Raw genomic sequence first — 57,671 nt, forward strand, 5'->3', positions numbered from 1 at the left:
CTCACCGGGCCCGGCGACACCCGGTACCTGCTGCTGCGCGGCGTCAAGTACCCCGTTCCCGGCGACTCGACGCTGATCGCCCTCGGCCTGGACGACCAGACGGCCCTCCCCGCCACCGCCGACTGGCTGGCCGCCGTGCCCACGGGCGCCGCGCTCGCCGCGCCCGTACCGGCCGACGCCGGGAAGGCGGCCGGGCAGGTCGCCGGGCAGACCGCGAAGGTCGGCCAGGTCTTCCGCACCGGCACCGACGGCACCGGTAGCAATGACAGCACCGGCAACACCGGCAACACCGGCAGCGCGGTGCACTACTACGTGATGCGCTCCGACGGAGTCGCCCGCGTCAACGCCACCGAGTACGCCCTGCTCGCCGCCCGCCCCGGCGCGCCGGCACCGCGCCAGGTCGGACCGTCGGACATCGCGGTCGCGCCGCTCTCGGCGGACGACGCCACGACCGGCCGGATACCGGACCTGACCGGTGTCCGTGCTCTGACCGGCGGCACCGTCTGCCTGACGGAGGCGGCGGACGGCCGGGCCCGGATCACCGTGGGCGCCCCCGGCGCCGGCGGGGTCGTCCTGCCCGCCGGCGGCGGTGTGCTGGCCGTCCCGGCGGGCTCCTCGGCAGGCTCCTCGGCCAGCTCCTCGGCCAGCTCCTCGGCGGGCTCCTCGGCGGGCGGCGACCGCGCCGAGTACCTGATCACCGAGCAGGGCCTGAAGTACCGGATCGCGGACACCGACGCCGAGAAGGCCCTCGGGTTCGGCGACGGCAAGCGCCGGCTCGCGCTGCCCGCGGGCGTCCTCGCCCTCGTCCCCGACGGTCCGGCGCTCAGCCGTGCCGCCGCGGCGAAGGGCTGAGCCCGGTGGCCCGGCTCCGCCTTCGCTCGACCCTGGTGGGCGACGCCCTGCTGATCCATCCCAAGGGCAGGTTCGACGACCGGGCGGCCGCGTTCGCCGGGGGGATCGCCGAGGACCCGCTGCACACCCTCGCCGTGGTGGACCTGCCCGGCGGTTCCCTCGCCACCGAGTGGGAGGCGGTGGCCCGGCTGCTGTCGGCCGCCCGGTACGGCAGCCCGCGGCTGGTCTTCGGCCGGGGCACGCCGGACGACATCCGAACGGCGTGCCGTCGTATCGCCGACCGGCTCGAACGCGAGGTGCTGGCCGCCGACGGCGACCTCGTGCCGACCGTCGGCGGCGGCCTGTTCGTGCCGGGCGACGACGGCGCCGCCTGGCTGCGGTTCCGGCCGGGCCACGACCCCGAGCCGGTGGCGCAGCGCTTCCCCAAGCCGCACTGGGAGTTCTCCGCGCCGATCCGCACCACCGGGCAGGCCGGCACCAGCGTCGTCGCCCAACCGCTGCCCGCCGGCGTGTGGTTGCGCCACGCCGAGCACGACCCCCTGGCCGCGCACCACCGGCGGACGGTCGAGGCCGTGCCCACCGACCCGCATCTCTACCTGGTCGTCCTCGGCAGCCCCGGCACCCGCCCGCTCTCCCCCGACCACGTTGCCCGCTTCTGGGACACCGTGCTCCCCGGCGCCCGCTCCGCGGTGCGCTTCGTCCTCTACGGCGCCCTCGACGTCCCCGGCGACCCCGCCGCCCCCGGGCAGGCACTGGCCGACACCCTGGGTCACCCGGCCGTGCTGTACGACGGCCTGCCCTGCGCCGAGACCGGCGAACGGACCCTCCCGACCGAGACGACGTACTTCCCCGCCGGTTCCGTGCCACCGGCCCCGGCACCTGCCCCCGGCGACACCGCCGTACCCCTCTCACCCCTCCCACCGCCCCCGCCGGCCGCGCCGCCCATCCGCACGGAGTCCGGCGCCGACGCATCGGTGGTGCCACCGGACGCCGCGTCACCCGTGGTGCCCGGCTCCGCCCCATGGCAGGAGGAGGCCGACGCGGCGGACCCTGCGGAGCCGCCCGCCGAGCACGACACCGAGGGGGCGACGGACCTCTCGGAGGCACCGACCGTACGCAACGCGACCAGCGCCGACACCGGCAGCGACAGCGACAGCGGCACCGGCACCGGCACCGGTGATCCGGAAACGGAAGCCGGGCACGGCAGCGGCGCGGCAGACCTCGGCGACGCGCCCACCGTGCTCGGCAGACGCCGTGCGCCGCGGAGCGGTATCCAGGCCGGCACACCGGTAGCCGAAGCGGACGCGGACGCGAAGTCGGCGTCGTCGGCGACCCCTCAGCCCGAACCCGTGCCCCCTGCCGAACCCACGGCCTCCGCGCAGCCGCCCGTGCCGCCCGCCGCGCCACCACGCTTCCGGTTGGAGTCCGCCGCGCCCGAGCCGGAGATCGGCGACATCGATGACATCGGTGGCGTTGGTGGCGTTGGGGGCGTCGATGGCATGGGTGACATCGGCGTTGCCCCGCCGACGGCGGCACCGGCCCCCGGGACCGGTCCCGCCCCGGGCCACGCGAACGGCAGCGCCGTGCCGTCGGCGTCCACGCGAACGGGTGCCGTGCGGGTGCAGCCCGTGCCGCGGGCCGCGGCCGGCGCGTTGCCTCCGGAGCGGGGCGTCGCGCAGGAGCGGGACTGGATGCGCCGGACCTTCAGCGAGCAGTACAACGCCCTCGCCGGCTCCGTCTCACGCGTGATGTCGGAGTCGCCCGGACTGCGCGGCCGGTCCAGGACGGAGGCGGCGGACGCGCTGACCGACCTGGTCGCCGTACGCCTGTACCTGTCCGGCGATCCCCGGCAGGCCGACGCCGCGGTGCGCGAGGCCGTACCCGGACCGCACGTGCCGCTGGCGCGCTGTGTGACGGCGGGGCTGCGGCGGCTGCCCTCCTACCGTGGCCCGACCCTGCTGCGCACCCGGCTCGGTGAGGCGGAGCGCGCCTGGTACCGCGAGGGCGGGCTGGTCACCGAGTGGGCGTTCTGTCACGCCCGTACGTCGCTGCACCCAGGCCCGCGCGGCAGCGGCGCCACCGACGTCCTGATCTGGTCGATGACCGCGCGGCGGACCAGTTCGCTGGACCCGGCCGTCCCCGACCGGGTGGTGTTCCTGCCGGGCACCGTCTTCAAGGTGCTGCGTGCCGAGGGTCCCGCCGTGCTGATGCGGGAACTGTCGCCGTCGGAAGCCGCCGAGGCCGCCGAGGCCGCCAAAGCCGCCGGGAACACCGTGGGCGGTGGCGGCGGTGGGCGGGACGTCGCGGCGAAGCTCGACGAGATCGCCGTCAAGGGCCTGGAGAAGATTCTGGACGCGCTGGAGCGGACCGGCACCGACGCCGGGGCCGAGAGCGCCGATCCGCCCGGACTGATCGTCACCCGTCGTACGGTCCGTGCAGAAGGAGCCGAGCAGTGAGCAGGCAGGTATTGCTGGTCTCCCCGGAGCGCCCGGGCGCCCACCGTACGATCGCCGGGGCGCTGGCCGAGGCCGCGGAGGGGGCGCTGATCACGGTCGCCCCCGGCCGGTACGAGGAGGCGCTGGACATTGTCCGGCCCGTGACGCTGGCCGCGGAGGGCGGTGCCGGGACCGTGCGGGTGCACGCGCCCGCCGGGAGCACGGTCGTGGTGCGGGCCGAGGCGGTGCAGCTGTCCGGGCTCGTCCTGTCGGGCGCCGACCGGGAGGCCCCGGTCCTCGACCTGCGGCGCGGGCAGTCGGCGCTGGACGGCTGCCGGATCGAGGGCGCGGCGTGGACGGCCGTACTCGCCTGGGACGAGGGCACGCTGGCCGCCCGCGGCTGCCGGGTGACCAACCCGAACGGCGCGGGCGTGGTGGTCACCTCGCCCGGCGGCAACGTGCTGGCCGACACCGAGATCACCGAGGCGGGTTCCTCGGCGGTGGTGGTCGCCGAGCACGGCCGCCTCGACATACGGGACTGCCGGCTCGACCGCCCCCGGGGCAACGGCGTCTGCGTCAACGGCAGCGCCGCCGCGACCGTCGAGGCCACCCTGATCACCGGCAGCGGCAAGCCCGCCGTCGCCGTCGAGCAGGAGGCGCGCGCCGCCCTGGTCCGGGTCACCGTGACCGGCAGTACCGCGCTGGACGCGTACCTGACCGGCCGGGGCGAGACGACGCTCACCGACTGCGCGTTCTCCGGTTCGGGCGGGCAGTCCGTGCACGTCGCCGACGGCGCCGCGCCGCACCTGCGCGGCTGCACGGTCACCGGCGCGGCCCGCAGCGGCGTCCAGGTCACCGGGGGCGCCCGGCCCCGCCTGGAGGACTGCGAGATCACCGGCACCCCGGTCGGGCTCCACGTCACCGGCGCGGCCACCGCCGTCCGGGCGACGGGGCTCGTCGTCCGGGACGCCACGACCGCCGCCGTGCAGGCCGCCGACTCCGGTACGGCCGAGCTGGAGCGGCTCACCGTCACCGGCGGCGCGGGTGCTGGGGTCCGGGCGCAGGGCGGTGCCCGGCTGACCCTGCGGGACGCCGACATCGCGATGGACGGCGACGGCCAGGCGACGACGGCACACGGACCGGGGCCGGGACCGGGGCTGGGGCTGGGGCTGACCGGATCGGCGAGCGCGTTCATGGCCGGCTCCGTCCTGCGCGGGTGCGGTGCGGTCGTCGGCGAGGACGCGGAACTCACCGCGCACGACTCGGAGTTCACCGGCTCGCCGGGCGACGCGGTGCGGGTCCTGGCAGGCGGCTCGTTCACCGCCGTCGGCTGCCGGATGACCGGCGCGCGCGGCCAAGGCGTCAACGCCCACGCCGACGCCCGTACCGACCTCAACAACTGCGCGGTCCAGGACAACGCGGGCGACAGACCCGCCGACGGCCCGGCCGACCCGCACAGCCCACACGGCCCAAACGGCCCCCACAGCCCCCACAGCCCCCACAGCCCCCACGACCCGCACAGTCCACACGGCCCGGACGGTTCCGGGACCCCCGGCCCACCCGCCGACCCGGGCGGCTCCCGCTCCGCCACCGGACCACTCGCCGAACTCGACGCGCTGGTCGGCCTGGAGAGCGTCAAGCTGGAGGTCACCGGGCTGATCAACCTCAACAAGATGACCAAGCGGCGCACCGAGATGGGCCTGCCCATGCCGCCGATGAGCCGCCACCTCGTCTTCGCGGGGCCGCCCGGCACCGGCAAGACCACCGTGGCCCGCCTCTACGGCGCGGTCCTCGCCGAACTCGGCATCCTCGGCCAGGGGCACATCGTCGAGGTGGCCCGCGCCGACCTGGTCGCCCAGATCATCGGCGGGACCGCCATCAAGACCACGGAGGTCTTCAACCGGGCGCTGGGCGGGGTGCTCTTCATCGACGAGGCGTACACCCTGACCAACCAGTCGCGGGGCACCGGACCGGACTTCGGCCAGGAGGCCGTCGAGACGCTGATGAAGCTGATGGAGGACCACCGCGACGAGATCGTCGTCATCGCGGCCGGCTACTCGGAGCACATGGACCGGTTCCTCGCCTCCAACCCCGGCATGGCCTCCCGGTTCGCCCGGACGATCGAGTTCCCCAACTACTCGCCGGAGGAACTGGTCACGATCGTCCGCGGCCTGTGCGCCAAGCACTACTACGAGCTCTCCGACGACGCCCTGGAGGCGCTGTCCCGCTATTTCGAGGATGTGCCCAAGGGCCCGACCTTCGGCAACGGCCGGGTCGCCCGCCAGGTCTTCGAGTCGATGATCGGCTCCCAGGCATCCCGGCTGGCCACGCACCCCCCGGGCCACGACAGCGAACTGAGCCTCCTGACCGCAGCGGACGTCACCCCGGCCCCCCGCCCACCGTCTCCCCGCCCCACAACCCCCACACCCACACCCGCACCCGCACCCGCACCCGCACCGCCGACGCCTCCGGCGCCCGCACCGACGCCACCTCCGCCTCCGCCTCCACTTCCAGCATCCGCACCGACCCCATCCTCGCCCTCGCCCTCGCCCCTGCCCCCGCTCTCGCCCGCGGCATCCGTACCGACTCCGCCCTCTCCTCCGTCCCTTGCGCCCGCGGCCGCCGACGGCGAATCGGCCCCACAGGGGCCACCCGCACCCGACGACGAAACTGTCACGGGTGGTGCGGGTGGGAACACGACGGCCGAAGGCGAAGCCGAGGCCGCGGCCCCCACCGACACCGCGGCCGCCGACGGCGAATCCGCCCCACAGGGGCCACCCGCACCCGACCACGAAACCGTCACGGGTGGTGCGGGCGGGAACACAAGGGCCGATGGCGAAGCCACCCCCACCCCCACCCCCACCCGCCACCTCACCACCCTCACCACCCTCACCCCCGTCACCGACGCCCTCACCGCCCGCCTGGACACCCTCGTCAGCCTCGGGCAGGGCACCGCAGGTCTGGCCGACGTCGTCCTGGAGGGCGCCCCCGGCAGCGGCCGCCGGGCCGTGGCCGCCGCCTACGGCAGGGCGCTCGGCGAGCTCGGCATCCTCGCCTCCGGCGCGCTCACGCACGTACCGCTGTCGGCGGTCCCGGCCCGCTGGGCCCCGCAGCCGCGGGCGTTCCTCGCCGACGCGTTCCGGCGCGCGGCCGGCGGCCTGCTGACCGTGACGGCGGACCCCGCCTTCGAGGCCCGCCCGGAGCCCGAACGGCACGCGGTCGTGGACGCGTTGGCCGCGGAGGCGGCGGCCCGCGACCCCCACGGCGCGGTGCTCGTGCTCTGCGGCGCCGCCCCGCGCCTGATGGAGCTGCTGCGTACCCGTACCGACCTGGCCGGGGCGTTCGCCGAGTACCTGCGGCTGCCCGCCTGGACCGGCGCGGGGCTCGCGGAACTGACCCGGCGGCGGCTCACGGTCCTCGGCTTCGAGGTACCCGACGACGTCCTCGCGGCACTCGCCGCGCAGGACCCGGCGCACGGCGCGTACGGCGCGCACCGGCTGGCCGACCGGATCGCCGACCGCGCGGGCGCCCCCACACTCGTCCTCGCCGACCTGGCGGGCGAACTCCCGCTGGAGGACGCGCTGGTGGCCGGCTGACGGGCCGCAGGGACAGAAAATCACGGCCGGTGGGGCAGGGAGTCCGGCTTACGGCCCCTGCCGGGCGCCGCCCCGGACCACCATCACGAACGACGACCCCCAACGTCCCCGGGTCCCCGGGTCCCCGGGTCCCCGGCACGAGAGGAACGGCCATGGCCGCCAACACGAACACATCGGTCGACACTTCGGGCATGCGGACCGCCCAGGGCAGCTTCCAGACCGCCCTGGACGAGGTCAACAGCACGTACACCCAGATGCAGAGCCAGATCGAGGCGCTGCGCTCCAGCTGGACCGGTGACGCCTCCACCACCTTCCAGAGCGCCATGGACACCTGGCTCACCGACTTCGGCACGGTGAAGCAGCAGTTGGAGCTGATGCTGCAGAAGCTCCAGGCGAACACCGGGAGTTACGACACCACGCACCAGCACACCTCGGACGCGGCCACCCAGCTGCACAAGAGCATGTCCACCCCGCTGCCCGGCTTCTGATCCCCGATCCCCACCACCACCCCCACACACGAGGAGCGACCATGCCTACGTACACCGTCAACATGAACCAGGTCGAGTACGTGGTCGGCGAGATGACCGCGATCAGCGGGAAGATCCAGGCGGCGCTGAGCGAGCTGGACGACAGCGCCAAGGTGCACCTGAGCGAGTGGACCAGCGACGCCCGCGCCACCTACGACGTCGCCAAGGCCAAGTGGGACGCCGCCGCCGCCGACATGGTGACCCAGGCCCAGAACGCCACCAACGCCCTCGGCCAGATCAACGAGTCCTACTACGCGGGTGAGCGGCACGGCGTGAGTCTCTGGGAGCAGTGAGATGTCGAACGAGACTGCCGACAGCGACCACGGCAGCAACGACCCGAACATCAACAACAACGACTACGGCGGGGGCGACAGCAACACCGGGAGCGGCGACTCCGGCGACCACCATTACCACGGCAGCACGGACGTTCTGCACGTCCCGGGGATCCTCACCGATCTGCACCCCTTCGTGCCGCCGCCGGTACCCGGCGGCGACGGGCACAACGGGACCTCGGTCAGCACGCCGTCGCTGGACCTGTTCGTCTCCAACATCGACCTGCTGATCCAGCCGGTGCGCGACGTCGCCACCGGTCTGGGCGATGTCGCGATCGCGCCGGGCGCCTTCTACCACGCCAACAAGATGCGGGCGACCGTGAACGGTCCGAACGCCGACGAGGGACTCAAGAAGAGCTACGGCGCCGCCCTGTCGGCCCTGGTCCGGGGCCTGACGGACCTGCGGGACGGCGTACGGGGGCTGAGCCACAAGTACGCCACGACCGAGGACGCCAACAACATGACGGCCCAGGACCTCGCGGACGCCTTCACGACGACCACCGCCGACTTCAACACGATGATGACGTCCAACGGCGGCAGCGGCATGACCGGCAACACCGGTACCGGCAACCCGAACAGCAGCACCGGCAACGGCGACACCGGTTCCGGTAACTCCAACACCACCACCTAGGCGGGTTCCGCGGGAGGGCGAAAGTGCCGGACTACAACAGCGACGGCTTCCACCAGGGCGATGACGGGGCGATCTTCGGGAATCCCGACGGCTCGGACAACGGAAGCGTCACGGACTACGACAACTGGGACTGGAAGCAGATCAAGGCCGCCGTCTACGGCATGTCGTCCGGAGTCTCCACCGACGCCAACCTGGCGCACGCCCGCTCCATCGCGAACCCGCAGTCGCTGCTCGACGCGGCCAACGCCTTCTACCACGTCCAGCGGACCCTGGAGGGCGTCACCCGGAGCCTGGTCGACCAGGCCAAGGCGCTCGCCGGCGACAACGGGCCGTGGGGCGGCACCGCCGCCGACTCGTTCCTCGACATGATGACCAACTTCTCCCGGCAGGTGAAGGCCAACGCCGAAGTCCTGTCCGGGGGTTCGACCGGCGACCACTCCGTCCCGCACCAGCTCGCCAACAACGCGATCTCCTTCCAGAGCGCGCAGAACCTGCTGGCGGAGATCGACACGTTCTACGCCAACGAGGCCCAGCGGATGGGCGTCACGCCGATGGCCGACGGGCTGATCCCGATCAGCCAGAAGCCCGAACTCGTCGCGATGATGACCGACGACATGCGCGCCGTCCTCAAGAGCCTGGCGCACTCCTACCAGGTCACCACCGACGCCATCGTGAACCCGACCCCGGTGACCTCGCCGACCGACAACCCGAACGACTCCGGCAACGACGACGGCCTCCCGGATCCGAACGACGGGCTGAACACCGACCCCGACCTGGGCGGCGGGTCCGACAGCGGCATCGGCGACCTCGGCGACACCGGAAACCTGTCGGCCCTCTCCGGCTATCCCGACACCGGCCTGGACAGCGGCCTCGGCACCGGCGACGGCATCGGAGACCTCGCCGGTCTGGACGGCTCCGGCGACCCCACCTCCTACCCCGGCGACCTCGGCCTGGACGGCGGTACGGACAGCGGGCTCGGCAGCGGCGACGGCATCGGAGACCTCGGTGACCTGGGCGATCTCGGCAGCCTCGACCCGTCGGCCCTCGACAGCGCGCTCAACCCGCTCTCGTTCCCCGGCCTGGGCAGCCTGTCCGGGCTGGGCAACAGCGGCCTCGGGGCGGACGGGGAGAGCGCGCTGGGCGGTCTGTCCACCGCCGACCCGGCCGCCTTCGGCGACACCGGCCTGGACGACGGACTGAGCGACGGACTGGGCAACGGCCTCACCGACGGTCTCACCGACGGCCTGGCCTCCGACGCCCTCTCCCCGTCCCAGCTGGCGACGTCCTCCGGGATGCCGTACATGCCGGGGATGGGCGGTACCGGGGCGAACGGCGCCGGTCTCACCTCCGAGCCCACGGACGCCTCGGGGCTGCTCGACTCCAGTGCGGACCCCTGGGAGGGCGAGGAGGCCCCCGGCGACGAGGTCGGTTCCGAGCTGGGCACGGCGGCCGGCGGCGAGGGCCTCGGCACGGCCGGGATGCCGTACCTGCCGGCCATGGGCGGCATGGGCGGCGCCTCCGGCGCGGGCCGGGACGGAGCCGGCGAACGCACCGACGCCTCCGGGCTGCTCGACGGCAGCACCGAGCCCTGGGAGGGCGCGGAGGAGGAGTCCGGCGACGACGAGGCCGGCTCCCTCACCGGAGCCCTGCCCGGAGTGCCGTACCTGCCCGGATTCGACACCACCACGGGCGCCGCGACCCGCACCACCACGGGCCCCGCGACCCGCGCCACCACGGGCCGCACGGACGGACGGGCCGAAGAGGGCACCCGGGAAAGCACCGGGGAAGGCACCAGGGAAGGCACCGGGGAACCGGCGGCGGCCGAACCGGGTACGACGGCGGAGGGCACCGCTCCGGAGACCGCGACCGCCCCGCGCACGGCACCGGTCGCCGTCGGATCCGACGGCCTCCCGCTGACCGCGGACCACCACGGCGACGGCCCCGGCGACGCCGACGACGGCGAGGAGGACTTCTCCGCGTGGGAGGCCGGGACCGGCGCCGCCGGGTTCGTCCCCCTGCTGTGGGCGCTGCGCGGTGACCGCGAGCGGGAGGCGGACCCCGAGGAGGCCGAGTCCGCCGAGCCGCGCACCACCTGGCAGCCGGACCGCACCGCCGCCGGGTCACCGGCCGGCACCGGCAGCGCCGCCCCCGGCGAGGCGATGTGCGGCGACGGCGGCCCCGCGCCGGAGGAACCCGAGGAGCCCGGGGAGTCGGCGGCGGCCGGGGAGGAGCCGGAGGAGGAACCGGCCGCCCGCGGCATCGCGGACCTGCTGGTCCAGCACCAGAGCACCTGGGGCACCGTCCCCGGCGACTCCACCGCCACCCTCTGACCCCCTCTGCCCCTATCTGAAGCCCTCTGACCCGGCCGACAGGAGACGAGTTCCCGTGCCCAGCCCGTACGACCAGCAGATCGAGGACCTGCTGGACCAGTACCGCCGCCAGCGCGACGAGGCCGCCGAGACCCGGCGCCGGATCAACGAGGCGACGGCGACCGCGACCGCCCCGCGGCAGACGGTGAAGATCACCGTCGGCGCCCAGGGTGACGTCATCGCCATCGAGTTCCCCACCGGCGCCTACCGCCGGATGGCCCCCAAGGAGCTGGCGGACGTACTGCTCACCACCCTGCGGCAGGCCAGGGCGGAGGCGCTGGAGGGCGTCGCGGGCGTGCTCGCCGAGCAGCTGCCGCCCGGGGTGACCGTGCCTGATCTGCTCCAGGGCCGGGTCGACCCGGCCGCCGTCCTGCCCGAGGACCCGGCGATGCCGGACTCCGTACGCGACTACGTCGACCACGGCTTCCAGGGAGAGACCCATGAGTGACGGCAGCACCTTCTCCGTCGACACCGCCCAGCTCGACCAGGCAGCCCCGCAGATGCAGGAGCTGGCCGGGCGGATCCGGTCCATCGCCACCAAGCTGGACGGCCGACTGGAGGCGCTCGGCGCGTGCTGGGGCGACGACGAGAGCGGACGGCAGTTCCTGGAGCAGTACGCGGAGCCCAGACGGCAGCTCGGCGAGGGCATCAGGGGCGTCGGCAACGTACTGGACAGCACGGTCGACGGCATCCGCACCATGGCCAAGGGCTTCGCCCGGACCGAGGAGGGGAACGTGGAGGCGCTGCGCGCCATCACGCCGTCGACGGACTCCGTGACGACGGGCGGCCACGACTCCTCGCCGCACCGCACCCGGCGGTGAACTCCCCCGTATGAGCGTCGAGATGCCCCCCGAGCTGGCCTGGGTCGCCCGGCTCGCGGTCGGTCAGGCCTGGCCCAAGGGCGACGAGGACAACCTGCACGCCCTCGGCCAGGCGTGGAACGACGCCGCTCAGGAACTCAAGGGCATCAGCGGGCAGATCGGCTCCTCCGGCAACGGGGTCCTGGAGAGCGTGGGCGGGCAGATCGCCGACGAGTTCCGGGCGTTCGTGACCCAACTGGAGTCCAGCCTCCCGGAGATGGCCGAGTCCGCGAACCAGCTGGGCAAGCTCGGCAAGCACACCGCCGTCCAGGTCGAGTACTCCAAGTACATGATCCTCGGCCAGCTCATCCTGCTGGCCGCGCAGATCGCCGAGTGGATCTTCTTCGCGCCCGAGGTCATCCCGGTGGCCATCACGGCGGCCCGGGTGGCGGTGAAGATGATCCTGCGCCGGCTGCTCATCTCGGTCGCGACCGGTGTCGCCCTGAACGTCGGCCTCGACGTCGCCGTCCAGACCATCCAGTTCCTCAAGGGCGACCGCACCGAGTGGTCCACCGACAACACGGTCTCCGCCGTGGTGTCGGGCGCCATCGGCGGGGCCGTGGGCGGCCTCTTCTTCGGCGTCGGCAGCGTCCTCGCGCCGAAGTTCGCGCACTCGCTGCTCGGCAAGGGCATCCTCGGCGCGGCCACCGGCATCGGCACGTCCGGGATCATGTACGGCATCTACCACAGCGGGCAGGACGAGTTCGGCACGTCCATCACCGCGGGTGCCCTGGGCGCGCTGGGCGGTGGCGGCAAGCGGCGGTTCGGCGGCAAGGACGAGACGGTCAAGGTGGACCCCGTCCACGTGAACGTGCCGAACGCGCTCAAGCTCAGCCTCTCCGGCCTGTCCGACCTGCCCGGCCTGGTCTCGGCCGAGAAGACGGAAAACCTGTCCGGCACGGGGACCTTCAAGGACTCGACACCGAACACGTCCACCGCCGAGAAGAACGGGACCGCCACGGCGACAGCCACCGGGCGGAACTCCAGCACCCACCACACCGTCGAGACGGCCCACGGCACGACCACGACCACGTCCGCATCGACCACGACCGCCACGTCATCGTCCGCATCCGCATCCGCATCCGGCGCCCAGCACGAACACCAACACGAGCAGGGGCTACCGGGGTTCACGACCACCGTCACGTCCACATCGAGCACGGCCACATCTCACGCCGACGGCGGGACAGCCGCCCGTACCGGTACGGCGGCGACCTCGCAGACCCGCGTGACGACAGGCGGCGCCGGAACCGCCCGCCCGTCGACGACGGGTACGGGTACGGGTACGACCGGGTCGACGCCGTCCGTCCGTACGGAGACCGGCGTGTCCACCCGTAACGAGCCGAGCGCATCCGTACGCACGCAGACAGAGACGAACACCCCGCCGTCCGCCGCCACCCGTACCGCGACCGGCCCGGAATCCGCCAGGACCACGCAGACCACCGGCACCGCGGACACGCCCCGGCCCACGCAGTCCACCACCGCCACCACGTCTTCGTCGGCCACCTCGTCGGCCACCGCATCCGCCACCACAGACGTCACCGCAGACGCCACCGCAGACGCCACCGCAGACGTCACCGAGACCTCGAACGCCACCTCCGCCGCCACACCCGGCGAGCACGGCACCTCCGTACCCCACCGCCAGGCCGCCGCCCACGCCTCCACCCCCGACCCCGTCCCCGTCCCCGTCCCCGACCGCACCCCGGACCCCACCCCGCCCCCCGGCGGCCACCAGGCCGGACGGGATCCGGCGCCCCGGATGACGCTCGACCGCACGCCCCGCTTCGTCGTCCGGTCCGGCTACGAGGCCCGGCGGTTGATGTACCGGAACGAGCGGTTCACCGATCTGACGATCAGGGTGGCGTTCCGCGAGGGCGGCCGGGGGCACGACACCGACGCCGTGTGGAACCGGATGTCCGACGGTGTCGAGCAGTTCCTCAACGCGCCCTCGTACCGCCTCCCCAACGGCGACCGGCTGCACGTCACCGTCGTGCGCGCCCGCCCCGGCGAGGAGCCGCACCTGACGGTCGACCTGGTGGGCCGGGAGCGGGCCATGGACCAGCGGTCGTGGTGGCCGGACGCGGAGCCCGTCGACTTCGCGCACGAGATCGCCCACCAGATCGGCCTGCGCGACGAGTACCGCGACCGGGACACCCCGCACCGCCCCGCGGTCGAGGGCAGCCTCCAGGGCGACTACCGCGCTCCCGCGCCCGAGGGCCTGCGCCAGGCGGGGCTGCGCGACCGCCATCTGCAGCTGATCGGCGCCGGGATCGGCGACCTGGGCGAACCGGCCGTGGCCGGACACCCCCTCGACGCGGCCCCGGGGTCGAGGACGGAGACGGAGACGGAGACCGTCACCCGCACGGGCGAGGGCGCACCGCCGCACGACGAGGAGTGGACGCGGGCCCGGCAGTCCGCGCAGGGCCACGAGCGCAGCCATGCCTGGGTGGACCCGGTCTCCGACCCCCTCGGCGCCGGACGCGGCCGCCTCCGGCCCGTGACCGGTGGCGGGACCGCGCCCGCGGTGGCCCCACGGATGCACCAGTCCCTGCGACCGTCGGTGTACTCACCCGAGAAGTCGCTGATCATGCAGCCCGGTTACGCCTCCGGCGACCAGTTCGGCATCCTCGCGATGCTGCTCGCCGAGCCGGACATGCACGTCCTGATCGCGCGCGGCCCCGGGCCCGGCCTGCCCGGACACGACCCGGTACTGGACAAGTCGCGGGCCATCGAGGCGTTCTATCGCGAGAGCGGGATCCACGAGGACCGCATCTGGACGCTGGACCTCCCCAGGCTGGAGCAGGGCAACGTCTGGCACCAGCTGAACGACGAGGCCGCCGGGATCGCCCAGGACAAGTGGGGGATCAACAAGTACTTCGAGGAGATGTACGAGCAGAAGGAGCTGTGGGGGGTCACCAGCGGCACCGACTACGTCGCCGGGAACTTCTCGGAGCCGATGCGCACCGCCATCCGCAACGCGTGGCATCTGGAGGACCACCGCGACGCGGAGGTCACCGACTGGCTGGCCGAGCGGGGGGTGCGCATCCCGGAGGGCGAGAAGGACGTCCTCGTGCTGTGGTCCCGGTTCACCGGCAAGGGAGCGCAGTGGTCCGACCTGCGCAGCCGGATGGAGCACGACACCAGCTTCGAGGGGATGCGCCAGCTCGTCCGGAACCTGGCGGGCGACTACAAGGCGGTGATCATCACCGGTGACCCCCACCCCGACCCGGCCAAGGCCGGCAAGTGGGCCGAGCTGGTCCGGGAGATGCGCACCGAGCTCGGCACCGAGCACATCCACAACCTCACCGGCTTCTGGCGGACCCCGACCGAGGAACTGCACGCCTGGGGCGGCGACACCCGCACCGGCCAGTTCCGGCTCTACGACCACCTCGCCCGGCAGCACGGCGTCCAGCACCTCGGCTTCCGTTCCGGAAACCTGGAGGCCGTGGCGCTGATCGGTCACCCGGTCCGCTATCTGGAGGAGGGCGACTCGACCGGCTCCCGGCGCATGGAGGCCTGGCACGCGGAGTCCCACGGGCAGACCCGCAAGGGCGGTCTGGCCCCCGGGTACGAGCGGACCGTCGTCATCGATCCCCCCACCGCGTCCGGCAGGTACTCCAAGGACTTCGAGCTGAAGCCGGAGTTGTGGGGCAGGTACCAGCCGCCGGACCCGAACTCCTGGTACCGCAAACCGATCGAGGTGTACGGCAAGGAGCACGGCTTCGCCCATACGGACGTGGAGCGGATCCGCGAGGACCTGGGGCTCACCGAGCACCACCAGGGGCAGGAGGCGTTCGACGCACACCGGTTGCGCGACGCCACCCGCCGGTATCTGAAGGTGACGGCGGAGATCAAGCAGTACCCGGAGTACAGCCGCCTCGCCGGGTACGACGTCGACGGGCACCTGGCGTACTTCGACGGCTTCCTGGCCCAGGACCCGGCGGTCTACCAGGGCGGAGCCAAACAGATGTACACCGACTTCGTCGACCGGTATCTGCCGCACCTGCCGGGCGTCTGGAACACCCGCCGTACCGTCCACTACAACGCCTGGGTCGAGCACGCCCAGCGGCAGGCCGCGGAGCAGGGCTCGTACCAGACCGGCGCCGCGCACGGCGGCGACGAGGTCATGCCGCGCGCCCCGCAGTCGGACGGCGACGGCCGGCAGTCCGACGGCACCGCGATGATGACCCGCCCCGCTCGCCCGTACCGGACGGCGGACGACTTCCCGTCGGGCGCGGTGGCGGAGTCCTCCGCCCAGGCGGCGGCCCGCGCGCAACGGTCCCCGGACCACCCGGCGCTCTCGGCGATCCCCACCACCGACGGCTTCGCCGAACTGCGCCACCTCTCCGACACCGCCGCCGACGCCACCGCTTCGAACACCACCGCCTCGAACACCACCGCCTCGAACACCACCGCCTCCGACGGGACCGTGACGGAGACCGACGCGCGGTCCCAGTACGGCATGCCCGCCGCCAACTTCCGCAAGTTCCAGGACATCGCGACCGGGCGCAACCTCCGGATCGACGTCCGCCCGACCAACCCGACGGCCGCCGACTGGCTCGAAGGGGGGAAGCTGCCCAAGCCCAAGGACATCAAGGCGAAGTCCGTCAACGACCTGGACGTCAGGCTGGGGGCCAAGGAGGAACACCGCGGTCTGATCGGCTACTTCAAGCCCGTGCTGCCCGAGCGCGGCAGCCTGGACGACGCGACCTGGACCACGCTCCAGGCACGGCACGCCCAGCGCGAGGAGGAGTTCAGAACGCTGGCGCCGGTCATGGAGCAACTCCGCGCCGAGGGCCGGTTCAAGGTCGAGGACGGCCTGGTGTTCGGCCGGGACCCCGAGGGGGAGTGGCGGGAGATCACCGGCGACCACGACGTGTTCGATATCAGCACGCCCGACGGTACCCGGCTCAAGGGCGAGCGGTACGACCAGGTCGTCGACGCCATGATGAAGAACGACATGGCCGTCATGCACGGCGCGCACATGGACTGGGAGCCGACCACACCCTTCGGCAAGGGCATCTTCAGCAAGATCGTGGACTCCCACCAGAAGGGCGGCGAGCCCCTCCTCCGCTTCCGCCCCGGCGTCAACAACGCGGAACTCGTGCACGCCCCGGCCGAGTTCCGCTTCCGGGGCCCGGCCCCGGAGCCACGGCCTGGCCCGGCGGAACCACCGACCGACCGCCCCGAACCACCGCTCCCGCAGACGGAGACCGTCACCGTCCCCCGGGCCGACGCACCGATCCGGCAGGCCGAACCCCCGTCACCGCTCGCGCACGCCGAGTCCACCACCCCCGCGCCGGAGCCGCCGGCCCTCGTCCGCGCCGACTCGCCCCTCGGGCACGCCTCCCCACTCCCCCGTATCGAGTACCCCACCCTCCCCTCCACGGAGCCGGAGACCGCGGTCGGCGTCCGGCACGGTGAGCCCGAGGCGCTGCCCGTCGTCAAGCCGGTGGTCGACCCCGTCGTGAAGCCCGTCGTCGAACCCGTCGTCAAGCCCGTAGTCGAACCCGTAGTTGAACCCGTAGTCGAACCCGTCGTGGACCCCGAGACGGCCACCGGGACGATCACCGGGGACGCCGTCAAGGCCGCCGAACCCGAGCCCGAGCCCGAGCCCGAACCCGAACCCGAACCCATGGTCGTGGAGCCGGAGGGCGACCCCGCGATCCCGCCCCGGCCGGACGACGACCCGCACCGGGCCGGTGACCCCGAGACCGTCGACCACCCCGCACCGCCGCCCGAGCCGCCCGGCCCGCCCGCCCGGCTCGGCGACCGGTACCAGCAGTCGCTGACCGGCATCCGGATCACCCACGCCCCCGGCCCGGAGGACCTGCGCGCCGAGGTCCTGGCGACCCTGCCCGAGGCGCACCGCACCGACCGCCAGGTCGTCCAGAAGCTCGACGCGGAGTTCGACCCGGCCAACTTCAGGACCCGGTACGAGCAGATGGTCAACGGCGGCTGGCGCTTCCAGATCCGGGTGGCCGGCGCCCTGCACGACGTGGCGCTCACGGCCGACCCCGGCCACTGGGACCTGCGCCCGGACCAGGCGACGGCCGAGGAGCGGAACGGCAAGAGCTTCGACCGGTCCGCCGAGGCCAAGCGCGCGGCCGAGCCGAAGAAGACGTCGCTCACCGCCTCGGAGGCGGGCCTGGACCTGGCCCCGACCGTGATCCGCCCGGACGGTTCGCAGGGCGACCGGCTCGCTCTGATCACCCCCTCCGTCAAGGCGGGCGGGGCCACGCACGCGACCGACACCTCGGTGAAGACGGGCGCCGAGACGGGCACGAAGACCTCGCTCACCGGCCCCACCGACACCTACGTCTCCCGGTTCCGCTACGAGGCGACCGTCACCGGCCCCGACGGCCACCCGCTCGCCCGGCCCGCCGGTGAACCCGTCACCGGCGACGTGACCGCGGAGATCACCCGCCCGGTCCCGGCCCCGGCGGACGGCCGCGCCGCCGACTGGAACGGCTGGGACAGCGACCGCCCCGACCGCGCGGAGGGCCGTCCGCTCGACGTCACCGGCCTGGGCGCGCTGCACGAGGACGTCTTCCGGCGTCTCCCGGACGAGGCCCGTCCCGACGGCACCGCGCACAACGACATCCTGGAGTTCCTGTCCCCGAAGAACGTCGTGGACGGCTTCGAGCACGCGGCCGGCTGGGGCCTGACCTCCAAACGGCTCGACCTCACCGGCGGCGGCCACGCCTGGCTCCGGCTCACCCTGGAGCCCAGGACGTCGGTGCGCGAGGGTACGGTCGCCGACAAGGACACCGTCACCGGCAAGGAGACCGGCGAGCACGCCACGGGCCGTACCGACACCTCCGGCTGGGGCCTCGGCCTGAACGGCGGCGGCGCGCGGCGGCTGTGGCAGAGCGGTACGACGAAGGAGTCGACCTGGCTGACGGTCACCGGCGGCTACTCCTACGCGTACAGCCAGGCCCACCAGGAGAAGGGCAAGCAGACCTTCTCGCTGGAGCGGAGCCTGGAGCACAAGGGCACCGGCGACCTGGTCAGGACGGGCGTACGGTTCCGGCTGGAGGTGCTGCGCGAGCGGCTGGCCCCGGGCACGGACAGCCTGCACGCGGTCCGCACGGAACCCGGCCCCGCGCCCGCGCGCGGCGAGGCCCCGCGCGACGAGGAGAACCCGCCCGCCGTACGCACCGGCGACGTCATCCGCGTCCGCCACCAGCCGGCCACACCCCCCACCGACGCCCACGCCCACGCCCCCGCCGACACCCACGCCCTCGCTCCCGCCCCGGCCCCGGCCCCGGCCCCCGTCAGCCTGCATGAGCCCCTGACCGCCCAGCGCACCGGCTTCGTGGACGTGCCCGGCTCCCGGGAGCTGGAGCGGCACATCACCGAGCGGCTGCACGAGCTGGCCCCCGGCGTCCTGCCGCCGCCCGACGGCGGGGCGGGCCGGGTCACCCCGCAGGCCATGGAGAACCAGCGGCTGCTGCGCGAACGCGTCTCCCGGTCCGGGCTGCGCGCCGACGGCGGACGGCTCCTCGACGGCACCTTCCGGATCACCCTGGACGCCTCCCATTTTCCGGGACTGTCGGGTCGTACGTACGAGGTGGTGGTCCGCGCCGACACCGGGGCGGGCCGGCACGACGGGGCGGCGACGGGAACCGCGAAGGACACGGTGGCCCGGGGCCATGCCGCCGACAAGGGGCTGACGAGGGGCAGCAAGCACACCCTCGGCGTCAGCGGCAACGTGCGCACGGCGCTGAACCCGCCGGACACCGTACGGACGTTCGGGAACGCCGGTGTCGACGGCTCGTACGGCCCGTCCCGGCAGACCGTGGCGTCCAGTGAGACGCAGGCCAAGCGGACGTTCCAGCACAAGGGGCCTGCGGACGCGTTCAGTTACCCGGTGACGTACCGGGTGCTGGTCGCCCCGCACCGGGAGGGCGACCCGCCGAGCACCCTGCCCGCCGAGCGCCCCGCCGACGGCCGGGGCCCGGCCACGGTGCGCGAGGTGGCCACCGCGGCCGACGACCGGCTGCGGGTCGAGGTCCGCCGCCCGGAGCTGTCCGCCACCGCGCCCCGGTACCTGCGGCCGGCCCGGCTGCCCCAGCTGCACACCGTCACGCGGGTCGCCGACGAGGCCGGGCTGCAGCGCCAGGCGCGGACCGCGCTGGAGCAGGCGTACCGGACCCGTGAGCCGGCCGACGCCGAACCGTCCGTCCCCCGGCTGGAGGAGGCCGTGGAGGCGCTCACCGGCCACGCCCAGCTGCCCGGTCTGGTCTCCGCCTCGCACTCCGGCTGGGCCAACACGCTCGACCGGCACGTCGGCGACGGCCGGGCCCCCGACACCGTGGGCCTGTCGGTGCGCACCCGGCTGATCGACCTGACCTACCAGGAGACGCTGTCCGGGGACAGCACCCTCGACCTGGAGCTGAAGGCGAGCGGGGCCACCGCCCTCGCCGACCAGACGTCGTGGTCCGTCAAGGGCAACATCGGCCCGGACTTCGGTCTGTTCCCGGAGACCGCGACCGGCGCGCTGACCACCACGTTCCAGGTGCGCGGCGGCGGCAAGCTCAAGGCCGGCGGCCAGTGGGACGACGTCGACACCTTCAAGCAGCAGACCAGCACCAGCCGCAAGGTCAGCCACACCGGCACCTGGCACGTCTACCGGGCGACGGCCGAGGTGAGCGTCGCCGGCCGCCTCACCGGGGCGTCCGGCGCCGCGCACGTGGGCGGCCCGGTCCGCCGCGACCACCAGCTCTACGTCCTGCTCTCCGACGAGGACGTGACCCGCCTGCACACCGCCCCCGCCGACCCGGCCCCCGCCGCCCAGGAACGCCGCGCCACCCTTCTCGACCAGGGCGTCTCGGGCGGTGCCCTGGTGGAACTCCCCGACACCGACGCCGTCCTGCGCGAGATCGACCAGCAGGTGCGCGGTCCGGGCGAGGAGGGCGTCCCGGTGGCCGCCCTCCCCTTCGCCGACACCTACTCGGCGGACGCCCTCGCCGCCCGCTACGACGAACTCGTCGGCCCCGGCGTCCTGGACCGGCACGTCGAGGTGACGCGCGCCGGACACGTCGTCACCGAGGTGCTGGTACGCGGTGTCCCCGACGGCTGGCGCGACGACGGCTCCCGTTCCGACCGCCCCCTCACCCGTGACGTCACCGCCGCCCACACGGTCAAGGGCAAGGCCGGCGCCAAGGGCACCCTCGGCGTCGACGTCAACCTGCGGGCCGCCGTGCGCCCCCCGGTGCCGCACTTCAACTCGGCCTCCGCCACCCCCGCCGGCGCGCTCGAAGGCGGCCGGGGCAGCAGCGCCGAGTCCGGCGTGACCACCACCGTCGGCCACAAGACGTCCGGATACGGCGACACGAACGCCCGGTTCACCACGGACCTGCGGTACGAGGTGACGGTCACCCGGCGCACCGAGACCGGCCGCTTCGTGCACCTGCCGAAGGAGCCGGCCGAGGTGGGCCCGCACCGGGCCACGGCGTGGGTGCCGGAGTCCCTCACCGAGGAGGCGACCGCCGCCCCCCACCCCGACGCCCCGCACGCCCCCGAGGACCCGGCCACCGCCCGCCCCTCGGACGTCGAACTCGACCGCCTCCACGACCCCGCCCAGTACACGGCCTGGCAGGACGCCCTGCGCGGGGCGCACGACCTGGTCGGCTTCGACAACACCAAGGCCCTGCACGACACCGCCGTCCAGGTCCAGGCGACCCCGCGCCCCTGGGGCGACGGGGTGCTGGGCCAGGCCGGCGCCTACTCCTCCCGGGCCCTCGCCCGGAGCGCCGGCGCGGCCCACTGGGCGGCCCACACCGTGCTGCCCCAGCACCTGACCGCCACGGTCTCCCGTTTCCTGGCCACCTTCACCGCCGACCCGCGGCTCGGCCCCGGCCACGACCTGAGCCAGGAACAGCGCCTCACGCTGGAGGAGCAGTTCGCGATCCGCCAGATGTTCTCCGGCCAGTCGCTCCCGGCCCTCTTCCACGAACTGGGCACCTCGGACCGCCCCTACCGGGTGCCGGGCACCTCACTCGCCGTCTCCATGGAGGCCATCGGCCCCGCGGAGGAACTGACCCGCCGCGAGGCGGCCGACGACGAACTCTCGGTAGCCGTCAAGGACGAGTCCGCCACCGCCGCGACCAACTCCTACAACTGGAGCGTCTCCCCCCTGGACCTCGCGGTCCTCACCGAGAACCCGGTCCTCACCCTCCCCGTCCCCACCACCCGCCTCACCCGCGACCAGACCTACGACTCCGCCCGCCCCGTCACCCGAGCCCCCGGCACCCCGAGCCGCCCCACCCCCGCCCCCGCCCTTCCGCACACCAGGAACCCCACCGAACCCGGCAAGGCCAAACTCACCGGCCCCACGTCCCTGATGCGCCAGCCGGTCCGCATCACCCTCCACCCCCACGACGACACCGGCCCCTACGCCACCCCCCGCACCCTGACCGGCCACGTCTTCCACTGGACCACGTCCCCCGAGCCCACCGCCACGGCCACCCCCACGTCCCCGCACCCCTCCCTCACCCACGACATCGCCTTCGCCACCGAGGACACCACCACCCTCACCCCCACCCAGAACACCCACCTCGACACCCTGGCCGCCGATGTCGCCCGAAGCTCCGTAGAACGCGCCGGGACCGGACACGGACTGCCCACCGTCCAGATCACCGGCCGCGCCACCGTGTCCGTCTCCGGCCAGCCCCACTTCGGCCGCTCGATCCAGCGCGGCGCCGAACACGCCGAACGCGTCAGCGAGTTCTTCACCCGCCTCCTGGACGCCCATCTGCACGCCCTCGGCTCCCCCCTCACCTCGGACGCCTTCACGATCACCACGGAGTCCCACGTCCCGACCCCCACCACCGACACCCCGGATTCCCCCCACCACGCAACCATCACCATCACCCACCCCCCGACCACCCCCCACGAACCACCAGCCCCGATCCCCGCCCAGTAGCCCCCCGGCGCCCCCACCAGCCACCCCGAAAACCCAGAAAACCCCGGACCAGAAAAAATTCTGATCCGGGGTTTCCGATGGAGCCGCTTTCGGGATTCGAACCCGAGACCTACGCATTACGAGGGCCTGAAAGATCATGACGGGTGATGGTTCATGATCACGCCCGGTCCAGTTCTTCCTCGTCAGAGCCCTGTCGACCTCGACGACGTGGCACTGAATCCAAAGGGTGCCAGCGTGTCCGCTCACGCAGCGCTCACGCGGTTGACGACCGTGTACCCGCTGGGATCGTCAACCTAGGCCGGGGCTGGTGTGCGCCACTGATCCAGAACCCGACCCTTGCATGGCGAAGGGAGGACGTCTCCAGCGTCAAGGGCAGCCTCCCGCAACTGCTCATACATCTTTTGCACGTCTCTCAGCTCAAGGTGTCCGTCTTGGTAAGACGCGACCAAGACATCCAATGCGCAGTGAGTCCGAAGCCTGAGCCGCCGCGCTACAACACGCGCCGCGTTCTCGTTGATTAGGGCCATCGCACTTCGCCTCTGCGCAAGGAGGAGCGTCTCCGACTCGCCAAGATCGTGTCCGTCTCTCGCCGGCCGAGTCGAGGCCGCTTGCACCTGGCCACGCATGGTATCCACTTCAGTGCGGTCCGTGAAAACCTGGGGTTCACCCAGCTGCCCAGCGCTAGGGCCAATCCACCGCCGGGCAGCCGACTGCTGACGCTTTTCTATGGCAGACGTGCCATTGCGTTGCGCTTGGTGTTGAATCTCGTTCGCCACAGCTTCTGCCCAATGCAGCCTTCCTTTGTACCGGCTAATGAACAGGCGAGGCCCGCCGGTCACCGCTCCAAAACACAGGAGAGGCCCAGTATCCACTGCGACAGCCGATATATGAGGTCGCTGCGCAGCAGACTCGGCGCTAGCACGCGGACGCGGAACTTGAGTCACGAGGTCACGTCCATCGGGTGAAGGCGGCCCCGGTCACCCCGAGAAACCATTGCGGCAAGATCAGGGATTTCCATGGCGTCATCGCGCAGAGCCCAGGGCTCATCCGCGAAGACGGGCCAAAGATCAGGCGCCAAACGGACACATTCCATAGCATCTGCGACGCCATCTTCTGCATAGTCCGCGTCAATTGTCACCACAGGGTGCACATGAGGGAGCAAAGTGACAGGCGAGCCATGTAGTCGTTCGTAGTAATCAGATAGTGCTTCTGCGACCTCCAGGTCCTCCGAAGAATCAAGAAGCGCTGTATCTACGAATGACTCTATTCCAGCCCGCCACCATCGCCGATCGACCAGCCCGGACAGATGCCCCGTATATACAATATTCCTGAGCTCCTCACCCATTTCGCTCTCAGAATCCGAGACTATGGATTGCAACTCCCTCAAGCCGATTCCTAGCAGTGTTGCGGCTTTGAGATCTGAGATCAGGAAGGACGGGAAAGGGAGAACTCGGTGAGCGAACCAGCGCAACCACGCGTTACCAGCCGTGTATCGGGCTACAACATGCTCTGGAGGTCGGCATACCTGCACTTCCGCGAGAGCACTATCGCTCCATGGGGCACTTTCCGCGAGATTCAGCCATGCAGCGCCTTCATTCCAAGAAGATTGATCGTGAATGAAAGGTCGAAGCGACGCCGCCCCCGCCGCCAGCTGGTGAAGTTTCGGTGAGGCATTTTCATCTTCCCCCTTCTCCAGAATCCAGTCCAGCCCACTTTGAGCGGAGAGCAGCGGCACACGTGCGGCCCTAGGCAGGTTCCCAGCCAGCCGGCCAAGCTCGCCTGTACGTAAAACGATAGCCGCGTGACTCTTCAAAGCAGCCAAGCGTCGAGATACTACTGCCGCCAGCGCCAGGCCATCCTGAGGCCAATAGGCAATCTCGTCCGGGTGGGGAACTAGATCCCACTCATAGTATTGATCAATGGCGACGACATCAGCCCGCCTCAGGTGATCATCAACCAATTTATTGGGCAGACATACCTCGACATCCAAGCCTGTGTGCTTGAGTACCGCGATGGCTGCAGTCTGATCCTCAGGGTGATCATCGATGATCAATACGGACGGCCTCTTCTGATCGCTCATCGCCGTACCTCACGACCAGGAATGATGACCTCTACAGCAGTTGAAAATCCATCCCGAGGTTCAACGAATCGAACCGACCCCGCATACTCGGATACGATACGGCGCGTGATCGGCAAACCCAATCCCATCCCCTGACCCAAAACGACGTCAATTTCGGTGGTTGTGGTTTCGAATGGAAGAAACCAGCGCTCGGCGTCTTCCAGCGACACTGCCTTCCCGGTGTTTTCGATCCTTATTCTGATCCCACCGTCCTTGACGGCCCCGCCCCAGATCATAATGCGCCCGTTCCTTCCTGCGGCCTTGACCGCATTAGTTAGCAGGTTGGTGCAAATAATAGTTAGCTCTGCAGGGAACATGGGTGGTGTCCTCACAGAGCTGTCAAGATCCTGCACTACCTCAACATCTCGTTCATTGAGAGTATTCGTGAGGAGCAGGAGGCTAGTACGAGGGGCATCAGATAGCGGAATCCTCTTTCGCCGACGCCTCGCATCGGGACCAACCACTTCCGTTAGATAGCTAGCCTGTCGCGTCAATGCCTGACACAAAGACTCAATCCCGCTACGCAGATCTTGAAGGAGTTGACTCTGACCCGGCCCGAGAGACCGTCCGTCGAGAGCACCTGCCAATGTGCGTAGGGCCTGCGCTTCACTTAGGAGGCCATTGACCTCATGAATGAAAGCGGCAAACTGGAGCCCGACGCTCGCTAGCACCTCCAGCATTGCCTGATCTGCATGCTCCTGGCTTGCAGAATGCTCTGCTAGATCGACAGCTGCAGCCGCCATCTCGATTTGCTCGGCAAGACCGGTATCTGGGCCAACGGTAGCCCTGATATTGGTCAGTTCTTGGCGCACTCTCGTGAGCGAGAAATTGAGATTATCTCGCGCGTTCTTCTCTTGGGGCTTCTCCTCAATGTCGGACTGAGGCTGGGAAAGTTCCAACTCCGCCTTGCTCGGCTCTTGAACAGGGGGTGCGAGACGTTGTTGAAGTTTTTCTGCTTTTGCCGATCTGCCACTTGCTTGCGTGGCAGCCCTAGCGCGAGACACCAGGTCGACGCCATTTCGTACAAGGTCTCGAAGATTACCGAACGCCTCATCCTGAAGGAAACCTTCTCGGTTAACTACAGGGCGGAGACAGGCAGCGTCCTCCGCCGTCATAAAAACGCCGCCAGTATATTGGTAATTACCAGCGATTTTGAAAGATTCACCCTCTTGCTTGGGTAGAACAGCAGACGACGCCTCATCGAGGATGATCTCGAACTCTCTCGCCCTCCTGGCATAGTCTTGATTAAGCCCTAGCCAGTCGTCATGTCGATCTCCGTAAGGAACGACGCGAAACCCCTCGAGATAAACACGAATACCTGAGTGTTCGTCAGCAAATTTCGTTAGCTCTGCCGACCTGACTGCTAGCTGTCCTTGGCGAGCATAGATCCTCGCAGTAAAGAATGGACCGCGCTCTGGATTCGGGTGGTCTCGACGCAAGAAATAACTCTTCGCCTCGGGAAAATCGTCGAGGGTTGCAGGTGTGGGGTGAATCGCGAAGGTCACGCCAGAACTGGTAGCGCGAATTTCAAGCAGCCAATTGCTACGTTCAAATAGTCGCATCCAGAGATCGTCACCAATATCGAGATCTCCCTGAAATGCGATTTTAAAGCCTGGATCACCGTCACCACGCGTCCACGGCTTCAAATGGCCAAGCGGAGCAAATTCGGGTGGAATGTCAAAAGACGGATCAACGAGAAGTCCGGGCGGTGGCAAGCAACTCGACACCTCCTGAACAAACTTGGATAGAGTTCTTTTGGTCCATCGAGATCGCACTGCTTCGAGTCGGAGCTCTGTCCCCGGCACCTGGCCGCGCGCATCAAATGCAGAAACCATCAGGCCGTCGCCGACGTCATCCAATGTGGAATGATCATCCTCGACCGAGCGCCAATTAATTACTGCCTGCACACCCTGCTCAGAAGATACCGACGAACCCGCACTGCGCACACCGGAATCAGGTACAGACCTCAACGAAAGCCGTTCGGCTAGCTTGTGGGCACTTAGCCTGCCAACGCCCTTCGCTCCGGTGTAACGCCTCTTGAATCGCGGGCTAAGGCGATCTCCTTGTTCCTTGTACCGGCTGGCGACACGAAGGAACGCCGTGCGGAAGATTTCGGGCGTCATTCCCACACCGTCATCCGCCACCGTGATGGTTCCTCCGCCACCATGGAGATCTTCGCCATGAACGATTACGCGAGTTGCATCAGCATCGTACGCATTCTTGATTAACTCGATCAATGCCGTGCTATCACGTCCCACCAAAAGCTCACCGAGCTCGCGGAAGAGGTGCGTATCCACTGTGAACCCGTACTCCTCCGGTTCCACCTGATCCCCTCTCATTTTCTCGGCCAAGTCAGCTGATCCTAGTACTGATCTTTGCGTTGCGCTGTAGTTCCACGATTCCGGCTGGAACGGGAACACCGCTCAACGGTCCGGGTTCCAGTTTAAGAAGACCGTCACCATGCTGCCGTGCCACGATACGCAGCGCCGCTTGGCCTTCTTCGCTCGACAGCCATTGAGCCAGGTGATTCACCGCTCCGGGCGAAGAGGGATTACGCAACCTGAGTCCGTACAAAGTATTTGTAGGAATTGCACCCACGTCGTTGACGACAATTCGAAAGCGGCTCTTCCCCATGGGGCCAATGAGTAGATCTGGGACTGTAATCCTCTCCAGGGCGTACCAAGGCGAACGCACCCTGCAAAGGTGCCGCTCGTGGATTCCCTCTGATTCTCCTTGGTCAAGAAGTTTCTTGACCTCCGGAATCTGGGCAGCTGAACTATCGAGCTTGAGCAGCCAGCATCGAAGCCCGTCCTCGCCAAGTTTTTCGTGTTCAGTGAAGCTCAATACGTCACCCGGCAGATCCCTAATTCGACTGACGGCCCTCACGCAAGTCCCATTGGGGAGCTGATTCTTTTCCTCCACCGTCCTGAGGAAAAAACTATTCGCGCCCGTTGCCACGCCGCGTCGAATGTGGACGAGTTGCGCCAACGGCACCGTTGTTTCTCGTTTACGGGCCCTTCGAGCTCTCGGATTCAATGCGCCTTCAGTGAAGGCAGCGGGCGAAGGAACTCCTTCCCGTCGCACCTGATTCTGCAGAACCCCAGAGAATCCAGATTGACCGTTCTCGGCAACTCGATAAAGAGCCATATCTTGAAGATCGGGTGAGATCGGGCCAACGAAAATCACCATGGCGGCGACTTGAGTTCCCGGAAATACTTCCAGGTGATTCGGGAATATATGTAGTTCCACCCTCCTACGCGTCGTGTGCCATAGGTGGTTTCGAACTGCTCGAGCGTAATCTGCTTCAAGCCAATTAGCCGGGAGTAGCAGGCATAGGGAGTCCCTGGGGCGCAGCGCCATCAAACTGGCAGCCAAGAAATAAGTTGAGAGGCCGGCGCGCAAACCGGGCGAAATGCTTCCTGATGCGGCTTGCGCCTGCTTCTTTTGGCCCTGAGTCAATTGCTGATGCCGAGTATACGGGGGGTTTCCAATGATTAGCCGCGGGCCGCGAAGCCTAGGCCATTTCTCCCCTAGCCAGCCAAGAAAATCCTCCTGCCTCACATGAAGTTTGGCAGTTTCTCCTGCCCGATGGAGATCTGGACGCGCGGCAAGCAATCCAAGCGTGACTAGGTTTACGTCAATGGCGTGGACGGCAGATCCTGGCCACCATGAGAGCGCGGAGGTCGTGAATGCGCCCACTCCCGCTCCCGGATCGGCGATGGTGCGCGGCGCTTCCGCGAGCCGAAGATCGAGAATTCCTTTAATGTAGGCAAGAACAGGCTCGGGAGTAAAAAAAGTACCCAGCCGACGACGTCGAGGGCTAGCCACGATGCGCTCGTAGACCAGCGCCAAGGGGTCATGTGCGGCACCTGTAAGCGCACCCAGGAGTCGGTCAATCAAGTCATCAGGAGGTACAGGAGCCGAACTGAGCCAATGCTGGACTTCAGCTGGCATCTTCGTTCGACGCAGTCCAATTTCTGCCCGCCGCGCGAGAGCCTCAGATACACCGCCCAGAGCGGCAAGGATACTGCGTTCTCGGTCATTGGTGCCGGGAACTGCAGTTTCTGGAAGTGGAGTTAAATGGCGGCCCCTGCACCATTTGACAACGTCAGAGACCACCGGATCAAATCTATCCCTGACTGGACTAATCAGACCTTCCGGGGCAGATTGCGTCAATCCGCCATCTTCTCGTTGTGGTGAGAGAGCATCGAGGAGCAGGCCCGGGGGTGATAGTTGGAGATCCGCTGGTGACATGCAGGAAAGTCTGCCAGAGGCTGGAATGGGTGCACGGTGTACGGCTCGACTGACTGGGAGCTCGTGCCGACATCCTGCTCTGGTCACAACCCAATGCAGGAAGGAGCCGCACTCTGCCCAGGCAGAAGCGCTTCGCCCGGCACTGTGAGCACCAGTCCGCTCTGATTCCTGACCGGCCCCGCAGCCGAGTCGCCGAGCTGCTTGGTCGGCGGGGCGGCTCTGCCGGCGGTCACAGGATCTACCGCCTGGCAGCCACCCAGCCGCTGCACCGTCGCACCCACTAGCTTGCAACACCACCATGAACAGCTACCCCTGGATTTCAAGGAAGTCACCACGAACCTCCATACGTCTGGCGGGAGCCGAGATTGATCAGCGCCAGCCATCGAGCGAGACATCAGTGCCGGCGGCAAGGTAGGAACGCAGAGCACTAGCAGTGGTCTCCACGAAGTCAGCCGGGATGGTGTCGCCGCCAACCCAGCAGACCTTGGAGTGCTTGCGGGGTTCACGGTTTACGGGTTCGCCAGTCCATTCATGGGCGACGAAGACGACGGTGAGAAAGCCGTTGGGCGCTTCGACACCCCATGCGCCGTGGATGATGTGGGCGACTTTGAGGGACTCCGGCTTCACGGTCAGGCCCGTCTCCTCGTACAGCTCGCGTACGGCGGTCTCCGTGATGGGCTCGCCGGGCTCGCTCTTGCCGACGGGAAGGTCCCACATGCCTTGGGCAAACTTGGCATTCTGGCTGCGCTGGAGAAGGACGACGCGGTTGGTTGCCTTGTCGTGGACGATGACGGCGGCGACCAGCAGGGTCATGGATTCGAGGGCGGGCGGCAGGGGTTTGGGCTGGTCGTCGGTGGTCCGCTGAGCCACGGCTGGTGTCCCTTCATCGGCCGGATGGTGGCAGCTTAGGCCAGCGCTTCGCGTGCGCGGCGGGCGAGTTCGGCGGCTCCGGGCACTTTGCGGCGCTGGTAGATGGAGAGGGTGGAGCGGAGCGAGGCGATCGCCTTGCGTGTACGGTCGGAAGTCATGCCCTCCATCAGGGTCAGGGCCTGTGACCATGCGGCTACGGCCTCGTCAGCACGGGCCTGGGCGGCGAGGCTGTCGCCGAGGTCGGCGTAGGTGAGGGCGTGGACGCGCTTGAACTTCTGGGGGTCCCAGCGCACCAGGGCGTCGCGGTGTTGTTGCTCAGTGCCGATGTGGTCGGCGAGGTCGGTCAGGGTGCGGGCGGTGTGACTGGCGACGGTGCCGGCGGCCGGGCCACTGACGCGGGAGTAGCTGGGCTGTGGGCCGTCGTCGCGCAGGAGGGCGTCTTCGGCGGCGAGCAGGGCGCGGGCCGCCGCGGGCTTCGCGCCTACCGCAGCGTAGGCGCGGGCGTGGGTGATGTGCAGCAGCGCCTCGGTCTGGCCGTCGACGTGGCCCAGTCCGCGGGTGAGGGCGCCTTCGACGAGGTCGACGCAGTGGTGAGGCTGCTTGAGGCTCAATGCTTGGTGAGCAAGGGCGCGCATCATCCAGGCGGCGTGACCGCGCGGGTCGGCTTCGCAGGCGAGCTGGTAGCCGACTTGGTAGTAGCGCTGGGCGGCGCCTTCCTGGCCGAGGTCGTGGTGCTTCCACCCAGCGAGGTAAGCGAGTTCGGCGACGGCACCGAAGGCAGCCTGTCGTAAGGCTTCGTTCGGGAAGCGGCCGCGAAGCATGGGAGCCGCCGTGTCGGCGAGGTAGGCGGTGACGGTGGTTAGGCCGTGGCCGCCGCCGAGGCGCTCGTCTGCCGCGCTGAAGGCCGCGGTGATCTGCCGTACGACGTCCACGTCCTCGATCCCGACCAGGGAGCTGCCGGTGCGGGCCTGCAGCATGCGTGCCGTGGCCTCGTGGTCGTAGAGGAGCGGCATGGCCACGCCGGCCGTGGTGAAGGCAGCGACGGCAAGGAAGCGGCGGCGTTCGACATCGGCTCGGCCTAGATCGGTGGCGGCCAGGACCGGATCGGTCTCCTCCGCTACCGCAGTTTCGGGTGTTCGAAGACCGATCTCGGCCATGGTGATGGCGCGGCCTGCTCGACGTGACAGTGCCTCAGCGAGGTACTGGCCGGTCCGTCCGGTCGGCTGGCGTGTGCCGTTCACCCAGTGCGAGACGGCCGACTTATTGGTCTGGAGGATCTCGCCGTTCTCGGCCGCGATACGGCGGATGTCCTTCGCCAGGGCCTCGAAGGTACAGCCGATCGCATCGATAACCTCACGCAGGCGGGGATTGGGACCCTTCGGCGCTGCCACGATCGCCTCCGCTCCGGAGCTGTAAACCGCGTATACCGCTTCAACCGCCTCTCACCGTACCCACTGTGCGTGTTGGAGGGTTCACTAAACATCAGCCGCCCGGCCCCGGTCCGACACCGTGACCAGGCTCCCCCCTTCGGCCGGGCGGCCCCCAGAAGTTCCGTACGCCTACACCGGGTTCGGGCACTTGTGTGCCCGAACCCGGCCGATCAGAGACGGAGACACGGTGACCATCATCGACACCGCGGCCATCACGGTCGTACTGCCCGAGGCGTTCGACGAGCGCTGGAGCCGTCTGCCCGGCATCCACATCGACGGCCGGCGCATCGCTATCGACCCGGCCGAGTACTTCTTCCGCTTCGAGTCCAACACCTGGCTCCTCGCCGACTGGGAGCTGGTCAAGTCCCAGCTCCTGGAGGCGCGGGAGACGACCGAAAGTGCGGTCGAGCAACTCGCGCTGGACTTCATCAAGGCCCACGCCGAGTCCACCTCAGACGCTTCCCGGGTGCTGTCCACCGCGTATGAGGTGTACGCCTACCTGTTCCGCGCGGAGCACCTCGACACCCTGGGCCTGCCGCAGATCACCGCCGAGCACCTGCGGATGCTGCGCGAGGCGGCCACGCTCATGGCGCTGAACAAGGTGGAGCTGGACGGGCACATCTCCAACGTCGGCCCGTGCTGGTTCTTCCCCGCCGCCACCTCCGTCGTCTTCGACTTGGACGACGAGATGGGCGGCATGCTCGACGAGGTGTACCACGGCGGCTGGTTCAACGAGCACCGCCGCATCGAATCCATCAAGGCCCACGCCGCCCTCGGCGGCCGGCTCGTGCACGGCTGCCAGTCCGTGCCGGACCAGTCCGGCGGCGTCGTCGCGCCCTACGGTGCCTTGATGGCGAACTTCCGAGACGACCTCGCGGCCTTCAAGTCCGGCTGGATCGAGCAGGTCTACGCCCACCGCGTGAGCCCTGCCGCCTAACACCGCACACCAGGCTCCGGGGCGGGCCGGCACCTCTCGCCCGCCCTGGACGCCCCCAACCTCCCTGGAGCCCCCACGTGACCGCGAACCCCAGCGCCGAACTCCTCGACAACCTGATCACGATGGCCGGACGGACCACCGCCGTGCGCGAGGAAGTGCGCGTGTGGTCGATGTCCGGTGTCGAGCGTTTGACCTTCCCCGACGCCACCACCGCGATCTTCAAGTACGCGAAGCGGCCCTTCGACAGCGAGGACCAGGCCCTCCGTCTGGCGCACACGCTCGGCGTGCCCGTCCCGCAGGTCCACGGCTCCGCCGTCCTGGACGGTTGGCTCGGCATGCTCATGGAGGACCTCGGCTCCGCCGTCCGCGATGCCGACGACCTCGACGGCACTGCTGCGGCCGTGGTCCTGCACGACACTCGGACGGCTCCCGCGTTGTCAGTCCTCGACCAGGCCAGTCTTCGCCTGCTGCCGAGCCGGGCCCTGGAGCACCTCGCCCGGCTGCGCAAGGCCGAGCGGTGGCAGGACGCGGACGACATTGAGGACGCGCTAGACCGGATCGCCCAGGCCGCTGAGACGCGCTCGGCTGGTACGACCGTGGCCCCGTTTGGTTGGGTGCACTCCGAGTTCCACCCCACCAGCCTCCACATCGGCCGATCCGGCTGGCGGCTACTGGACTTCGCCCGCGCCTTCACCGGCCCCGGACTGCTCGACCTCGCCAGCTGGCACGGCACCCTCGACACCCCCGACCCCGTACGCCTCCGTGTCTTCCTGGAGCAGTACGTCACTGCCGGCGGCACCCCCGACGCCCTCACCCGGCGCGGCGGGCTCACCGCCGAGAACTGGGCACTGGGCTGGCACCGCATGTGGGCTGTCGAGTGGTTCATGGAGCAGTCCATCCGCTGGATCAACGACCCGGCCACCGACCCCGCTTACCTCAAAGCCGTACGCCGCCACCTCACCGATGTCCTCCACCTCCTGGAGGTCTGACGTGCTCGCCCAGGCTTCCCCGTGGTACGTCCACGCCCTCCAGCGCACCACGGCCAGCCCCGCCGAACCCCTTTCTGTACCCGCCCGGATGGAATGGACCACCCGGCCCGGCAGCGGACCCGGCGCCGAGATCCTCGGACCGGACCTGCGCGGCAAGCGGCTGCTGGAACTCGGCTGCGGCCCCGGCCACAACGCCGCCCACCTCGCCACCCGCTACGGCGCCCAGGTCACCGGCGTCGATCTCGTCGGCCTCCAGGTCCGCCGAGCCCGCTCCCACTACGGCCGACTGAACAACCTGACCTTCGTCGCCGGCCACGCCCTGCACTATCTGCAAGCCTCAGACGAGCACTTCGACGCGGTCTACTCCGTCTTCGGCGCTATCGGGCTCGTCGCCCCCGAACTCCTGCTCCCGGCAATCGCCCAGCGCCTCAAGCCCGGCCGCACCCTCGCTTTCTCCGTTCCCCACCCCCAGCGCGGCGGCCTGCGCCCCGTAGCCGACGATCGGCCCCGCCGGGACTATGTCACCCTCCCTGACCGCACCCGACTGCCCATCGCCCGATGGGACTTCGACGCCGACCGCTGGGAGAAACACCTCGACCGCGCCGGCCTCTGGGTCACCTCGGCCCAGGAGTTCCACGACGTCCGCCACGGAGGCCGTTGGCCCACCACTCTGCTGATCACCGTGCGCAAGCTCTGACCCCCACCCCGGCCCCCCTGGGAGAAACCGATGCGCCCGCCCTATCTGCTCCTCGACGTCGACGGCATCCTCATACCTTTCCCGGACGTGGAAGGGGCCGGACCGGCGACCCACACCCGCCACGATGTCGTACCCACTGGCCGAAGCACCGACAACCCGGTCACCATCTGGCTCAACCCGGCACACGGCCCCCTGCTCATGCACGTCATCCGAACCGGCCTGGTCACCCCCGTCTGGTGCACCAGCTGGCGCCACGACGCCACCACCCTCATCGGACCGCTCCTCGGTCTCCCGCCCCTCCCCTACGTCCACCTCCCACGTCCCCAGATCACCACCAGCCACCCCAACGGCTACCTCTGGAAGCGCGACCACGTAGACACCTGGCTCGGCAACTCACCCGCCATCTGGATCGACGACGACTTCACCAGCCTCGACTACGAATGGGCCACCGAACGCACCGCTCACGGCCAGGCGACCGCGCTCATTCAGCCTGATCCCCACGTCGGCCTCCTGACCGAGCACCTGGTCGAGGCTTTGGGGCGGGCCGCGCTGTTGCCCATCGCACCGGATACTGCCTCCGGCTCTTCGCGCGAAGCGGAAGCCGCGTAGGAGAAGACAAATGAAGCGTCTGGTGCCTACCGGCGAAGGCGGTGCTGCTGGTCGGCAGGTGGCGTCGCCACCACTGAGGACTGGGGGTTACTGCTCTGCTGAGTAGCAATCGAACCTGCGATGGTGGAGCGTCGGCGGGCGGCTTCGGCGCGGCGGTTGGGTGCCGGGTTGCGGCCGGTGTGCTGGATGCGGGTGATAAGCACGCGGGCGGGTTGGCGGGCGGTGGTCAACTCGCGTTGAGCAGCGGCTTCCTTGAGGAGCTGGTGAGGTTGGTGACCGAGGGCTTCGGCGTCGGCCAGGACGGCAGCGAGCGCGGGCCAGGCCGCATCGGCGAGGATCCGCCCGGCGTGGTCGGGGACGGCTGCTCGCACGTCGCTGGCCAGGACACGGCGTGCTTCCTCTCTGGGCGGTCGGGCTGTGAGTTCGGCGAGCGTCGGGGCGAGGGCCAGGTCGGCGGCTGTCTGGAGGTGCTGGACGGCCTGGCGGGCGGCGTCTGCTTGGTGGGCGTGGTTCTTCGCTTCGTGCCAGCGCCTGGCGACGATGGTTGCCCAGACGAGGGCTGCGACCAGGGCGGCGAGTGCGCTGCCGTCGGGGCCGGTGGCGGTGTGGACGATGTCGCGTGCCGCGGTGCGCAGGGCGTGGGCGACTCGGTCTTCGGCCCGGATCTGGGACCGCTGAGCTCGGAAGAACGCCTTGGCGGCGGTCTGGAGTTCGGCGCGCAGATGGGCGGGTGCCGTCTGGGCGGTGGCTTCAAGGAGTTCGCCGAGGGCGGTGATGTGGGCCTGGGCATGGGTGTCGTCGGCGAGGTCGGTGTGGAGGGTGTCGAGTGCGTCGGCTGCTTGGTGCCACGGGGTGCTGGGGCGGTTGCGCCGGGCGGTGGGGTGTTCTTCGGGCTGGCTGGATTCGAGGCGGGCCTTGATTTTGGGCAGGGAGAGGTCGGAGGAGAACTTGCTTCCGGGGTGGTAGATCTGCTCGCCGGCCTCATTGAGGTCGCCGGGGCGGCCGGCGGCGTAGCCGAGGAGGTCGCCTGACGGGCCGCGCCGGACCTGGACCTCGACGCCGCCGGCTTCGAGGTAGGCAATGAATTCCTCGGCGCTGGTCGCGTGGGGGATAGCGGCGCGGATGCGGTCCTGGAGCCACTCGGGGCTGGTCTGGTCCCAGCCGAGGCGTTCGGCCTTGTGCATCTCGGCCTGAGTGGGGCGGCGGGCGCCGGTGCGGTCACCCTTCTTCAACTGCCGTAGCCCGTAGTCCTTCTCGATCTCACGGCAGGCGTCGCCGACGCGCAAGCCGCTGCCGTGCAGTTTGGGGCGGCGTCCGTCTTCGCGGACGGTGGTGGCGAGGATGTGGATGTGGTCGTCGGCGTGGCGTACGGCGATCCAGCGGCAGGCCAGGTCGTCACCAGCCGGGGCGATGCCGGCGGCCTCGACGATGCGCTGGGCGATCTCGGCCCACTCGGCGTCGGACAGGTAGCGGTCCTCGGGGGCGGCGCGGACCGGGCAGTGCCACACGTGGTCGGTGACCGGCTTGCCGAATTCGCCGTTGCGCAGCCGCACGGGTTCGTCGAGGTAGCGGGCGAGTTCGGTGAGGGTGGCGTTCTCGTCGCGGCCGGGGTCGGGCATGCCGAGCATGGCGAATCCGGCGACGATGTGCGGGTCGAGGTGTTCGTCGTGGTCGCCGGGGCCGTAGAGGTAGGCGAGGAGGCCGCGGGTGTTGGACCCGGCCGGTTTGATGGCGGCGATCACGCGGCTGCCTCCGTCTCCGGGTCGGCGGGCCGGCGCAGGGCTTCGGCGATCAGCTCCAGCATCTGGTGGAGTTCGGTAAGGCGCTGGCGGATGTCGGGTGGGGTGTGATCGCTGTTGAGGGCGCGGGCGATCTGGTTGACGTTGACGCCGATCCGGTTGAGCTGACGCAACACCTGGGCGCGGAACATGTGGGTGCGCCGGCGGTCCTCGGACAGGGGCAGGTTGGCGGTGAACCGGCCGGTGATGAAGGCGAGGACGATGTCGGCGGCGAAGCCGGAGTCGCCCTTGTAGCCGTGTGCGGCGGCAGTCTCCTGGAGCTGGGTGCGTTCGTCGCCGGTAAAGCGCAGGGGGCCGACGCGCACGACGCGCTTGGTGCCGGTGAAGCGGCGGATCGTGGGCTGGACGCTCTTCACGACAGGCTCACCGCCGACAGCCTCAGCGGTGCCGGCGGCGCGTACGGGGCGCAGGGTCTCGCGTTGGACGCGGTGGAGCGTGTCCTCGTCGGGGCCGCCCTCGGCCCCGACGTCCTGGTCTGGCGCCCCCTGGTGCCGGGCCGTCTCCGCCACCCCCGGGGCGGAGACCCCCGACGTCCGGCCTTGAGTCGGACTCGGGGTACTACTGGCTCCGCTCGGGGCAGCCCGTCCGAACGCCCGGCGCCAACGGTCCATCAGCGTAGGGGACTTCACCAGCGGCGGCTTCTCGTCGCCGGTGTGGTTGTGGAAGGGGTCGTGCGTCATGGCCAGTTCTCCAGAAGGGTGCGAGGAAAGCGCGCGGTGCAACGCGAACAGCAGACGGAGTTCGGACGGCCGCCACTTCATCCACAGGTGTGTACGACCGCGCCTTACGCGGAGCAGTGGCCGGCGGGCCGGGTGACCGGAAGGGTTCCGGTCACCCGGCAGCGGTTCCGGTCAGCCGTCGGCCTGATCAGTCTCGACGACGGCATCGGGTTCGGCCCGGAGGATGTCCATCACCTCGGTCAACCGCTTGCTGCCGACCGTCAACCCTTTGCCCTCAACCGCCGTTCGGACGACGGCACGGGTGAGCTTGTCCTGCTCAGCGGCGGCAGCCCGGCCGATCTCCACGAGCACCTCAAGTGGAGCGCCGGGCGGACGGCCACCGCGCAATTTGCCCGCTGCAGCGGAGGCAGGTGATTGCGGCGACTGGACGGATACGGCAACCGACGGCTCAACGGCCGAGCCGGGCTGAACCAGCGGGTCAGCACGCCGGACGGCCTCAGCCTGAGCCTCGCCGGACTGGTCGACGGTTATGTTCAACGGCTTGGCGAGGCGGACGGATGTGGTGGCTAGTGGTTCCGGCACCTGGGCGGAGCCCGGGGCCGAATGGTCCGCATCGTCCTGCGCGACGAGCTCGTGGATCTGCCGCATCAGCACACCGAAGGCCACCATCGCGGCGGCCGGGGGAACCGCAGCGACCACGTAGTCGAGCAACGGGACACTGTCGACTTCGCGAGTGCCGGTCACCCCGGCCACGTTGAGCCCGATGGAGCCGAATGATCCGATGGCGGTGACGCCGATGGCCCACATGTCGGTGACGCGGCGCAGGCCCGCGCGGAGCATGAGCAGCTCCCCCGCGACGATGAACGCGTCCAGCGTCGCGGGCCACGCCCATCGGCGGGTCGGCGAGTCGCGAAGTCCGTGCTGGGCGGCGACCTCGGCCAGGTGGGCGTAGGAGAGCCAGAACGCACCGGCGGTCAGAGCCACGATGACGATGCCGGCCGCGCGGAGCACGTACTGCTCCGCAGTCAGCTTCGTCTTCGCTGGTTCCTCCTGACCGGGCTGGTCGCCGCGCGACGAGAGGTCTCGGCGACGGGACATGAGAGGGATCCTCAAGCGGGGTACTCCTGGCGTAGTCGTGTGGTTCGTATTTGCCGTCTTGGCCGTTGCAAGCGCAGGTCACAGCAGGTACGGCAGCGATCTCGGTATTCCGTCTTGGCGGGTGCCATCGGCGTCTTCGCCTGGCCGCGAAGGGCTCAAGCGGTTGGTCGCGGCTGCGCTCGTCTCAGAGTTGTCGTGTCCCCGGTCGGGACGGGGGCGTTGCGCCTTCCGTCCCGGCGGACACCCCTGTGACCTGCGTCGATACGGCAAGGACGCCTAGGACGGCGCAAGACGGATACGGGTGGCGTCCTGGCGACAGGGCACAACTGCTGATCGCATTGCCGTCTTGCCCCCGGTTGCCGTCTTGCCTGTAGGCCCTTTGACCTGCGAGATCACGGCAGGGACGGCAAGTACGGCAAACCAGGGGCGGGGCTCAGCCCTCGCCGCGAGCGCGGCCTGGGTCGACGGGGTGGACGGCGGGGCAGTACCGGCGCCAGGCATCCAGGAACTTGTTGCGCATGTAGCCCTTGCGCTGCGTCCGGTCGGCCATCCGCACGTTGCCAGGCTGAATCTCGAACTCGCGGAGCAGCCTGCCCAGCTCACGCGCGGTCAGCCCGCCCCGCCCCCACTCCGCCCACGGAGCCTCCGCGTCCTGACGCAGGTGATGGAGGAGTTCCTCGGTGGACAGGCTGTCCACCTCCCGCTGGGCGTAGAAGACCCGGCGGATGTCGGCAAGGATCCGCGCCCCGCTCGGGTGGTCTTCCTCGGCCGCCACTTCAGCGGCGACCATCCGCGCACACGCGACGCGCGCCAGCCGGGGCCACTGCCCGCCTGCCAGGTCGGCGACGATGACCAGAGACTCCCAGGTGTCCGCGGCACGGTCCTCGACCGGCATGTCCGGCTCCAGGGTTGCAGCCTCGTCCAACAGCGGCCTGGCCCACGCGGCGATGCGGTCGCGCAGATCATGCAGGGCCGGGATGTCACGCCGCGACCGGAACGGTTTGACCTTCTCGCCCTCAGCCCGGCGCCGCATACGGATCACGACCGAACGGTCCATGACCGTGTCAGGCAGGTCACCGATCCCCGCGATGGCCGCCATAGCGAACGTCGCGAACCGGTGCGGGGCGTGGTCGTTGCCCACGACCCGGGTGACGTACCGGTTGCGCTGGTGGCCGGCGTTGAGCAGGCCGCGCATCTCCTCGTTCTTCTCGGCCATCTTCGGGGTGCCGAAGATGGTGTCCGCCTCGTCCACCAACAGCGTCGGCGGGTTCTCCTCGGTGATCGACCGGAAGATGGCCGCCGGTGTGGTGTTGATGGTGAGCATCGGTTCGTGGACCGTCTCGGTCAGCACGTCAAGGAGACGCGACTTGCCGCACCGCTTCGCCGGTCCCACCACCGCCAGGCGCGGGGCGTGCTGCCACGCGGGCTGCAGGTGCGTCGCCACCACCCACAAGGTGATCGCGTCGAGAGCCTCCTGCGAGGGCGGGATCACGAACTGGGCTATCTGCCCGCGCAGTTCCTCCAGCAGCTTCGAGCCGCGGGTCGGTTCCGCGTCGGATATCGCCTCCAGGCCGCTCGGCGTCTCCGCCTCGTCGGCGCTGCGGGCGTCCGTATCAACGCCGGGGCTTGGATCGGCGCCGTCGGCCTGCATGGCACACAGGTGGGCGCCGGGCTTTCCGGGTATGGCGGTGGTGGGCCAGGTTGCCTTGGCCGGGGTGGAATAGGGCTCGGGATTCTCAGGTTGCACTGGGCGGCTCCTCTGGCGGTGGCGGGCTTTCATGCCCTGTCCGCCGGGTCGGTTCGCATCGGATTGATGGGGAGTCATCGGGCCTCCGGCGTTGCACCGCCGGGGGCTCTCCCCCTTCTCGTGGGCGCTCAGGCGCCGCGAGGGAACACGGACAGTACGTCCACGCCCCGTCACAGTCCAGCGTTTCTGTGTCAGCTCTGCGCAGAATGGTCTGCTCCGGCTCCCCGCTCTCATGCGGCCAGGCCCAGCAGAGCCAACAGGTCCGCGGTCACCACCCGGTATGCGTTGCCCAGCCGCAGCACCTTGCAGGGGTACTGGCCGCGCTTCGCCAGCTCGTATCCCTTGCTCCGCCCGAGCCCCAGCGCCCGGTTGCCCGTCTCCAGGTCAACGGCAGCGGGAAGCTCTAGCAGCTCCTCTCGGCGCATGCCCTTCGCCAGACCGGCAGGTTCGTTCTCGCGCATACGCGCTCCATCCATGACTGAGCCCTCGGCGAACACGACGATCGCGCTCGTCTCCAGGCCATGGAATCAACGCTAGGCAAGTTAATGTGTCTTTATGACACAACGCCGTTCCGACCATGGATACGAGGAAGACACCGAGGTCGACGACCTCGAATGGGAGGACCACGTCATGGCCACCGTGGCCGGCGAGGTCCGCAGACGACGGAAGGAACTGGGGTGGAGCGCGCAGGATCTGGCCGACAGGTGCGAGGAGACCGGCTACCCGATCCCCCGCAACGTGATCGCCAACATGGAGTCCGGCCGCCGCGCCGTCCTCCCTCTGGTCGAGGTCATGATCCTTGCGAAGGCCCTGCGCATGTCCCCGATCAGCTTGATCTACCCCGTCGGCTACGTAGACGAGGTCCGCCAGCTCCCCTACGAAGACCCGCAACCGGCGTGGGACGCCGTGCAGTGGTTCACCGGCGACTCCCCGGCTGAAGATGCCACCGACTACATGCTCGACCACTTCGTGGCCCACGACCTCGAAGTCCGCTCGGCCCTGGCCGCCGTGGAGAGCGAGGACTACGAGCGCTGGAAGGTCAAGACCGCCCACAACCGCGTCCAGCGGGAAGCGGCCGAGCGCGCCTTGGCCCGGTACTCCGACCAGGCCATCAACGCCAAGCACGAACTGCGCCGCCACCGCGACGCCATCCGCGAAGCCGGCGGCACCCCACCCCACCTGCCCCCGCAGCTCGACGACATCGATCCACCAGATGCCGACACCACCGAGGAGAATGATTTTTGAAGGGCTCCACGTACCGCCGCTGTTCCTGCCGCGACCCGAAGACCGGCAAGGAACTCGGCACGGCCTGCCCCAAGCGCAACAGCAGGAACCACTGCACCTACTCCGTACGCCAGGAGCTGCCGCCCCGCGAGGACGGCAGTCGCAGGTCCTTCGCCCGTGGCGGCTACGACAGCCGCAAGGCTGCCCAGGCCGACCTCGACCACGTTCGCGCCCTCCTGGGACTGACCGAGTCGGAAGACCCCGAGGGCACGGAGCTGATCGCCGTCATGCTGGCGGAAGTCAGCCGTGAGAAGGCTCCTCTGCCCGACGTCGAGGAGACGAGGCGGCGCCTCAACGCCGGCCAGGACCTCATCGGCAGCCTGACCGTGAGTGAGTGGCTCGACCGGTGGCTGGCGGGCAAGCGCATACGGAAGTCCGGCCTGAACCGCTACGAAACCGATGTCCGCGTGCACTTGAAGCCTCGCATCGGGCACCGGCGCCTCGACCGCCTCCGCGTCAGCCACCTAAGCGAGATGTTCACAGACATCCGCGACGCCAACGCTCAGATCCTGGAGGACAACGCCCAACGGCGAGCAGCCATCGATGAGTTGGCGGCAGTGCCGTGGAAGGGCGTGGAGAACCGCGCCCACCGCAAGGCCATGAAGGCAGCGATCGACGAGATGCCGCCCTTCCGCCGCATCACTGGCCCCGCCACACGCCTGCACGTCAAAGCCACGCTCCGCGCGTCCCTGAACGACGCGATCGGACAGCAGATCCTCACGTTCAACCCGGCCGCCCACGTCGAGATCGACCCCGTACGCAAGCCGAAAGCCCTGGTGTGGACGGACGAGCGGGTCGCCAAATGGGAGCAGACGGGCGAGAAGCCGTCGCCCGTGATGGTCTGGACGCCCCAACAAACCGGCGCCTTTCTGGACTTCGTCGCTGAGGACCGGCTATACGCGATGTGGCACCTGATCGCGTTCCGTGGCCTGCGTCGCGGTGAAGCATGCGGACAACCATGGTCGGAGACGAACCTCGACGCCCACTCCCTCACCGTCTCCTCCCAACTCGTGCAGGACGGCTGGGAAGTCGAGGCATCCGACCCCAAGACCGACAGCGGCTACCGGGTGGTCGCGCTCGATGACGACACCGTCAACGTCCTCAAGCGGCACCGAGAACGGCAGGACTCGGACCGCGACGAGTGGGGCCCAGCTTGGGTCGAGACCGGCCACGTCTTCACCCAGGAAGACGGCTCCTGGCTCCACCCCGGCAAGGTGACCGACCTGTTCGAGCGGCTCGTCGCCGCCTCCGGCCTCCCGCCGATCCGGCTGCACGATCTGCGCCACGGCGCGGCCACCCTCATGCTGGCCGCCGACATCGACATCAAGGTCGTGTCGGACACTCTTGGACACAGCGACACCCGCATCACGCGGGACATCTACCAGAGCGTCCTGCCTGAGGTCGGCAAGAGCGCCGCCGAGGCCACCGCCAAGCTGGTCCCCCTTCAGCGCAGGGCCGAGGAAGAGAAGGCCGCCCGCAATGCCGCGAAGGCCGCCAAGAAGGCCAAGGCCAAGAAGACAGGCAAGCGCAACGGCAAGGCGAAGGACGGAGCGAAAGCTCAGGCCAGGGCCGGGAAGAAGGCCAAGCGGAAGAAGCCCAAGAAGTAGGGCACCGGACCGCTCCGCTCACGCATCGCTCACGCAAGCCATCCCACGGCACCCCGGCCGTGTGACGCGTCACGCCCCGAGCAACACAAAAGGCCAGGTCACGGGTTATGTGACCTGGCCTTTGCAGGAGCCGCTTTCGGGATTCGAACCCGAGACCTACGCATTACGAGTGCGTTGCTCTGGCCATCTGAGCTAAAGCGGCGCGTCGCCCGCACTATGGTGCGATCAGCGACGTCGGTAAGTCTACACAGTTTCCGGGGTGCTCCGTACCCGCCCCGGAGCCGAGGGTCCGGGGCGGGCCGCAGGGGCTATGAGCAGCGCTTTCCCTCCGCCGGCGGGGTGCCGTCGAGGAGGTAGGTGTCGATCGCGGAGTCGATGCAGGTGCTGCCCCGGCCGTAGGCCGTGTGGCCGTCGCCGACGTAGGTGAGGAGGCGGCCCGAGGAGAGCTGGCCGGCCAGGGACTGGGCCCAGGGGTAGGGGGTCGCGGGGTCACGGGTGGTGCCGACCACGACGATGGGGGCGGCGCCCTTCGCCGCGATCCGGTGCGGCTCGCCGGTGGCCCGCACCGGCCAGTACGCGCAGTTCAGCGACGCCCACGCCAGGTTCGGGCCGAACACCGGGGACGCCTTCTCGAACTCGGGCAGCGCCTTCTCGACCTCCTCGGGGCTGGTGAAGGCGGGCGGCAGGTCCAGGCAGTTCACCGCGGCGTTGGCGAACATCAGGTTCGAGTAGCGGCCGTCGGAGTCCCGCTCGTAGTAGCTGTCGGAGAGGGCGAGCAGACCCGCGCCGTCGTTGTCCTTCATCGCCGTGTGCAGGGCGTCGCGCAGCTGCTCCCACTCCGCCTGGTCGTACATCGCCGCGATCACGCCGGTCGTCGCGAGGGACTCGGTCAGCTTCCGGCCGTCCGGGTCGCCGGTCGGGACGGGGTGCGCGTCCACCTTCTTGAAGAACGTCGCGAGGTTGTCGGCGATCTGCGTCGGCGTGCTGCCCTTGGCGCCGAGCGGGCAGTCGCTGCGCTTCGCGCAGTCCCTGGCGAAGGACTGGAACGCCGTCTCGAACCCCGCCGTCTGCTGGAGGTTCAGGTCACGCGCGGACAGGGACGGGTTCATCGCGCCGTCCAGGACCATCCGGCCGACCCGTTCCGGGAACAGGCCGGCGTAGGTCGCGCCGAGGAAGGTGCCGTACGACGCCCCCACGTAGTTCAGTTTCCGGTCGCCGAGCACCGCCCGCAGGATGTCCATGTCCCGCGCCGAGTCGACGGTGGAGACATGGCGCAGCAGCTGGGCCGAATGCTTCCCGCAGGCCTCCGCGAACGTCTTGAACTCGCTGACCAGGCGGTCCGTCTCCTGCTGGTCGTCGGGGGTCATGTCGGTCTCGGTGAACGTGTCCATCTGCGGCCCGTCCAGGCACTCGACGGGCTCGCTGCGGGCGACTCCGCGCGGGTCCACGGCGACCATGTCGTAGCGCGCCCGCACCTCGGCGGGGTAGCCGATGCCCGCGTACTGCTGGAGGTAGTCCACCGCCGAGCCGCCTGGCCCGCCCGGGTTGACCAGCAGCGATCCGAGCGGCTTCGCCTTGCCGGTGGCCTTCTTGCGGGCGACCGCCAGCCGGACGTCGCCCGCGCCGGGCTCGGCGTAGTCCAGCGGCGCCTTCATCGTCGCGCACTGGAAACCGGGGACGCCGCAGTCGCGCCAGGTGAGCTTCTGGTCGTAGTACGGCGCCAGCGCGGACGGCGTCGAGCGGGGCAGCGCGGCCAGCTGGGCGGTGCCGGCCGACGAGGACTCCGACGTCGCCGTCGACGCGCTCCCGGCGGAGGAGCACGCGGAGGCGAGGAGGGCGGCGGCCGAGAGCAGGGCGGCCGCCATGGTCCGGGTGCGGGCCCGGGGTCGAATTCGGGTCTGGCGGGGGATTCGCCTGATGTGCATCAATCGAGCGTAACGCCGAGAAATGATCTCCGTGCCGTGCGTGATGACTGTGGCTCGTACGGGTGACCCTGGTCAACGCCGTGCCGCCCACGGCGCCGGCGCCGCCGTCAGCCCGCTCTGAGCGCCATCGTCATCGCCTCCACCGCCAGCAGCGGCGCCACATTGCGGTCGAGGGCCTCCCGGCAGGCGGCGATCGCCTCGATCCGGCGCAGCGTGGCCTCGGGCGAGCCGGCCCGGGCGAGCCGCTCCAGGGAGTCCTCGGCGTCCGCGTTGGCGATCGCGACCCTGGAGCCCAGCTGGAGCGCGAGGACGTCGCGGTAGAAGCCGGTGAGGTCGGTGAGGGCGACGTCGAGGCTGTCGCGCTGGGTTCTGGTGCGGCGGCGCTTCTGCATGTCCTCCAGGTCCTTCATCACGCCCGCCGTACCCCGCGGCAGGCGGCCGCCCTCGGCCGCGCCGAGCGCCGCCTTCAGCTCCTCGGTCTCCTTGCCGTCCATCTCCTCGGCAAGCTGCTTGGCGTCCTCCGCCGCCGCGTCCACCAGCTCCTGCGCGGCCTTCAGGCAGGCGCCGATCTCGTCCAGCCGCAACGGCAGCTTCAGCACGGCCGCGCGGCGCTCGCGGGCGGCCGGGTCGGTGGCCAGCCGACGGGCCCGGTCGACGTGCCCCTGGGTGGCGCGGGCCGCGGCCGCGGCGGCCTGGGGCTCGACGCCCTCGCGCCGGACGAGCATGTCGGCGACCGCGTCCACCGAGGGCGTGCGCAGGTTCAGGTGGCGGCAGCGGGAGCGGATCGTGGGCAGCACGTCCTCCAGCGAGGGCGCGCACAGCAGCCAGACCGTGCGGGGGGCGGGCTCCTCGACGGCCTTGAGGACGGCGTTGGCCGACTTCTCGTTCAGCCGCTCGGCGTCCTCGACCAGGATGATCTGCCAGCGGCCGGTCGCCGGGGCCGTGTACGACTTGCGGACCGTGTCGCGCATGTCCTTGACCAGGATCTCGGCGCCGACGGCGGCGACCGTGGTGACATCCGCGTGGGTGCCGACCAGCGCGGTGTGACAGCCGTCGCAGAAACCGCAGCCGGGGGCGCCGCCCAGGGCGCGGTCGGGGCTCACGCACTGGAGGGCGGCGGCGAAGGCCCGCGCCGTCTGGTTGCGGCCGGCGCCGGGCGGGCCGGTGAACAGCCAGGCGTGCGTCATCTTCGACGACTCCGGCAGCGGCCCGCCGGTCGCGGCGGCGGTGACGAGGGCGTCGGCGTCCCGGGCGGCGGCGGTGAGCACCTCGCTCACCCGCTCCTGCCCGACGAGGTCGTCCCACACGGTCATGGGTCACGCCGCCCTTTCGTCATACGTACCGTCGTACATGCCGTCGTACATGCCGGTCGCATGTACCGGTTCGAGGATCCGGGCCCATCGGTCTGCGCGGGCCGAAGTCCGCCGGGTTCGTGGTCCGGCCTCCATTGTGCGGGTGCCCACTGACAACGGGGGCGGTGCCGGTCGGCATACCCGACCCGCATCGCCCCCGCGTCAGAACCCTCAGCCGCGCCGACCGCGACCCCGGCGGCCCTGCTCGTCGTCGTACTCCGACTCGTCGTACGACCCCAGCAGTTCGTCCGCCAGCGACGGCAGGTCGTCCAGCGGGGTCTCCTCGGCCCAGTCGGGCCGGGGGCGCCTACGCGGGGCCGGGCCCTCGGCGTCGACCTGCGGCAGCTCACGAGTGCTGCCCTCGGAACCGTCGGGGTTCCCGCCCGCCCGCTCGTCCCGGAAGAAACCGGACGGCATCCGGTCCGCCGGGGCGTCGGTGGGAGCGGCGGCCTCGTCGCGCACGGGAGGCAGTACGGCGGTCTCGTCGGCCGCACCGGACGGCACCGGCGGCAGCACAGCCGTCTCGTCGGCCGCGCCCACCGCGGGCAGCACCGCCGTCTCGTCCGCCGCTCCCGGCGTCACAGGCGCCAGCACCGCCGTCTCCTCGGCCGCCCCCGCGGGCCGCACCGGCGGCTGCGGCAGCTCCGCCGTCACCTCGGCGTCCGACTCCCGGGCCGCGGGCGTCCGCTCGTCCCGCTCGTCCCGCACCGGGCGCAGCATCTTCGTCTCGTCGTCCCGGGCCTCCGGCTCGGCCCGCCCGGCCTCCGGCCTCACCACGGGCGTCGGCACGGTCATCGCCTCCGGTGTGACGCCGGGTGCCGTCGGCGGCCGTACGGCGGACTGCTGCGCGGCCACGTCGGCCGCTGCCGCCGCCTCCGCCGCGGCGCGCCGCGCCTGCTCGGCCTTGAGCAGGGCCTCCTCGGCCTTGCGCTGCTTCTCCAGGCGCCGTTCCTCGGCCTCGGCACGCAGCCGGGCCTCCTCCTCGGCCTGCTTGCGGCGCTGTTCCTCCTCGGCCTTGCGGCGGGCCTCGGCCTCCGCGCGGGCCTTCTCCTCGGCGAGCAGCCGGGCCTGCTCCTCCTCGGCCCGCTTGCGCGCCTCCTCGGCCCGCAGCCGGGCCTCCTCCGCCTGCCGTTCGGCCTCGCGGCGCTGCGCCTCCTCCAGCTCGCGGCGCTTGCGCTCCTCCTCCTCGGCGCGGAGCTTGGCGAGCTGCTCCTGGCGCTCGCGCTCCAGGCGCTCCTCCTCGGCCTTGCGCGCGGCCTCTTCCTCGGCCCTGCGGCGGGCCTCCTCCTCGGCCTTCCGGCGCGCCTCCTCGGCGGCCTTGATCTCGGCCTCGGACAGCGGCAGCACGGTGTCGAGCCGGGCCCGGATGACGGTGCTGACGGCCTCGGGCTCCTGGCCGGCGTCGACCACGAGGTAGCGGCCGGGGTCGGAGGCGGCGAGGGTGAGGAATCCGGCCCGCACGCGCGCGTGGAACTCGGCGGGCTCGGACTCCAGCCGGTCGGGCGCCTCGGTGAACCGCTCGCGGGCGGTCTCGGGAGCCACGTCCAGCAGGACGGTCAGGTGCGGGACGAGTCCGGCGGTGGCCCAGCGGTTAATGCGGGCGACCTCGGTCGGGGACAGGTCGCGGCCGGCGCCCTGGTAGGCGACGGAGGAGTCGATGTACCGGTCGGAGATGACGACCGCGCCGCGCTCCAGGGCGGGCCGGACGACGGTGTCGACGTGCTCCGCGCGGTCGGCGGCGTAGAGCAGGGCCTCCGCGCGGTGCGAGAGACCGGCGGACGAGACGTCGAGCAGGATCGAGCGCAGCCGTTTGCCGACGGGGGTGGCGCCGGGCTCGCGGGTGAGGACGACCTCGTGGCCCTTGGCGCGGATCCACTCGGCGAGGGCCTCGGCCTGGGTGGACTTGCCGGCGCCGTCGCCGCCCTCCAGGGCGATGAAGAAACCGTTGGCCGTGGGTGCCTGCGCCGGGTCGTCGCCGCCGAGCAGCGCGTCCCGCAGGTCGTGGCGGAGCGGTACGCCCGCGCGGTCGTCGACCTTGGCGAGCACCAGTGCGGCCACCGGCAGCAGCAGCGCGCCGACCAGCATCAGCGTGAACGCGGCGCCGCCGTGCGCGAACACGAACTTGCCGTTCTCCAGGCGGTGCGGGCCGATCAGCGCGGCCACCAGGGGGGCGACCAGCGCGCCGAGCGCTATGGCGACCCGGACCACCGCGTGCAGGTGCTCGGTGGTCCGCGGCCGGCGGGAGTCCTCGGTCTCCTGGTCGAGCAGGGTGTGCCCGGTGTTGGCGGCCACGCCCGCGCCGATGCCGGCCAGCGTGACGATCAGCAGCACCGTGGTGACGTCGGGTACCAGGCCCGCGGCGAGCAGCGCGATGCCGGTGAAGGCGATCGCCAGGGACAGCAGACGGCGGCGGGAGAGCGTCGGGAGCAGCGAGGGCGCCGTACGGATGCCGGCGGCGACGCCACCGGTCAGGGCGAGCACCAGCAGGCCGTACAGCACCGGGCCGCCGCCCAGGTCCTTGGCGTGCAGCACGGAGACGGCGACGGCGGCGGAGACCGCCCCGGCGACCGCGGCGCAGGCCAGCACCAGGAGCGGGATGGCGCCGGTGCGGCCGGTGTCGGTGCCGGCGGCGGTCTTGGGGCGGCGCAGGCCCTCCAGCGGCGACCGCGGGCGCGGGGTGCGGGTGCCGGGCACCTCCAGGTAGACCAGCACCGAGAGGGAGGCGGCGAACAGGCCCGCCGCCACGTACGACGCCAGGGCCGCCTGGTGCTGGGCGAACCAGGCGATGCCCGTGCCCAGCAGGTTGTTGACCAGCGAGGCGGCGACCAGGGCGGCGGCCGCGAGCGGGACCGCCAGGAACGTGGTCCGCAGCGAGAGGCGGCGCAGGGCGTCCAGGTGGTCCGGCAGCGGTCGTACCGTCGCGCCCTCCGGGGGCGGCGCGGGCAGCAGCGCGGGGGCCGCGCCCTCCCGGCAGACGGTCCAGAAGCGCTCGGCGATGCCGGTGACGAAGGCCGTCACCAGGACGAGCGTCAGGGCGTTCGCCGGGGTCCAGTCGATCCACAGGGGCGCGATGATCAGCAGGACCGTGCGCAGGCCGTCGGCCCCGACCATGGTCCAGCGGCGGTCGAGCGGGCCGTCCTGCGCGGTCAGCGTGGTGAGCGGGCCCAGCAGGACCGCGCCGAAGAGCAGGGTGGCGAGAATCCGCACCCCGAAGACGACCGTCACCGCGAGCGCGGCACCGCGGTAGCCGCCGCCGAAGGAAACCTGGGCGACGGCTGCCTGGAGCGTGAGCACGACAAGCACCAACAGCGCGAGGCTGTCGCCGATCCCGCTCACGAGCTGGGCGCTCCACAACCGCCTCAGTTCGGGTCGGCGCAGCAGCGACCGGACGGCGCGCTCGCGGGAATCCGCTACCAGCGCGTCGTCCGGATCTGTCTGGGGGGCCGTTGGCTGCTCGGCTCGCGTCATGCTTTCAGCCTATCGGCAGCCACGGACAGCCCGCCGCGACCGTCCACAGGTACGCACGCCCCGACACCAAGTTGATGCCGGGGCGTGCACAATGCGAAGCCGATGTGAGGGCCCGAGGGCGCCTCGGCCGCCCCAGGACGGCCGACCCGCTCCCCGCCGACCGCCGCGGAGACGACCGGCCGAGGTTCCCGGCGGCCGTCCCGAAGCCGATCGGCCGAGTCGCGCGACCGTCCCGAGGTCGACCGGCTCAGTCCTCCGCGGCCGCCTTGGCGGCCGTCGTCTTCTTCGCGGCCGCCGTCGTCTTGGCGGGTGCCTTCTTCGCGGCTGTCGTCGTCTTCTTCGCGGCGGTCTTCTTGGCCGCCGTCTTCTTCGCCGGCGCGGCCTTCTTGGCGGCCGCGGTCTTCTTCGCGGGCGCCTTCTTCGCCGTCTTCTTGGCCGGCGCCTTGGCCCGCTTCTCGGCGAGCAGCTCGTAGCCGCGCTCCGGGGTGATCTCCTCGACGCTGTCGCCGGAGCGCAGGGTCGCGTTGGTCTCCCCGTCGGTGACGTACGGCCCGAAGCGGCCGTCCTTCACCACCACCGGCTTCTCGCTGACCGGGTCGGTGCCCAGCTCCTTCAGCGGCGGCTTGGCGGCGGCCCGGCCGCGCTGCTTGGGCTGCGCGTAGATCTGCAGCGCCTCTTCGAGGGTGATTGTGAAGAGCTGGTCCTCGGAGGTGAGCGAGCGCGAGTCCGTGCCCTTCTTCAGGTACGGCCCGTAGCGCCCGTTCTGCGCGGTGATCTCCTGGCCCTCGGCGTCGGCGCCGACGACCCGCGGCAGCGACATCAGCTTCAGCGCGTCGGCCAGCGTGACCGTGTCCAGGGACATGGTCTTGAAGAGCGAGGCCGTGCGCGGCTTGACCGCGTTCTTGCCGGTCTTCGGGGTGCCCTCGGGGAGCACCTCGGTGACGTACGGGCCGTAGCGGCCGTCGCGGGCGATGATCTGGTGGCCGCTCTCCGGGTCGGCGCCCAGCTCGAAGTCGCCGCTCGGCTTGGCGAGCAGTTCCTCCGCGAGCTCGACGGAGAGCTCGTCGGGGGCCAGGTCCTCCGGCACGTCCGCGCGCTGGTGGCCCTCGGAGTCCTTCTCGCCGCGCTCGATGTACGGGCCGTAGCGGCCGACCCGCAGCACGATGTCGTTGCCCACCGGGAACGACGACACCTCGCGCGCGTCGATCGCGCCCAGGTCGGTCACCAGCTCCTTGAGGCCGCCGAGGTGGTCCCCGTCGCCGTTGCCGGCGTCGGCCGCGCCGCCGGGGGCCGTGTCCTCGCCGCCCTCGCCGAAGTAGAAGCGCTTCAGCCACGGCACGGCCTGGGCCTGACCGGCGGCGATGCGGTCGAGGTCGTCCTCCATCCGGGCGGTGAAGTCGTAGTCGACCAGCCGGCCGAAGTGCTTCTCCAGGAGGTTGACCACGGCGAAGCTCAGGAAGGAGGGCACCAGGGCCGTCCCCTTCTTGAACACGTATCCCCGGTCGAGGATCGTGCCGATGATCGACGCGTACGTCGACGGGCGGCCGATCTCGCGCTCTTCGAGCTCCTTGACCAGCGAGGCCTCGGTGTAGCGGGCCGGGGGCTTGGTGGCGTGCCCGTCGACCGTGATCTCCTCGGCGGACAGCGGGTCGCCCTCGGCCACCTGCGGCAGCCGGCGCTCGCGGTCGTCCAGCTCGGCGTTCGGGTCGTCGGCGCCCTCGACGTAGGCCTTGAGGAAGCCGTGGAAGGTGATCGTCTTGCCGGAGGCGCTGAACTCGACGTCCCGGCCGTCGGCGGCGGTGCCGGCGATCTTCACGGTGACGCTGTTGCCGGTCGCGTCCTTCATCTGGGAGGCGACGGTCCGCTTCCAGATCAGCTCGTAGAGCTTGAACTGGTCGCCGGTGAGGCCGGTCTCCGCGGGGGTGCGGAAACGGTCACCCGAGGGGCGGATCGCCTCGTGCGCCTCCTGCGCGTTCTTGACCTTCGCGGCGTACGTCCGCGGCTGGGCCGGCAGGTAGTCGGCGCCGTACAGCTGCGTGACCTGGGCGCGAGCGGCCGTGATGGCGGTGTCGCTCAGCGTCGTGGAGTCCGTACGCATGTACGTGATGTAGCCGTTCTCGTACAGCTTCTGGGCCACCTGCATGGTGGCCTTCGCGCCGAAGCCGAGCTTGCGCGAGGCCTCCTGCTGGAGGGTCGTCGTACGGAACGGGGCGTAGGGCGAGCGGCGGTACGGCTTGGACTCGACCGAGCGGACCGAGAACCGGGTGTTCTCCAGGGCGGCGGCGAGCGCGCGGGCGTTCGCCTCGTCGAGGTGGAGGGTGTTCGCGCTCTTGAGCTGCCCGAGCGAGTCGAAGTCGCGGCCCTGGGCGACGCGCTTGCCGTCGACGGCCTGCAGGCGGGCGACCAGGGACGACGGGTCCGACGGGTCGCCGGCCCGGCCGGTCCCGAAGGTGCCCGTCAGGTCCCAGTACTCGGCGGACCGGAACGCGATGCGCTCGCGCTCCCGCTCCACCACGAGCCGGGTCGCCACGGACTGGACACGGCCGGCCGACAGGCGCGGCATGACCTTCTTCCACAGGACCGGCGAGACCTCGTAGCCGTAGAGGCGGTCGAGGATGCGGCGGGTCTCCTGGGCGTCGACGAGCTTCTGGTTGAGCTGGCGCGGGTTGGCGACGGCGGCCCGGATCGCGTCCTTGGTGATCTCGTGGAAGACCATCCGCTTGACGGGGATCTTCGGCTTGAGGACTTCCTGGAGGTGCCAGGCGATGGCCTCGCCCTCGCGGTCCTCATCGGTGGCGAGGAAGAGCTCGTCGGAATCCTTCAGCAGGTCCTTGAGCTTCTTGACCTGCGCCCGCTTGTCGGCGTTGATCACGTAGATGGGCTGGAAGTCGTGCTCGACGTCCACGCCGAGGCGCCGGACCTCGCCGGTGTACTGCTCGGGCACCTCCGCGGCGCCGTTGGGAAGGTCACGGATGTGCCCGACGCTCGCTTCGACGACGTATCCGGGGCCCAGATAGCCCTTGATCGTCTTCGCCTTGGCAGGGGACTCGACGATGACGAGTCGGCGGCCGCCCTGTGCGGTCTCGCTGGTCGGGGACAACTTCGCTCTTCTCTCCGGTCGACGCTGGGGCCTCCCCAGGCCTTGCTCCCGGGGTCGTGGCACGGGCAGGGATTGCCCGCTCACTTGGTGACGCTGCGGAGTGTGACGGTACATCCCGCCCCCGTGTCAAACGGGAAAAGCCCACAACGGCCACTCGAACGGTAACCCGACTACCGCCATTCCTGCCGCCCGGAGTCTCCGGTCGCCTCCCGGCCCCTGTCCGGAGCGTGATGCTCCGATTACCGGCAGGGCACCTTCAGAGGCGGGTCAGGCAGTACGCCCCGAGGCCCAGCGCGATCACCGCGGCGAGGCTCGCGAGGGTCGCCGATGCGACCTGACTCACACCCTGGGCGACGGGTTCGCCACGCCGGAGCCGGATGCCGGTCCACACCAGCAGCGCACCTCCGAACAGGGCGAACACCGCCCCCGCGAAGATCGCCGGTCCGCTCTCCATGGCCCGCGCGCCCCTTCCCTGCCGCCCGTGACTGCCCAGCGCCCGGAGACTGGCACGGACGGGCGGCGGGCGGGAGACCGACGGGCGAAATCGAGGTGAACGGGCAGCCGCGACCCACTCGAACATCAGATCGACGGACTAGCCGTCAGTGAGCCGCCGAACGTTCCGGCCACATTTTTCCGGCCTTTTTCTTTTTCCGGCGTGTCTTACGGAGGCTTCCCGTGGACCCTCGCACGGATCCACAGGGCACGTCTTCCGGTCCGTCAGACCGCCGGCTCCAGGAACCCCTGCTCCACCAGCAGCCGGATCTGCGCGGGCGTGCGGTCCCGCAGCAACACCGGATCCTCGCCCGTCAGTTGCGCGATGGCGTCGAGAATCCGCCCCGCGCTCAGCGTGCCGTCGCACACCCCTGCGAACCCGGCACCCACCGTGTCCACCTTGGTCGCGCGGCGCATCCCGCGGTGCTGGCGCAGCACCACGTGCTCCGGGTCCTCGGCGCCGGGCAGCCCGACCTGCTCCTGGACCACCTCGACGGCGAGCCTGAAGTGGCCCTCCAGGAGATCCGCGTCGTCATGGTCCCGGAGGTAGTCGAGGCGGTCGAAGTGCGCGCGGATCGCCTCGCCGAGCGGCTGTTCGATCGGATGCGGCCACTCCTCGACGGTGACCGAAGGCACGGCGGCGCCCGTCTTCCGCAGCGTGATCCAGCCGAATCCCACCCCCTTCACCTTGCGCGCCTCGAACTCGTCGAGCCACGCGTCGTACCGCGCCTGGTACTCCGCCGGGTCCCCGCGGTGGTCGCCGGAGTCCCGGAGCCACAGCTCGGCGTACTGGTTGACGTCCTGCACCTCGCGCTGCACGACCCACGCGTCGCAGCCGCGCGGCACCCACGACCTGACCCTGTCCTGCCAGTCCTCCCCCGCGACGTGCTGCCAGTTGGCGAGGAACTGCGCGAACCCGCCCTCGTTCAGCCGCTCCCCGGCCTGTTGAACGAGCGAGCGGCACAGATCGTCCCCGCTCATCCCGCCGTCCCGGTACGTCAGCCGGGCTCCCGGAGAGATCACGAACGGCGGGTTGGACACGATCAGGTCGTACGTCTCCCCCTCCTTGACCGGCTCGAACAGCGAGCCCTCGCGCAGGTCGGCCGCCGGTGCGCCGGAAAGCGCCAGCGTGAGCGCCGTGATGTGCAGGGCGCGCGGGTTGAGGTCGGTCGCCGTCACGCGCGTGGCGTGCTGGGCGGCGTGCAGCGCCTGGATCCCGGAGCCGGTGCCGAGGTCGAGGGCGGCGGCGACGGGCGTGCGGACGGTGATGCCGGCCAGGGTGGTGGACGCGCCGCCGACCCCGAGGACGACTCCCTCGTGCCGCTGGCCGATGCCGCCCGCGCCGCCGACGGCACACCCGAGGTCGGAGACGATGAACCAGTCCTCGCCGTCGGGCCCGCCGTACGGCCGTACGTCCACGGTGGCCGCGACCTCGTCACCTCCCACACGGGTCAGCCAGCCGCTGTCCAGGAGGTCGTCGACGGGCAGGACGCCGGCCACGCGCGCGTGCGGCACGGGCTGCTGGAGGAGGAACAGCCGGACGAGCGTCTCCAGAGGCGTGTCCCCGCGGGTCGCCCGCAGCGCGGGCACCGTCTCGCTGCGGGCCAGCGCCGCGTACGCGGGCGCGCCGAGCAGGTCGAGCAGGCCGTCGGCGGTGAAGGAGGAGCCCAGCAGGGCGGTGCGCAGCCGGGCGGCGGCGTCGGGGCGGTCGGAGGCGGGCAGGGTGGCGAGGCCGGAGTCAGTCACGCCGTCCATTGTGGCCCGCGGCCACGCCCGACCACGGGCTCAGCGCACGGCGGCACACGGCCGCACGCGGCCGCGGACGGCCGCGCGTCGTGCGGGCCCCGCCGAGCGCACCGCTCCGGGCGCCGGCCTCCGGCCCCCGAGGGCCGGTCCCCGCCTCAGCCCGCGGTCGACGTGGCCGAGGACGAAGCCGACGACGAGGGGGCGGACGACGACGGAGCCGACGTCCCGGTCGAGGTCGTGGCGGAGACCTTCTTGCAGCTGGCCTGTTCGGCGATCGCGTCCTTGACCTCGCCCTGCTCCAGGGCGTTCAGGGCCGCGGTTCCGCTCTTGCTCTGCGTCTCCAGCTGTGTCGTCTGGGAGGCGATGTCCTGCAGACCGGAGGCGAACTTCGCCTGGTCCTTGGTGTCGAGCGCGTCGACCTTCTTCTTCAGGTCGGCGTAGGACGCGGAGAGGCTGTTGAGGGTCGTGACGACGTTCTGCTGGCGCTTGGCGCCGTCTTCCACCCCGGGGGGCGCGCCGGCGCTGCTGATGGCCGCGGCGAGCGCCTTGTAGCCGTCGGACATGTCCTGGAAGGCCTGGGAGTCGGTCTTCTTGATGGTCGCGGCCGAACTCGTCGTGTCCGAGGCCGTCGTGGAGATCGCCTCGTTCGCCGCCTTGATCTTCGCGTCCTGCGCCGGCACCGCGTCGCACACGGTCTTGGCCCAGGCGATCAGCTTCGGGTCGGTGCCCTTGTTGCTGCTGCACCCGGACAGCGCCACTACCAGTACCGCACCGCCGGACAGTGCGGCCGCGAGCTTCTTGTTCACCGGATCGGTCCCTTCCATGGCTCTCGGCCCCCGGAATCTACACGGCGGACGGACAGCACCCTCATGGAAGCACCCATTAAATATGCTTTTGGGTAAATTTGCTCCAAGAGAGAGAAGGCTCACGACGAGACGACGCGCACATTCAGGCCCCGAGCACACTCCGGCACGCTCCGGCACACGAAGGGCGGCAAGCGCCCCGGCGTACGACGGCACACGAAACGGGCGGACGGCGTGTCAGCACGCGCCGTCCGCCCGCTCGTTGACCGGTCCCCTCTCGCGAGGGCCCCGGTGGGCGTCGTAAGACCGCCTACGAAACCACCGCGGGATCGGCCGACTTGGCCACCCGTTCGGCGCTGTCCTCGTCGTCGCCGACGGCGATACCGCGCCGCTTGGAGACGTACACCGCGCCGACGATCACGGCCAGCGCGAGGACCGCGACCAGGATCCGGACGCCGATGCTCTTGTCATGTCCGTAGGAGAACTTGATCACCGCGGGCGCGATGAGCAGGGAGACCAGGTTCATGACCTTGAGCAGCGGGTTGATCGCGGGACCCGCGGTGTCCTTGAAGGGGTCGCCGACCGTGTCGCCGATGACCGTGGCGGCGTGGGCCTCACTGCCCTTGCCGCCGTGGTGGCCGTCCTCGACGAGTTTCTTGGCGTTGTCCCAGGCACCACCGGAGTTGGCCAGGAAGACGGCCATCAGGGTGCCCGCGCCGATCGCGCCCGCGAGGTAGGAACCGAGGGCGCCGACACCGAGGGTGAACCCGATGAAGATGGGCGCCATCACGGCGAGCAGTCCCGGCGTGGCCAGCTCGCGCAGAGCGTCCTTGGTGCAGATGTCGACGACCTTGCCGTACTCGGGCTGCTCCGTGTAGTCCATGATCCCGGGGTGCTCGCGGAACTGCCGCCGCACCTCGTAGACCACCGAACCCGCCGACCTCGACACCGCGTTGATGGCGAGTCCGGAGAAGAGGAACACGACCGCCGCGCCGGCGATGAGGCCGACGAGGTTGTTGGGCTGCGAGATGTCCATGGACAGGGTCAACGGGGAGCCCGCACCGCTGAGTTTCGCGCCCACGTCCTGCACGTTCGTGGTGATCGCGTCCCGGTACGACCCGAAGAGCGCCGACGCCGCGAGGACGGCGGTGGCGATGGCGATGCCCTTGGTGATGGCCTTGGTGGTGTTGCCGACGGCGTCCAGGTTGGTGAGCACCTGCGCGCCCGCGCCCTCGACGTCGCCGGACATCTCGGCGATGCCCTGGGCGTTGTCGGAGACCGGCCCGAAGGTGTCCATGGCGACGATCACGCCGACCGTGGTGAGCAGGCCGGTGCCGGCCAGCGCCACCGCGAACAGCGCGAGCATGATCGACGTACCGCCGAGCAGGAACGCCCCGTAGACGCCGAGGCCGATCAGCAGCGCGGTGTAGACGGCCGATTCCAGACCGACCGAGATACCGGCGAGGACGACGGTGGCCGGGCCGGTCAGCGAGGTCTTGCCGATGTCCATGACCGGACGCCGGTTGGTCTCGGTGAAGTAGCCGGTCAGCTGCTGGATGACGGCCGCGAGCAGGATGCCGATGGCGACCGCGACGAGCGCGAGGATCCGCGGGTCGCCGTCCTTGGCCCGGATGGCCGCGTCGGAGATTCCGTCGAGGTCGGAGTACTTGCCGGGGAGATAGACGAAGACCGCGATCGCGACCAGCACCAGCGAGATCACCGCGGAGATGAAGAAGCCGCGGTTGATGGCGCTCATGCCGCTGCGGTCGCTGCGGCGCGGCGCCACCGCGAAGATGCCGACCATCGCGGTGAGCACGCCGATCGCCGGCACCAGGAGCGGGAAGGCCAGTCCGGAGTCGCCGAACGCCGCCTTGCCGAGGATCAGCGCGGCGACCAGGGTCACGGCGTACGACTCGAAGAGGTCGGCCGCCATGCCCGCGCAGTCGCCGACGTTGTCGCCCACGTTGTCGGCGATGGTCGCGGCATTGCGCGGGTCGTCCTCCGGAATGCCCTGTTCGACCTTTCCGACCAGGTCGGCGCCGACGTCGGCGGCCTTGGTGAAGATGCCGCCGCCGACCCGCATGAACATGGCGATGAGGGCGGCACCGAGGCCGAATCCTTCGAGCACCTTCGGCG

General features: G+C 70.4%; 34 protein-coding genes, 1 tRNA gene and 1 pseudogene (2 of these 36 cut by a window edge). 16 read left to right on the forward strand and 20 right to left on the reverse strand.

Annotation, left to right across the window (positions count from 1 at the left end; genetic code table 11):
* The 10 genes from ACFZB3_RS26105 to ACFZB3_RS26150 all read left to right on the forward strand — a co-directional run.
* Positions 1-852, forward strand: the 3' portion of a protein-coding gene (locus ACFZB3_RS26105) for a type VII secretion protein EccB (RefSeq protein WP_391379075.1). The gene continues 723 nt to the left of window position 1, outside the view; the window shows 852 of its 1,575 coding nt (coding positions 724-1,575); its start codon lies off the left edge, out of view; its stop codon occupies positions 850-852.
* Positions 853-857: 5 nt separating this feature from the next.
* Positions 858-3,308 (forward strand): hypothetical protein, encoded by a 2,451-nt coding sequence (locus tag ACFZB3_RS26110; RefSeq protein WP_391379077.1) that lies wholly within the window; start codon positions 858-860, stop codon positions 3,306-3,308.
* The gene (locus ACFZB3_RS26115) at positions 3,305-6,883 is read left to right on the forward strand and encodes a right-handed parallel beta-helix repeat-containing protein (RefSeq protein ID WP_391379079.1); all 3,579 of its coding nucleotides are present in this window, start codon (positions 3,305-3,307) and stop codon (positions 6,881-6,883) included. The genes ACFZB3_RS26110 and ACFZB3_RS26115 overlap by 4 nt, the downstream gene beginning before the upstream one ends.
* A 152-nt stretch (positions 6,884-7,035) precedes the next feature.
* On the forward strand, positions 7,036-7,371 hold the full coding sequence (locus ACFZB3_RS26120; RefSeq protein WP_391379082.1) for a WXG100 family type VII secretion target: 336 nt from the start codon (positions 7,036-7,038) through the stop codon (positions 7,369-7,371).
* 41 nt (positions 7,372-7,412) lie between these two features.
* Positions 7,413-7,703 carry a WXG100 family type VII secretion target gene (locus ACFZB3_RS26125; RefSeq protein WP_361286073.1) on the forward strand — a complete coding sequence of 97 codons (291 nt, stop codon included), beginning with the start codon at positions 7,413-7,415 and terminating at the stop codon, positions 7,701-7,703.
* A gap of 1 nt (position 7,704) precedes the next feature.
* On the forward strand, positions 7,705-8,373 hold the full coding sequence (locus tag ACFZB3_RS26130; RefSeq protein WP_391379084.1) for a hypothetical protein: 669 nt from the start codon (positions 7,705-7,707) through the stop codon (positions 8,371-8,373).
* 23 nt (positions 8,374-8,396) lie between these two features.
* The gene (locus ACFZB3_RS26135; RefSeq protein WP_391379086.1) at positions 8,397-10,703 is read left to right on the forward strand and encodes a WXG100 family type VII secretion target; all 2,307 of its coding nucleotides are present in this window, start codon (positions 8,397-8,399) and stop codon (positions 10,701-10,703) included.
* 55 nt (positions 10,704-10,758) lie between these two features.
* Positions 10,759-11,190: a YbaB/EbfC family nucleoid-associated protein gene (locus ACFZB3_RS26140; protein WP_391379088.1), complete on the forward strand. Its 432-nt coding sequence runs from the start codon at positions 10,759-10,761 to the stop codon at positions 11,188-11,190.
* A complete protein-coding gene (locus tag ACFZB3_RS26145) occupies positions 11,183-11,563 on the forward strand; it encodes a WXG100 family type VII secretion target (RefSeq protein WP_391379090.1) in 381 nt (126 codons plus the stop codon). The genes ACFZB3_RS26140 and ACFZB3_RS26145 overlap by 8 nt, the downstream gene beginning before the upstream one ends.
* Before the next feature lie 10 nt (positions 11,564-11,573).
* A complete protein-coding gene (locus tag ACFZB3_RS26150; RefSeq protein ID WP_391379092.1) occupies positions 11,574-22,529 on the forward strand; it encodes a hypothetical protein in 10,956 nt (3,651 codons plus the stop codon).
* Positions 22,530-23,469: 940 nt separating this feature from the next.
* Here the strand turns inward: ACFZB3_RS26150 and ACFZB3_RS26155 are convergent.
* From ACFZB3_RS26155 to ACFZB3_RS26180, 6 genes and pseudogenes are all read right to left on the reverse strand, one after another.
* Complete coding sequence (locus ACFZB3_RS26155; RefSeq protein ID WP_391379094.1) at positions 23,470-24,609, reverse strand: hypothetical protein; 1,140 nt, start codon at positions 24,607-24,609, stop codon at positions 23,470-23,472.
* Positions 24,606-26,999 carry an ATP-binding protein gene (locus ACFZB3_RS26160; protein ID WP_391379096.1) on the reverse strand — a complete coding sequence of 798 codons (2,394 nt, stop codon included), beginning with the start codon at positions 26,997-26,999 and terminating at the stop codon, positions 24,606-24,608. Before ACFZB3_RS26160 ends, ACFZB3_RS26155 begins: the two co-directional genes overlap by 4 nt.
* A 1-nt stretch (position 27,000) precedes the next feature.
* The gene (locus ACFZB3_RS26165; protein WP_391379831.1) at positions 27,001-27,837 is read right to left on the reverse strand and encodes a hypothetical protein; all 837 of its coding nucleotides are present in this window, start codon (positions 27,835-27,837) and stop codon (positions 27,001-27,003) included.
* 33 nt (positions 27,838-27,870) lie between these two features.
* Positions 27,871-29,202 (reverse strand): annotated as a pseudogene (locus ACFZB3_RS26170) (Eco57I restriction-modification methylase domain-containing protein); the annotation flags it as partial.
* A 69-nt stretch (positions 29,203-29,271) separates the two neighbouring features.
* Positions 29,272-29,772, reverse strand: a complete 501-nt coding sequence (locus ACFZB3_RS26175; protein WP_391379098.1) for an NUDIX domain-containing protein — start codon at positions 29,770-29,772, stop codon at positions 29,272-29,274.
* A 35-nt stretch (positions 29,773-29,807) separates the two neighbouring features.
* Positions 29,808-31,163 carry a tetratricopeptide repeat protein gene (locus ACFZB3_RS26180; RefSeq protein WP_391379100.1) on the reverse strand — a complete coding sequence of 452 codons (1,356 nt, stop codon included), beginning with the start codon at positions 31,161-31,163 and terminating at the stop codon, positions 29,808-29,810.
* A 226-nt stretch (positions 31,164-31,389) separates the two neighbouring features.
* Between ACFZB3_RS26180 and ACFZB3_RS26185 the strand changes: the two genes are divergently transcribed.
* The 4 genes from ACFZB3_RS26185 to ACFZB3_RS26200 all read left to right on the forward strand — a co-directional run bounded on the left by ACFZB3_RS26185 (position 31,390) and on the right by ACFZB3_RS26200 (position 34,434).
* Positions 31,390-32,139 (forward strand): hypothetical protein, encoded by a 750-nt coding sequence (locus ACFZB3_RS26185; protein ID WP_391379102.1) that lies wholly within the window; start codon positions 31,390-31,392, stop codon positions 32,137-32,139.
* A 77-nt stretch (positions 32,140-32,216) separates the two neighbouring features.
* The gene (locus ACFZB3_RS26190; RefSeq protein WP_391379104.1) at positions 32,217-33,128 is read left to right on the forward strand and encodes a phosphotransferase family protein; all 912 of its coding nucleotides are present in this window, start codon (positions 32,217-32,219) and stop codon (positions 33,126-33,128) included.
* Position 33,129: 1 nt separating this feature from the next.
* Positions 33,130-33,825, forward strand: a complete 696-nt coding sequence (locus ACFZB3_RS26195; RefSeq protein ID WP_391379106.1) for a methyltransferase domain-containing protein — start codon at positions 33,130-33,132, stop codon at positions 33,823-33,825.
* A 30-nt stretch (positions 33,826-33,855) separates the two neighbouring features.
* Positions 33,856-34,434 carry an HAD domain-containing protein gene (locus ACFZB3_RS26200; RefSeq protein ID WP_391379109.1) on the forward strand — a complete coding sequence of 193 codons (579 nt, stop codon included), beginning with the start codon at positions 33,856-33,858 and terminating at the stop codon, positions 34,432-34,434.
* Positions 34,435-34,460: 26 nt separating this feature from the next.
* Here ACFZB3_RS26200 and ACFZB3_RS26205 read toward each other — a convergent pair whose 3' ends face one another.
* The 5 genes from ACFZB3_RS26205 to ACFZB3_RS26225 form a co-directional block, all read right to left on the reverse strand.
* A complete protein-coding gene (locus tag ACFZB3_RS26205; protein ID WP_391379111.1) occupies positions 34,461-36,176 on the reverse strand; it encodes a relaxase/mobilization nuclease domain-containing protein in 1,716 nt (571 codons plus the stop codon).
* On the reverse strand, positions 36,173-36,742 hold the full coding sequence (locus tag ACFZB3_RS26210; RefSeq protein WP_391379785.1) for a plasmid mobilization relaxosome protein MobC: 570 nt from the start codon (positions 36,740-36,742) through the stop codon (positions 36,173-36,175). The genes ACFZB3_RS26205 and ACFZB3_RS26210 overlap by 4 nt, the downstream gene beginning before the upstream one ends.
* A gap of 342 nt (positions 36,743-37,084) precedes the next feature.
* Positions 37,085-38,011 (reverse strand): DUF2637 domain-containing protein, encoded by a 927-nt coding sequence (locus tag ACFZB3_RS26215; protein WP_391379113.1) that lies wholly within the window; start codon positions 38,009-38,011, stop codon positions 37,085-37,087.
* Positions 38,012-38,444: 433 nt separating this feature from the next.
* Positions 38,445-39,758: a DUF3631 domain-containing protein gene (locus ACFZB3_RS26220; RefSeq protein ID WP_391379115.1), complete on the reverse strand. Its 1,314-nt coding sequence runs from the start codon at positions 39,756-39,758 to the stop codon at positions 38,445-38,447.
* Positions 39,759-39,988: 230 nt separating this feature from the next.
* Positions 39,989-40,219: a hypothetical protein gene (locus ACFZB3_RS26225; RefSeq protein WP_391379117.1), complete on the reverse strand. Its 231-nt coding sequence runs from the start codon at positions 40,217-40,219 to the stop codon at positions 39,989-39,991.
* A gap of 94 nt (positions 40,220-40,313) precedes the next feature.
* Here ACFZB3_RS26225 and ACFZB3_RS26230 point away from each other — a divergent pair, with 94 nt between their 5' ends.
* Together ACFZB3_RS26230 and ACFZB3_RS26235 are read left to right on the forward strand one after the other, a co-directional pair.
* Positions 40,314-41,003 carry a helix-turn-helix domain-containing protein gene (locus tag ACFZB3_RS26230; protein WP_391379119.1) on the forward strand — a complete coding sequence of 230 codons (690 nt, stop codon included), beginning with the start codon at positions 40,314-40,316 and terminating at the stop codon, positions 41,001-41,003.
* On the forward strand, positions 41,000-42,649 hold the full coding sequence (locus tag ACFZB3_RS26235) for a tyrosine-type recombinase/integrase (RefSeq protein ID WP_391379122.1): 1,650 nt from the start codon (positions 41,000-41,002) through the stop codon (positions 42,647-42,649). Before ACFZB3_RS26230 ends, ACFZB3_RS26235 begins: the two co-directional genes overlap by 4 nt.
* A 128-nt stretch (positions 42,650-42,777) precedes the next feature.
* Here ACFZB3_RS26235 and ACFZB3_RS26240 read toward each other — a convergent pair.
* The 9 genes from ACFZB3_RS26240 to ACFZB3_RS26280 form a co-directional block, all read right to left on the reverse strand.
* Positions 42,778-42,851 (reverse strand) — tRNA-Thr (locus ACFZB3_RS26240).
* Positions 42,852-42,957: 106 nt separating this feature from the next.
* Complete coding sequence (locus ACFZB3_RS26245) at positions 42,958-44,574, reverse strand: alpha/beta fold hydrolase (protein ID WP_391379124.1); 1,617 nt, start codon at positions 44,572-44,574, stop codon at positions 42,958-42,960.
* 107 nt (positions 44,575-44,681) lie between these two features.
* On the reverse strand, positions 44,682-45,887 hold the full coding sequence (locus ACFZB3_RS26250) for a DNA polymerase III subunit delta' (protein WP_391379126.1): 1,206 nt from the start codon (positions 45,885-45,887) through the stop codon (positions 44,682-44,684).
* Positions 45,888-46,097: 210 nt separating this feature from the next.
* Positions 46,098-49,394: a dTMP kinase gene (tmk, locus tag ACFZB3_RS26255; RefSeq protein WP_391379129.1), complete on the reverse strand. Its 3,297-nt coding sequence runs from the start codon at positions 49,392-49,394 to the stop codon at positions 46,098-46,100.
* Positions 49,395-49,641: 247 nt separating this feature from the next.
* Positions 49,642-52,494 (reverse strand): type I DNA topoisomerase, encoded by a 2,853-nt coding sequence (gene topA / locus ACFZB3_RS26260; protein WP_391379131.1) that lies wholly within the window; start codon positions 52,492-52,494, stop codon positions 49,642-49,644.
* 256 nt (positions 52,495-52,750) lie between these two features.
* A complete protein-coding gene (locus ACFZB3_RS26265; protein WP_362593087.1) occupies positions 52,751-52,948 on the reverse strand; it encodes a hypothetical protein in 198 nt (65 codons plus the stop codon).
* Between the two features lie 263 nt (positions 52,949-53,211).
* On the reverse strand, positions 53,212-54,741 hold the full coding sequence (locus ACFZB3_RS26270) for a methyltransferase (RefSeq protein WP_391379134.1): 1,530 nt from the start codon (positions 54,739-54,741) through the stop codon (positions 53,212-53,214).
* A 146-nt stretch (positions 54,742-54,887) separates the two neighbouring features.
* Complete coding sequence (locus tag ACFZB3_RS26275) at positions 54,888-55,556, reverse strand: small secreted protein (RefSeq protein WP_391379136.1); 669 nt, start codon at positions 55,554-55,556, stop codon at positions 54,888-54,890.
* A gap of 289 nt (positions 55,557-55,845) precedes the next feature.
* Positions 55,846-57,671, reverse strand: partial view of a sodium-translocating pyrophosphatase gene (locus tag ACFZB3_RS26280; protein WP_391379138.1) — the 3' portion only. The gene runs 586 nt beyond the window's last position; 1,826 of the gene's 2,412 nt are visible here — the last part of the coding sequence; the start codon falls outside the window, past its right edge; its stop codon occupies positions 55,846-55,848.

Source organism: Streptomyces sp. NPDC008092 (assembly GCF_042957285.1).
In the GTDB taxonomy this organism is placed as follows: domain Bacteria; phylum Actinomycetota; class Actinomycetes; order Streptomycetales; family Streptomycetaceae; genus Streptomyces.

Excerpts from the sequence above, each read along its gene's own strand:
- ACFZB3_RS26120 (WP_391379082.1), top strand. The coding sequence starts at position 7,036 with ATGGCCGCCAACACGAACACATCGGTCGACACTTCGGGCATGCGGACC.
- ACFZB3_RS26125 (WP_361286073.1), top strand. The coding sequence starts at position 7,413 with ATGCCTACGTACACCGTCAACATGAACCAGGTCGAGTACGTGGTCGGC.
- ACFZB3_RS26130 (WP_391379084.1), top strand. The coding sequence starts at position 7,705 with ATGTCGAACGAGACTGCCGACAGCGACCACGGCAGCAACGACCCGAAC.
- ACFZB3_RS26145 (WP_391379090.1), top strand. The coding sequence starts at position 11,183 with ATGAGTGACGGCAGCACCTTCTCCGTCGACACCGCCCAGCTCGACCAG.
- ACFZB3_RS26150 (WP_391379092.1), top strand. The coding sequence starts at position 11,574 with ATGAGCGTCGAGATGCCCCCCGAGCTGGCCTGGGTCGCCCGGCTCGCG.
- ACFZB3_RS26155 (WP_391379094.1), bottom strand. The coding sequence starts at position 24,609 with ATGAGCGATCAGAAGAGGCCGTCCGTATTGATCATCGATGATCACCCT.
- ACFZB3_RS26165 (WP_391379831.1), bottom strand. The coding sequence starts at position 27,837 with ATGGTGATTTTCGTTGGCCCGATCTCACCCGATCTTCAAGATATGGCT.
- ACFZB3_RS26200 (WP_391379109.1), top strand. The coding sequence starts at position 33,856 with ATGCGCCCGCCCTATCTGCTCCTCGACGTCGACGGCATCCTCATACCT.
- ACFZB3_RS26215 (WP_391379113.1), bottom strand. The coding sequence starts at position 38,011 with ATGTCCCGTCGCCGAGACCTCTCGTCGCGCGGCGACCAGCCCGGTCAG.
- ACFZB3_RS26225 (WP_391379117.1), bottom strand. The coding sequence starts at position 40,219 with ATGCGCGAGAACGAACCTGCCGGTCTGGCGAAGGGCATGCGCCGAGAG.
- ACFZB3_RS26230 (WP_391379119.1), top strand. The coding sequence starts at position 40,314 with ATGACACAACGCCGTTCCGACCATGGATACGAGGAAGACACCGAGGTC.
- ACFZB3_RS26245 (WP_391379124.1), bottom strand. The coding sequence starts at position 44,574 with ATGCACATCAGGCGAATCCCCCGCCAGACCCGAATTCGACCCCGGGCC.
- ACFZB3_RS26250 (WP_391379126.1), bottom strand. The coding sequence starts at position 45,887 with ATGACCGTGTGGGACGACCTCGTCGGGCAGGAGCGGGTGAGCGAGGTG.
- tmk (WP_391379129.1), bottom strand. The coding sequence starts at position 49,394 with ATGACGCGAGCCGAGCAGCCAACGGCCCCCCAGACAGATCCGGACGAC.
- ACFZB3_RS26265 (WP_362593087.1), bottom strand. The coding sequence starts at position 52,948 with ATGGAGAGCGGACCGGCGATCTTCGCGGGGGCGGTGTTCGCCCTGTTC.
- ACFZB3_RS26270 (WP_391379134.1), bottom strand. The coding sequence starts at position 54,741 with ATGGACGGCGTGACTGACTCCGGCCTCGCCACCCTGCCCGCCTCCGAC.
- ACFZB3_RS26275 (WP_391379136.1), bottom strand. The coding sequence starts at position 55,556 with ATGGAAGGGACCGATCCGGTGAACAAGAAGCTCGCGGCCGCACTGTCC.